57 protein-coding genes (1 of these 57 running past the window's edge) are annotated in these 56,141 nt (G+C 58.8%); 24 read left to right on the top strand and 33 right to left on the bottom strand.

Going from position 1 to position 56,141, the window contains the following annotated elements; all coding sequences use genetic code 11:
* From nosZ to AC2FIR_RS10230, 15 genes are all read right to left on the bottom strand, one after another.
* Window positions 1-96 carry the 5' end (the start) of a TAT-dependent nitrous-oxide reductase gene (nosZ, locus tag AC2FIR_RS10300; protein ID WP_170614008.1) on the bottom strand. Its footprint begins 1,812 nt before the window's first position, so only the first 96 of its 1,908 coding nucleotides appear in the window; its start codon is at window positions 94-96; the stop codon falls past the left edge of the window.
* Window positions 97-112: 16 nt separating this feature from the next.
* Entirely contained in the window at window positions 113-2,290 is a 2,178-nt protein-coding gene (locus AC2FIR_RS10295) for a 4Fe-4S binding protein (protein ID WP_496745291.1), read from the bottom strand.
* Entirely contained in the window at window positions 2,281-2,745 is a 465-nt protein-coding gene (locus AC2FIR_RS10290) for a DUF2946 family protein (RefSeq protein WP_496745290.1), read from the bottom strand. Before AC2FIR_RS10290 ends, AC2FIR_RS10295 begins: the two co-directional genes overlap by 10 nt.
* 89 nt (window positions 2,746-2,834) lie before the next feature.
* Window positions 2,835-3,098: a hypothetical protein gene (locus AC2FIR_RS10285; protein WP_170678703.1), complete on the bottom strand. Its 264-nt coding sequence runs from the start codon at window positions 3,096-3,098 to the stop codon at window positions 2,835-2,837.
* Entirely contained in the window at window positions 3,055-4,578 is a 1,524-nt protein-coding gene (locus AC2FIR_RS10280; protein WP_480915151.1) for a cytochrome D1 domain-containing protein, read from the bottom strand. The genes AC2FIR_RS10285 and AC2FIR_RS10280 overlap by 44 nt, the downstream gene beginning before the upstream one ends.
* 76 nt (window positions 4,579-4,654) lie before the next feature.
* Window positions 4,655-5,869, bottom strand: a complete 1,215-nt coding sequence (gene nirJ, locus AC2FIR_RS10275; protein WP_496745287.1) for a heme d1 biosynthesis radical SAM protein NirJ — start codon at window positions 5,867-5,869, stop codon at window positions 4,655-4,657.
* 3 nt (window positions 5,870-5,872) lie between these two features.
* The gene (gene ahbB, locus AC2FIR_RS10270; RefSeq protein WP_496745285.1) at window positions 5,873-6,367 is read right to left on the bottom strand and encodes a siroheme decarboxylase subunit beta; all 495 of its coding nucleotides are present in this window, start codon (window positions 6,365-6,367) and stop codon (window positions 5,873-5,875) included.
* Window positions 6,364-6,813 (bottom strand): Lrp/AsnC family transcriptional regulator, encoded by a 450-nt coding sequence (locus tag AC2FIR_RS10265; protein ID WP_496745283.1) that lies wholly within the window; start codon window positions 6,811-6,813, stop codon window positions 6,364-6,366. Before AC2FIR_RS10265 ends, ahbB (AC2FIR_RS10270) begins: the two co-directional genes overlap by 4 nt.
* Window positions 6,810-7,799 carry a siroheme decarboxylase subunit beta gene (ahbB, locus tag AC2FIR_RS10260; RefSeq protein WP_496745281.1) on the bottom strand — a complete coding sequence of 330 codons (990 nt, stop codon included), beginning with the start codon at window positions 7,797-7,799 and terminating at the stop codon, window positions 6,810-6,812. The genes AC2FIR_RS10265 and ahbB (AC2FIR_RS10260) overlap by 4 nt, the downstream gene beginning before the upstream one ends.
* 3 nt (window positions 7,800-7,802) lie before the next feature.
* The gene (locus tag AC2FIR_RS10255) at window positions 7,803-8,948 is read right to left on the bottom strand and encodes a cytochrome D1 domain-containing protein (RefSeq protein WP_496762293.1); all 1,146 of its coding nucleotides are present in this window, start codon (window positions 8,946-8,948) and stop codon (window positions 7,803-7,805) included.
* On the bottom strand, window positions 8,945-9,232 hold the full coding sequence (locus AC2FIR_RS10250) for a c-type cytochrome (RefSeq protein WP_170825200.1): 288 nt from the start codon (window positions 9,230-9,232) through the stop codon (window positions 8,945-8,947). The genes AC2FIR_RS10255 and AC2FIR_RS10250 overlap by 4 nt, the downstream gene beginning before the upstream one ends.
* A gap of 73 nt (window positions 9,233-9,305) precedes the next feature.
* Complete coding sequence (cobA, locus tag AC2FIR_RS10245) at window positions 9,306-10,067, bottom strand: uroporphyrinogen-III C-methyltransferase (RefSeq protein ID WP_496762289.1); 762 nt, start codon at window positions 10,065-10,067, stop codon at window positions 9,306-9,308.
* Between the two features lie 201 nt (window positions 10,068-10,268).
* Window positions 10,269-10,676, bottom strand: a complete 408-nt coding sequence (locus AC2FIR_RS10240) for a plastocyanin/azurin family copper-binding protein (protein WP_170808007.1) — start codon at window positions 10,674-10,676, stop codon at window positions 10,269-10,271.
* Between the two features lie 52 nt (window positions 10,677-10,728).
* The gene (locus tag AC2FIR_RS10235) at window positions 10,729-12,516 is read right to left on the bottom strand and encodes a NapC/NirT family cytochrome c (RefSeq protein WP_496745278.1); all 1,788 of its coding nucleotides are present in this window, start codon (window positions 12,514-12,516) and stop codon (window positions 10,729-10,731) included.
* A 124-nt stretch (window positions 12,517-12,640) separates the two neighbouring features.
* Window positions 12,641-14,317, bottom strand: a complete 1,677-nt coding sequence (locus AC2FIR_RS10230) for a cytochrome D1 domain-containing protein (protein ID WP_496745276.1) — start codon at window positions 14,315-14,317, stop codon at window positions 12,641-12,643.
* Window positions 14,318-14,552: 235 nt separating this feature from the next.
* Between AC2FIR_RS10230 and AC2FIR_RS10225 the strand changes: the two genes are divergently transcribed.
* The 7 genes from AC2FIR_RS10225 to AC2FIR_RS10195 all read left to right on the top strand — a co-directional run bounded on the left by AC2FIR_RS10225 (window position 14,553) and on the right by AC2FIR_RS10195 (window position 21,252).
* Complete coding sequence (locus AC2FIR_RS10225; protein ID WP_496745274.1) at window positions 14,553-15,734, top strand: NnrS family protein; 1,182 nt, start codon at window positions 14,553-14,555, stop codon at window positions 15,732-15,734.
* Between the two features lie 99 nt (window positions 15,735-15,833).
* Window positions 15,834-16,283, top strand: a complete 450-nt coding sequence (locus AC2FIR_RS10220) for a c-type cytochrome (protein WP_480915134.1) — start codon at window positions 15,834-15,836, stop codon at window positions 16,281-16,283.
* A 16-nt stretch (window positions 16,284-16,299) separates the two neighbouring features.
* On the top strand, window positions 16,300-17,667 hold the full coding sequence (locus tag AC2FIR_RS10215) for a cbb3-type cytochrome c oxidase subunit I (RefSeq protein WP_170678681.1): 1,368 nt from the start codon (window positions 16,300-16,302) through the stop codon (window positions 17,665-17,667).
* A 5-nt stretch (window positions 17,668-17,672) separates the two neighbouring features.
* The gene (locus AC2FIR_RS10210; protein WP_480524469.1) at window positions 17,673-18,482 is read left to right on the top strand and encodes a CbbQ/NirQ/NorQ/GpvN family protein; all 810 of its coding nucleotides are present in this window, start codon (window positions 17,673-17,675) and stop codon (window positions 18,480-18,482) included.
* 9 nt (window positions 18,483-18,491) lie between these two features.
* Window positions 18,492-20,414 (top strand): nitric oxide reductase activation protein NorD, encoded by a 1,923-nt coding sequence (locus AC2FIR_RS10205; RefSeq protein WP_496745271.1) that lies wholly within the window; start codon window positions 18,492-18,494, stop codon window positions 20,412-20,414.
* Window positions 20,411-20,959 (top strand): cytochrome c oxidase subunit 3, encoded by a 549-nt coding sequence (locus AC2FIR_RS10200; protein ID WP_480915129.1) that lies wholly within the window; start codon window positions 20,411-20,413, stop codon window positions 20,957-20,959. Before AC2FIR_RS10205 ends, AC2FIR_RS10200 begins: the two co-directional genes overlap by 4 nt.
* 5 nt (window positions 20,960-20,964) lie before the next feature.
* The gene (locus AC2FIR_RS10195; RefSeq protein WP_496745268.1) at window positions 20,965-21,252 is read left to right on the top strand and encodes a cytochrome C oxidase subunit IV family protein; all 288 of its coding nucleotides are present in this window, start codon (window positions 20,965-20,967) and stop codon (window positions 21,250-21,252) included.
* 52 nt (window positions 21,253-21,304) lie between these two features.
* Here AC2FIR_RS10195 and hemA read toward each other — a convergent pair whose 3' ends face one another.
* Window positions 21,305-22,528: a 5-aminolevulinate synthase gene (gene hemA, locus AC2FIR_RS10190; protein ID WP_496745266.1), complete on the bottom strand. Its 1,224-nt coding sequence runs from the start codon at window positions 22,526-22,528 to the stop codon at window positions 21,305-21,307.
* A gap of 180 nt (window positions 22,529-22,708) precedes the next feature.
* Here hemA and AC2FIR_RS10185 point away from each other — a divergent pair, with 180 nt between their 5' ends.
* On the top strand, window positions 22,709-23,401 hold the full coding sequence (locus AC2FIR_RS10185) for a Crp/Fnr family transcriptional regulator (RefSeq protein WP_170613974.1): 693 nt from the start codon (window positions 22,709-22,711) through the stop codon (window positions 23,399-23,401).
* A 153-nt stretch (window positions 23,402-23,554) separates the two neighbouring features.
* On the opposite strand, the gene AC2FIR_RS10180 is transcribed toward AC2FIR_RS10185, so the two are convergent.
* The 8 genes from AC2FIR_RS10180 to AC2FIR_RS10145 form a co-directional block, all read right to left on the bottom strand.
* Window positions 23,555-25,345, bottom strand: coding sequence for an aminopeptidase P family protein (locus tag AC2FIR_RS10180; RefSeq protein ID WP_496745263.1), 1,791 nt, complete (start codon window positions 25,343-25,345; stop codon window positions 23,555-23,557).
* On the bottom strand, window positions 25,338-26,333 hold the full coding sequence (locus AC2FIR_RS10175; RefSeq protein ID WP_170613972.1) for an ABC transporter ATP-binding protein: 996 nt from the start codon (window positions 26,331-26,333) through the stop codon (window positions 25,338-25,340). Before AC2FIR_RS10175 ends, AC2FIR_RS10180 begins: the two co-directional genes overlap by 8 nt.
* Window positions 26,330-27,322 carry an ABC transporter ATP-binding protein gene (locus tag AC2FIR_RS10170; protein WP_480524459.1) on the bottom strand — a complete coding sequence of 331 codons (993 nt, stop codon included), beginning with the start codon at window positions 27,320-27,322 and terminating at the stop codon, window positions 26,330-26,332. The genes AC2FIR_RS10175 and AC2FIR_RS10170 overlap by 4 nt, the downstream gene beginning before the upstream one ends.
* A 3-nt stretch (window positions 27,323-27,325) precedes the next feature.
* The gene (locus AC2FIR_RS10165; protein WP_496745261.1) at window positions 27,326-28,177 is read right to left on the bottom strand and encodes an ABC transporter permease; all 852 of its coding nucleotides are present in this window, start codon (window positions 28,175-28,177) and stop codon (window positions 27,326-27,328) included.
* Window positions 28,174-29,115 carry an ABC transporter permease gene (locus AC2FIR_RS10160; protein WP_170807990.1) on the bottom strand — a complete coding sequence of 314 codons (942 nt, stop codon included), beginning with the start codon at window positions 29,113-29,115 and terminating at the stop codon, window positions 28,174-28,176. Before AC2FIR_RS10160 ends, AC2FIR_RS10165 begins: the two co-directional genes overlap by 4 nt.
* Window positions 29,116-29,171: 56 nt before the next feature.
* The gene (locus AC2FIR_RS10155; RefSeq protein ID WP_496762286.1) at window positions 29,172-30,755 is read right to left on the bottom strand and encodes an ABC transporter substrate-binding protein; all 1,584 of its coding nucleotides are present in this window, start codon (window positions 30,753-30,755) and stop codon (window positions 29,172-29,174) included.
* Window positions 30,756-30,889: 134 nt separating this feature from the next.
* Window positions 30,890-31,492: a helix-turn-helix domain-containing protein gene (locus AC2FIR_RS10150; RefSeq protein WP_480915117.1), complete on the bottom strand. Its 603-nt coding sequence runs from the start codon at window positions 31,490-31,492 to the stop codon at window positions 30,890-30,892.
* A 102-nt stretch (window positions 31,493-31,594) separates the two neighbouring features.
* Entirely contained in the window at window positions 31,595-32,341 is a 747-nt protein-coding gene (locus tag AC2FIR_RS10145; protein WP_480915115.1) for a creatininase family protein, read from the bottom strand.
* Window positions 32,342-32,401: 60 nt separating this feature from the next.
* On the opposite strand from AC2FIR_RS10145, the gene AC2FIR_RS10140 reads away from it, so the two are divergent.
* The gene (locus AC2FIR_RS10140; protein ID WP_480915114.1) at window positions 32,402-33,004 is read left to right on the top strand and encodes a helix-turn-helix domain-containing protein; all 603 of its coding nucleotides are present in this window, start codon (window positions 32,402-32,404) and stop codon (window positions 33,002-33,004) included.
* 42 nt (window positions 33,005-33,046) lie between these two features.
* Here AC2FIR_RS10140 and AC2FIR_RS10135 read toward each other — a convergent pair whose 3' ends face one another.
* Complete coding sequence (locus tag AC2FIR_RS10135; RefSeq protein WP_170613967.1) at window positions 33,047-33,817, bottom strand: transporter substrate-binding domain-containing protein; 771 nt, start codon at window positions 33,815-33,817, stop codon at window positions 33,047-33,049.
* Window positions 33,818-33,955: 138 nt separating this feature from the next.
* Between AC2FIR_RS10135 and AC2FIR_RS10130 the strand changes: the two genes are divergently transcribed.
* Genes AC2FIR_RS10130 through AC2FIR_RS10120 form a run of 3 tightly spaced genes read left to right on the top strand, consistent with a single transcriptional unit; the run spans window position 33,956 to window position 35,825 of the window.
* Window positions 33,956-34,696 carry an amino acid ABC transporter ATP-binding protein gene (locus tag AC2FIR_RS10130; protein ID WP_496745256.1) on the top strand — a complete coding sequence of 247 codons (741 nt, stop codon included), beginning with the start codon at window positions 33,956-33,958 and terminating at the stop codon, window positions 34,694-34,696.
* Window positions 34,697-34,710: 14 nt separating this feature from the next.
* Complete coding sequence (locus AC2FIR_RS10125) at window positions 34,711-35,472, top strand: amino acid ABC transporter permease (protein ID WP_170678648.1); 762 nt, start codon at window positions 34,711-34,713, stop codon at window positions 35,470-35,472.
* 11 nt (window positions 35,473-35,483) lie between these two features.
* Window positions 35,484-35,825 (top strand): carboxymuconolactone decarboxylase family protein, encoded by a 342-nt coding sequence (locus AC2FIR_RS10120; protein ID WP_480915108.1) that lies wholly within the window; start codon window positions 35,484-35,486, stop codon window positions 35,823-35,825.
* Here AC2FIR_RS10120 and AC2FIR_RS10115 read toward each other — a convergent pair.
* The 4 genes from AC2FIR_RS10115 to AC2FIR_RS10100 form a co-directional block, all read right to left on the bottom strand.
* A complete protein-coding gene (locus AC2FIR_RS10115) occupies window positions 35,822-36,439 on the bottom strand; it encodes an RES family NAD+ phosphorylase (RefSeq protein ID WP_496762284.1) in 618 nt (205 codons plus the stop codon). The two genes, AC2FIR_RS10120 and AC2FIR_RS10115, sit on opposite strands and share 4 nt — an antisense overlap.
* Before the next feature lie 6 nt (window positions 36,440-36,445).
* Complete coding sequence (locus tag AC2FIR_RS10110; protein ID WP_496762282.1) at window positions 36,446-37,093, bottom strand: hypothetical protein; 648 nt, start codon at window positions 37,091-37,093, stop codon at window positions 36,446-36,448.
* A 204-nt stretch (window positions 37,094-37,297) separates the two neighbouring features.
* Window positions 37,298-38,335 (bottom strand): sterol desaturase family protein, encoded by a 1,038-nt coding sequence (locus tag AC2FIR_RS10105; RefSeq protein ID WP_496745250.1) that lies wholly within the window; start codon window positions 38,333-38,335, stop codon window positions 37,298-37,300.
* A 108-nt stretch (window positions 38,336-38,443) separates the two neighbouring features.
* A complete protein-coding gene (locus AC2FIR_RS10100; protein WP_496745248.1) occupies window positions 38,444-39,409 on the bottom strand; it encodes an NAD(P)-dependent oxidoreductase in 966 nt (321 codons plus the stop codon).
* A gap of 125 nt (window positions 39,410-39,534) precedes the next feature.
* On the opposite strand from AC2FIR_RS10100, the gene AC2FIR_RS10095 reads away from it, so the two are divergent.
* A complete protein-coding gene (locus AC2FIR_RS10095) occupies window positions 39,535-40,428 on the top strand; it encodes a LysR family transcriptional regulator (RefSeq protein ID WP_496762279.1) in 894 nt (297 codons plus the stop codon).
* Between the two features lie 306 nt (window positions 40,429-40,734).
* On the opposite strand, the gene AC2FIR_RS10090 is transcribed toward AC2FIR_RS10095, so the two are convergent.
* From AC2FIR_RS10090 to AC2FIR_RS10080, 3 genes are all read right to left on the bottom strand, one after another.
* On the bottom strand, window positions 40,735-42,171 hold the full coding sequence (locus tag AC2FIR_RS10090; RefSeq protein ID WP_496745244.1) for an NAD-dependent succinate-semialdehyde dehydrogenase: 1,437 nt from the start codon (window positions 42,169-42,171) through the stop codon (window positions 40,735-40,737).
* A 110-nt stretch (window positions 42,172-42,281) separates the two neighbouring features.
* Window positions 42,282-43,226 (bottom strand): LysR substrate-binding domain-containing protein, encoded by a 945-nt coding sequence (locus AC2FIR_RS10085; protein ID WP_496745242.1) that lies wholly within the window; start codon window positions 43,224-43,226, stop codon window positions 42,282-42,284.
* A gap of 9 nt (window positions 43,227-43,235) precedes the next feature.
* Complete coding sequence (locus tag AC2FIR_RS10080) at window positions 43,236-44,018, bottom strand: aspartate dehydrogenase (protein ID WP_496762273.1); 783 nt, start codon at window positions 44,016-44,018, stop codon at window positions 43,236-43,238.
* Window positions 44,019-44,180: 162 nt separating this feature from the next.
* Between AC2FIR_RS10080 and AC2FIR_RS10075 the strand changes: the two genes are divergently transcribed.
* The 5 genes from AC2FIR_RS10075 to AC2FIR_RS10055 all read left to right on the top strand — a co-directional run bounded on the left by AC2FIR_RS10075 (window position 44,181) and on the right by AC2FIR_RS10055 (window position 48,708).
* Window positions 44,181-45,134: a dihydrodipicolinate synthase family protein gene (locus AC2FIR_RS10075; RefSeq protein WP_480915094.1), complete on the top strand. Its 954-nt coding sequence runs from the start codon at window positions 44,181-44,183 to the stop codon at window positions 45,132-45,134.
* 135 nt (window positions 45,135-45,269) lie between these two features.
* Complete coding sequence (locus tag AC2FIR_RS10070) at window positions 45,270-45,833, top strand: 3-hydroxyanthranilate 3,4-dioxygenase (protein ID WP_170613954.1); 564 nt, start codon at window positions 45,270-45,272, stop codon at window positions 45,831-45,833.
* 30 nt (window positions 45,834-45,863) lie between these two features.
* A complete protein-coding gene (locus AC2FIR_RS10065) occupies window positions 45,864-46,850 on the top strand; it encodes a TRAP transporter substrate-binding protein (RefSeq protein ID WP_496762271.1) in 987 nt (328 codons plus the stop codon).
* A gap of 62 nt (window positions 46,851-46,912) precedes the next feature.
* Window positions 46,913-47,452 carry a TRAP transporter small permease gene (locus tag AC2FIR_RS10060; RefSeq protein ID WP_170613952.1) on the top strand — a complete coding sequence of 180 codons (540 nt, stop codon included), beginning with the start codon at window positions 46,913-46,915 and terminating at the stop codon, window positions 47,450-47,452.
* Entirely contained in the window at window positions 47,449-48,708 is a 1,260-nt protein-coding gene (locus tag AC2FIR_RS10055; RefSeq protein WP_496745236.1) for a TRAP transporter large permease, read from the top strand. The genes AC2FIR_RS10060 and AC2FIR_RS10055 overlap by 4 nt, the downstream gene beginning before the upstream one ends.
* A 7-nt stretch (window positions 48,709-48,715) precedes the next feature.
* Here AC2FIR_RS10055 and AC2FIR_RS10050 read toward each other — a convergent pair whose 3' ends face one another.
* Entirely contained in the window at window positions 48,716-49,318 is a 603-nt protein-coding gene (locus AC2FIR_RS10050) for a helix-turn-helix domain-containing protein (protein ID WP_170807972.1), read from the bottom strand.
* 149 nt (window positions 49,319-49,467) lie between these two features.
* On the opposite strand from AC2FIR_RS10050, the gene glyA reads away from it, so the two are divergent.
* The 6 genes from glyA (at window position 49,468) to gcvT (ending at window position 56,082) form a co-directional block, all read left to right on the top strand.
* Window positions 49,468-50,721: a serine hydroxymethyltransferase gene (gene glyA, locus AC2FIR_RS10045; protein ID WP_496745233.1), complete on the top strand. Its 1,254-nt coding sequence runs from the start codon at window positions 49,468-49,470 to the stop codon at window positions 50,719-50,721.
* A 10-nt stretch (window positions 50,722-50,731) separates the two neighbouring features.
* Window positions 50,732-52,114 (top strand): dihydrolipoyl dehydrogenase, encoded by a 1,383-nt coding sequence (lpdA, locus tag AC2FIR_RS10040; protein ID WP_496745231.1) that lies wholly within the window; start codon window positions 50,732-50,734, stop codon window positions 52,112-52,114.
* Window positions 52,115-52,128: 14 nt separating this feature from the next.
* A complete protein-coding gene (lipA, locus tag AC2FIR_RS10035) occupies window positions 52,129-53,073 on the top strand; it encodes a lipoyl synthase (RefSeq protein ID WP_496745230.1) in 945 nt (314 codons plus the stop codon).
* 25 nt (window positions 53,074-53,098) lie between these two features.
* The gene (locus AC2FIR_RS10030) at window positions 53,099-54,472 is read left to right on the top strand and encodes an alanine/glycine:cation symporter family protein (protein WP_496745228.1); all 1,374 of its coding nucleotides are present in this window, start codon (window positions 53,099-53,101) and stop codon (window positions 54,470-54,472) included.
* Between the two features lie 76 nt (window positions 54,473-54,548).
* Window positions 54,549-54,971: a universal stress protein gene (locus tag AC2FIR_RS10025; protein WP_170613945.1), complete on the top strand. Its 423-nt coding sequence runs from the start codon at window positions 54,549-54,551 to the stop codon at window positions 54,969-54,971.
* A 16-nt stretch (window positions 54,972-54,987) separates the two neighbouring features.
* Window positions 54,988-56,082, top strand: a complete 1,095-nt coding sequence (gcvT, locus tag AC2FIR_RS10020; protein ID WP_496745227.1) for a glycine cleavage system aminomethyltransferase GcvT — start codon at window positions 54,988-54,990, stop codon at window positions 56,080-56,082.
* The last annotated feature ends 59 nt before the right edge of the window (window positions 56,083-56,141 follow it).

The raw sequence follows: 56,141 nt of genomic DNA, 5'->3' as shown, positions 1-56,141 counted from the left end.
CGAGCCCAGGCCGGTCCCGGCAATCACCGCGCCGGTGGCGGTTGCCCCCAGCATCCCGCGGCGTGTGATGTTCAGTTTGTTTTCATTGTCCGACATGATCGTTCCTCCTTTTTTAGGAAACGGATTGCGGTTTGGCGTTCGGATGGTTCGCCGGTGGTTGTCCGAGAGGGGTCTTGAGGTTGACCGACCCTGTCTTGGCCCGCCGTTTTAGCTGGCGGATAACGACGGGACATTTCGTCTCGGACTGATAGAGCACCTGGCAATGCAGACAGGTGACGCACTCGTTCGGGTTGATCTCACCTGTGGGGTGGATCGCCTGAACGGGGCATTCGTTGGCGCAGGTCTGACAGGGGCTGCCGCAATCGGGGTAACGGCGCAGCCAATCGAACATGCGGATACGGGCAGGGATCGCCAGCGCTCCGCCCAGCGGGCAGAGGTAGCGGCAATAGAACCGTTCGATGAACAGCCCGATCCCCAACAGGGTCAGCGCAAAGACCACAAAAGGCCAGTCACGCATGAATTTCAGAATGATCGCGGTCTTGAACGGCTCGACCTCGGCGTATTTCTCGGCCAGCGGGATCGAGACAAAGCTGATGCCGAAGAGAACGAGGAAGATCATGTACTTCGCAGGCCAAAGCCGTTCGTTCAGGCCCCAGGGCAAGGTCCATTGCGGGACTTTCAACGCGCGCGCGATCTTGTTGGTCAGCTCTTGCAGCGCACCAAACGGGCACAGCCAGCCGCAATAGGCCCCGCGCCCCCAGAACAGCAGCGCAGCGGCGACAGCGAACCATTGAATGAAGACCAGCGGGTCCAGCAGGAACGCGTCCCAGGAAAACCCCGTCCGCAAGCTTCCGGCCAGTGCCATCAGATTCACCACACTCAACTGCGCATTGGCGTACCAGCCAATGAAGAACAGCGTCATGGTCAGGTATCCGATGCGGAACCAGTAAAAGACGCGCGCGTTCATGGTGGCGTGGAACTGGAAGAAGAAAGTCGCGGTCAGCACCAGCAGCATGACGATCAGAACGCCGATCTCGACGGTCCGGTCCTTCCAGATGCGTTGCCACAAAGCAGCCTTGGCAGCGGCTTCGCCGGTGGCATCATCGACAACAACGGGGGCAGCGACGGGCAGCAGGTACTGTTCCGGCAACTTGTAGCCCAGGTCGAAGGTCAGAAAGGTTTTTTCGACCGCACCCACGGCGCGCTGCACCAGCAGTTGCAGGCGGAAGGGTGCGGCGGGGTCGAACTCGGCATCGGCCGGGATCTTGAAGATGTCCAGCTCGGTGAAACTGGGCGCGTCAGGGGCTGCAACTTCCCCCAATCGCCGTTGTTGACGGTCGAAAAAGCGGACCGATCTGTCACCCTGGATCAATTGAATACGGTCAAAGATGCCGCCACGCACATAGCCCGAGCCTTTGAAACTATAGGCGCCGCGCCCCAATACCAGAATGGCCTGCTCGCCTTCGTCCAGCCAGTTGATCAGGTTCTGGTATTCAGCCTCACCCAGCAGCGACTTGCCGATGGACGGCACCGAAACCAGTGCCACGTGCATGTCGATGAAGGTATCATCGGGTTCGCCGGGTTCGGGGCGTCTGATGGCGCGCTGATCTCCGGTGGCCTCGAAGGCGGCATTCACCTGGCCGATATCCAGCGTCATCCGCCGGACCGAACCGTCGCCCGAAAGTGTCGTCCAGTCGAAAACAGCATTCTGCGCCATGTCGACTTCGCGTATCGGTCCATCGGCCTTTACCGGAGACAGTCCACCCAGCCCCAACGCGCGCGCCACTTTGATACCACCACGCACAAGGCTGTCGTCAATCACCATGATCGTCACGGTCGCGCCCGAGATGATGTCCAGGTCATGCCCTTCACCGCCGGTTTCGGCCTCACGCTTGAGGTCCAGGCCGGCATAGCCTTCGGTCAGCTCGACCATGCGCGAATTGGGGATGCCGATCAGAACGATCGGTTCCGAGTGTTTGACCAGTTTCACACCGGTCAGAACCGCGTCACTGTCGATGGCCGCCACCACGTGAATGGGTTTGCCGGAATAACCGGTGGTGCCGACGAAGTCAGACGTCAGGAAAGCCCAGGCAACCGTTTCGCCCCCCTTCAAAACCGGGGCAACGGGTATGTCATCGCGGACCGGACCAAATGCATCGGCTTCTGGAACCAGATCGGCAGGAGCAATTTCGGGCAGAAAGCTGGCGAGGCTGTCGGCATGCGCGCTGATCGACATCAGGCAGGACAGGGTGAAGGCCAGCAGGAAATGGATTGCGCGACTTACGACCATGGCGCACCTCCGATTACTTGGGTGGGTGCCATGGACGCGCGCAGGGCGCGTTCAGATTCTTCTTTGGTCAAATACGGGGGACCCCGGGTTTCGGGCCATAGCCATTTCGGGCTGTGCAAATCGCACAGGCTCTGGTTCGCAACGTGTACAAGCCGCACATCTCCGGCCTGCGCGACAAGCGGCAGGTCTGGCAGCGGCGCTGCCGTCGTCACCGCGCAAAGCGCACAATCGGCGCATTTCGGACAGGGCGCGGTCGGGTCGTCGGTATCTTCTTCCAGATCAACCTCAACCCAGACCGCCCCTGCCTCCGAGCAGATCTCGATCCACATGCTGTCGCCGGAACTCGCCAGTGCCGGGCCAAGCATTTGTAACAGCAACAGGAATATGCCCACCAAACCGCACACCGCGCGGGACACGCGATCAAACAGGCTATGCGGAGGGCGGAAGGTGGGCATTGAGAATCCAACTCGGCGTTCTTTCCCGAACCCTATGGGATTCTCTCACGCAGAAACTTGACTTAGGTCAGGTCCGAGAAAATTTGCACCTATTCATCGGCCTCATCCATCAATCCGCGCAGCCAGCGCCCGGCCAGCCATGTCGCTGGAATCCCTAAAGGAATCGACCAAAGGATCGCCGGAACTGGTTCAATCGCGCCGAACCCGGCGCTGTGCAGGATCAGGCCAAGCAAAAACAGGTTGATGGCCACGGTCAGTGCGGTGGCCGGGTACAGCAGTATGGCCAGTTTCCAAACCGGCCATCTGCCCTCAGTGGCTGGTGCCTTCCGAGAAGGTGATCTTGTTCCAGACATTGTATTTCCCCGAAGGTTTGCGCATCGGCAGACGGCGAACTTCCTCCAGCGTCTGCGCATCATAGACGATCACCGCGCCGTCATCCTCCCAGATCGAAACCAACGCATGGCTGCCGTCCTTGGTAAATTCCACGTGGGCCACGGTTTCGCCCGGAGCAGGTCGCAGAGTTTTTATGATTTCAAGGCTTTGCTTGTCGATGACATGCATCGCGTCCTTGTTGGGTCCAAAGAACACGTCGGCCCAGACGTAGGGTGAGTTCTCATGGCTGCGCATGAAGAACCCGGGCCCTTCGGTCTTGATCCGCTTGACGGTTTCCCATGTCTGCATGTCGATCACCGACACGGTGCCATCGGTCAAATGCGGAGTGGCCATCACGGTTGTATCGCCGTGCTGCCATGTGATGCCGGACCCCAGATGCGGCATCCCCGGCAGGTCCAGATCCGCCACTTTCTGACCGATGACCAGGTCGATAACCTGCCCGCCTTTACCATCGCGGGACGCACCCATGACGTATTCGTAGCTCTGATCGAAAAAGAAGTCGTCCAGGTAGTCCGGCGTCGTGATCTTGCGCACCGGGAAGGGGTCAGGGTTTTTGAACTGCCCTTCGATGCGGAAGTCATGACCCAGCCCGGATTGGGGAGGATTGGCGCCATAAAAGACCTCCCATATCTCGGGCACATCTTTCAGCGCCAGAACAAAACTCTCGCGCGGCGGAGCCTGATACACGGCCGAAACACGGCTGCCCTTGCCCTTCTTGCCTTTGATCTCGATGACCTTGGCAACCGACAGATCCTCTGTCGACAACAAGGTCAGGGTGTTGGGCAGGTAATTTGCCACGGCCACCCATTTGCCATCGCCTGACATAGCGATGTTACGGCTGTTCAGGCCGGCGCGCGCACGACCCACCTGTTTCAACGCCCAGATGTCATATTTCTGCACCCAGCCGTCGCGCGACATGATGAAGACATATCGCCCGTCGGGGCTAAACTTTGGCCCGCCATGCACGGCAAAGGGTGTCTCGAACCGGTCGAGAACCTCGAACGTGTCACCATCCAGAACGCTGACATGGTGATCGCCGGTTTCAACGACCAGCGTGATGTTCATGGGGTCACTGTCCCAGACAGGGGCATCAACCGATGTGTAATCCTCGTCCAGGGCACGGCTGGCCATAATCTCGGCCTCACCCCATTCCGGGTCGGTCTCCAGCGGCGATTTCAGCCAACCTGCCAATTCCTCGATCTGCAAGGCGTCAAGCTCATGCGAAAACCCCGGCATCTGTGTCGCCGCCCGCCCTTCGGCAATTACTGCGGCAACACGGGGGCCGCGCATGCGTTTCAAGGTCTCGGGGATCAGCGCCGGACCCACACCGCCCAGACGGCTCTCACCGTGGCACGATGCGCAATGCTCGGCATAGTCTGAAGGCGCATCCGCCCAGGCCGCCCCGACACTGAGGATCGAACACAAGACCCCGATCTTCATCTTTTTATAAATACTCCCGCCGGAGGCTCCAGAACTCACCACCCGCACAGGTGCTGGGTGAACAGAACGCCCATTATCAAAAGAACTGATGCGCCGGATCATGACGTTTCCCCCGGAACGGCGTGACCTGCAGACGTTCGCCCGCGTCGTCCACGCCGATTTCTTGATTTGACAGATAGCAGGCCGGATCTTCGGCCCAGGGATCGCCGGTCAGTTGCAAGGCCCGAATGCGGGTGTTGCCGCCACACACATCCTTCAGCTGACAGGCGCCACAGCGCCCTTTCAGCGGTCGCGGACGGGTGCGCAGCATGGCCAGCATCGGGTCATCACTGGTCCAAAGCTCTGAAAACGATTTTGTCTTCACGTTGCCGACCGTGTAGTCGGACCAATAAGTGTCGGGATGCACGCGACCGAGATTGTCGATATTGGCAACACCCAGACCGCTGGAGTTGCCACCCCACGCGGCAAGATGTTCGCGCACATGCGCCTCTTTCCCTGCATCGAAACGCGAACGCACCCAGTTCAGAAAATACCCGGCATCCGCGTCGTTGTTGCCGGTGACGATATCCAGCGGCCTTCCTCCCGAAGCCGCCTCCCATGCGCGCTCCAACAACAGGTCCAATCCCTTGCGGGTGCGCAGATGCTCGGCATCCTCACCCCGGTTCTTGTCGCCACGTCCGGCATAGACCAGGTGGGACAGGTAAAACTTGTCAACGCCTTCGTCGTCACACAGTTTCAGCAGGTCGGGCAGGTGATGCTGGGTCCCTTCGGTCAGGCAAAACCGCAGACCAACCTTGATGCCGCGTTTCTTGCATTCACGTACGCCGCGCAGGGCGTCGGCAAAAGCACCCTTGACCCCACGAAACCAATCGTTCGTGGCCCCGATCCCGTCCAGCGAGATGCCGACATAGTTGAAACCTACATCGGCGATCATGTCAGCGGTTTCGTCGTAAATCCGCGTACCGTTGGTCGATAGTGCCAGCATCGGCACCAGATCGCGGGCGCGTTTGGCGATGTCGAAGAAATCGAACCGGTCCAGCGGCTCCCCACCCGAGAGGATCAGGGCCGGGACGCGAAACTGGCCCAGATCCTCAAGGGTAACCATGGCTTGCTCGTGGCTGAGCTCACCCGGGAAGGCCACATCCGCCGAGACGGTGTAGCAATGGCGGCACTTCAGGTTGCAGCGCCGTGTCAGGTTCCAGATCACCACCGGCTTTACCGGACCCGGACGCCGTTTTCGCACCGGCGTCGGATTGACCAGTTGATGCATGTATTCGGTCAGGCGGAACATGTTTCAGCCTTTCAATTGCTCTTTGGACTTCAGACGCAGCCCGGTTTTTTTCAGGATGCGTGTAGAATAAAGGATGTCTTTGGCGCGGCAGGCGTCGCCCAGAATGGCGGTGATTTCTGCCCGCTTTTCTTCGACCTCGATCCGGTCCGAACCATGGACCATGGCAAAAAGGTTGTAGGGCCAGTCGGGCAGGGCGCGCGGGCGCTCATAGCAGTGCGTAACAAAGGGCAGAGCGCCGATTTCTGCGCCCAGTTCGGCAACACGGTTGTCGTCCACATCCCACACGGTCATTCCGTTCGACGTCATGCCCAGCTTGTAGTGGTTGGGTGCCGCAGCGATACGGCGGATCACCCCGCGCGATTTCAGACCCGCAAGCCGAGAAAGCAAGGCGTCTTCGTCCATGCCCAGGGTTTCGGCCACACTGGCATAGGGGGCAGGGACCAGCGGCAGGCCGCCTTGCAATGCCTCAATGATCTCTCTGTCTTTTGCGTCGATCATGCCGCCACCCGGAAGCCGATGAAAAATTCCTGTAGTTTGGGGAACAGCAGGACGGCGATCCCGGTTTCCCGTTCGATTGCCTCGGCTGCTGTTGCGATCCCTTCAGGGGTTTCGGTCGCCAGAACGAACCACATGTTCAGCCGGTGCGTGCGTTCATAATTGTGGGCCACCTCGGGGTGCGCATTGACTTTGGTCAGGACGGTTTCGAAATTCTCGGGCTCGACGGCCATGGCACAGAGGCAAAAAGCTCCTCCCATGGCGGCTGCGTCTAAGAACGGGCCAAACCGCGTGATCACGCGGTCTTTCTTCATCCGGGACAGGCGATTCAGCAAATCGCTTTCAGATATGCTCAACGCGTTTGCCACGGCGGCGTAGGGGTTCGGCACCAATGGCAGGTCCTCCTGCATCCGGTTCAGGATTCTGCGATCAATTGCGTCGAGTGTCATGCGGCGGACTCCTTCGGTTGGATCAGCGCGCCGGTCTGTTTGAAGCAGCGGGTCGAAAACAGAACCTTGTGCCGCGCACCGGTCAGCTCCTGAAGCTCGGTCGCGCCAGCCAGCACCTCATACGCTTCGCTCCGCGAGCGGGCGTGGATCATGGAATAGAGCCGATAGGGCCAGACCCCCTCGACCGGATTGCGTTCGTAACACAGGGTGATCCCGGGATGGGCTGCAAGGGCCGGTCCAGCAGTGTCAATCTGATCGGCGGGAAGGTCCCAGACGACCATCGCGTTGGCAGACCATCCGAGTGCACGGTGACGCACGATGACGCCCAAACGCGAGATGATGCCTGCCTCGTGCAGGCAGCGAATGCGCGTCATTACATCTTCGGGCTCCCGACCCAGCGACCGGGCCATTGCCGCGTAAGGGTCACCGACAAGTGACAGGCCCGAGCTCAGTGACTGGAGCAAATCACGGTCACCGTCCTGCATGGCCGACCGGTCGATCCGACGCGCGCTGGGAACGCGTCGCGCGCCACCGGACATGCGGAACCCCAGATCTACGTTGAAGGGGCGCACCAGCCGCAGGTCGAGAACGCGAAGCCCGGTTTTTTTTCTGATCCGGGCCAGCGTGTTTTCGACATGTGCGCGATCCGGCCCGGTGGCGACGAACCAGAGGTTCCAATCATCTTCCCGCTGGTAGTTATGGTTCACGCCCGGTTCCGCGTCGATCAGGGCAGCAATCTTTTCAATGCGGTGCTCAGGTGCCGCAACCGCAGCCAGCGTGCTTGCGGAAACCGCGCCGGGCGCGATGGTCGCCCCGACACGCGTGATCCGGCCTGCCGCCCGCATGCGGGCCAGCCGGTCGATCACATCGGCCTCGCTGAGCTTCAGTGTGTCGGCCACAACTTGGAAAGGGCGTTCGGTGACTGGAAAGTTGCGCTGGAAATCATCCAGAAGGTGGCGATCGATCGGGTCGGTGATATGGCACATGGGTTACAGGCCTGTTCTGTGCGCGCGGGCGGTGAAGAAGATGCCCGATGGGCTGTCCGCTTCGATTTCACGCAGTTTTTCAAATGTTTGCGTGTCGTAGATCATGACCTTGTTGGCATCCCGGACGCTGATCCAGACCTCATGACCGCGCGGCGTGAACTCCATGTGCAATACGGCGGGGCCGGGTTTGAATTCGTGGATGATGTCCTTGCTGACACTGTCGATGACCTGGATCGTATCGTTCAGCGGGTGGGCGAAGTTGACCCAGACTTGCCGCCCGTCGGGCCGCGCCATTGCAAAGACCGGCTGGCCATGGGTTTGGGTACGCCCGGTCTCGGTCAGGGTATCGGCGTTGATCCACAAGACCTCGTGATGGCCGACAGCGGGCAGAACGAATTCACGACCGGTCAGCGCCCAACCTTCAAGATGGGGCATCTTGTAGACGGGCATCTCTTCTTGCCCGCGCCCGTAATCGGGCAGCACGCGGATGGGTTGCGGGGTGTCAGCCCAGAGGTCCAACGCCGTTAAGCCATCCTCGCCAAACAGGCCTGTGATATAGGTCCGGCCATTTGCGGTTATCAAAGCGTCGTAGGGGTTTTCACCCATATCGGGGATTTTGGTGATTTCCGGCGTACCTGAGGAAAAATCGGCTATCCAGGTCTCACCCGTGTCCCACATGGTGAACACGAACCGCCGACCGGGCGCGTCAACCAGGCCGATGGTTTTGCTGCCGGTCGGAATGTCTGCGACCATTTCAAGCGTATCGGCATCGAACACGCGCACGCCGCCGGGTTCATAGTTGGACACTGCCACCAGCGTACCATCGTCAGAGATTGCGCCGCCGATGGCGTTGCCCGCCTGTACAACACGATTGGCAATCTGGCGGGTGACGATGTCGACCTTGGACAGACCTCCATCGCGGCCGAACACGTAGGCGAAACGTTCGTCGGGCGAATAGACCAGCGACGCATGAGACAGTTCGCCCAAGCCTTCGATCCGGGCCAGCGCCGTGCGCTCGGATTGATCGACCAGCAGGACTGAACCCTGCGCCCGTTCGATCACCAGCCCGAGGTCGCCGGTGGCGGTGGGTTCCGCCTGCGCAGTGGACATCATGAGGGTTGCGGCAAGGCCGAGGATGAGCTGTTTCATTGTGCCTCCGGTTCCAGCAGGTAGCGAGCGATCCACTCGGCCTCTTCTTCTGTGATCAAGGGGCGCCAGGGCGGCATCGCGGTGTCCGGGATTCCGTCAAGGATGACGCCGGTCAGAACTTCGGCGTCGTAATGTGCAAGAGTTCCCGCACGCAAATCGGGGCCTAGGCCCCCCTTCAAAGACAACCCGTGGCACGATCCGCAATCCTGATGGACAAGCCGCTTCAGAGCGTTGGGGTCCAGCGTATCGGCGGCAATTGCCGAGGTTGCCACCAGCACGGCCATGGTCAGAACGGTGCGCCCGGCCCATCCTGACTGCGGATTATTGCGGGCCGGCGCGGTATTTTGGCGACCTAGCCTAGCCATGAGCCTGTTCCAATAACTCAGCCACGGGTCGCTCGGAATATAGCGAAACGACCTGACCGATGATGAACAGGGTAGGGGCCGCAAGTTCCGCCTGACGCACATCCGCAGCCAACCGATCCAGCCGGGAAACAAGGCGGCGTTCTGCGCGGGTGGCGGCCTTGGCGACGGCCAGAACAGGGGTCGATCCGGGCAGGTTTTCGGTCATCAGACCCATGGCGATCTGACCGATGTTGGCAACGCCCATATAAACCACCAGCGTCGAATCCGGGTCGGCCAGACGTTTCCAGTCCAGATCCAGAACCTTGTCTGCCTGCCGGTGCCCGGTGACATATTGGACTGAGGTCGCAAGGCCCCGATGGGTCAGTGGCACGCCCGTTGAACAAGACGCGCCTTGTGCCGCTGTAATTCCGGGCGCGTATTCGACCTCGACGCCGTGGTCCACCAGATAGGCGGCCTCTTCCGAACCGCGGCCAAAAATCATCGGGTCGCCGCCTTTCAGGCGCGCCACAGTATGGCCAGCGCGGGCCTCTTCCAGCAGGATTTCGTTGATGCGGTCTTGTGGGACAGTGTGGCATTTCGGGGCTTTGCCGACAGGTATGAGTCGTGCCCCTTCGGTGTGCATGGCAAGGATTTCGTCCGAGACCAATCGATCATAGACCACCACATCCGCCTGTTGCAGCATCCGCAGGGCGCGCAGGGTCATCAGCTCCGGATCACCCGGTCCGGCACCAATCAGAAAAACCTTACCGCTCATGTGCAAACTCACTTGTCCTGAATGTCGTCGGAACCCGGTGTTTCCTGCGCGAATCCAGTGTGATTACGGGACGTTGCTGGGTGAACCGGGCGTGTCATGACGGCAGGTTGGCGCATTCGCGGTTCAACCTCCTTGACATAAGTTAAGGAGCGCGGGATTTGCATCCGCGCTCCTTACTTCTGCCCGTATGTCTGCTTCTGCTCAGGGATCTACTGTGATCATTCCGATCATGTTCTGTGTCTCCCAATGCGGACCGCACAGATAGTCCTGCGGCCCCGGGGTGAGGAAGGTCAGATCAACCGTTTCCTCGGGAAACAGCCGGTCGCTTTCAGGTTCGCTGCCGTCTTTCAGCAGCACGCTGTGGCTGGTGCGTTTGTCCACGTTCACCCAGCGGACCGTGGTTCCTGCTTTGACCGTCAGTTCGGCAGGGCAGAAATTGTATTTGTACATCAACACAACTTCGGCGTCCTCAACGGCTGACGATGGTTGGTCGAACAATTCGACATAACGTTCTTCGGCCTCGGCGCAGATTGCGGCTGTGTCTTCGTCGGCCGCAAGCACCGGTGATGCCAGAAACAAAAGTGCAGGAAGAAGTCTTTGGGTTTTCATGATCCAATCTCCTTTCTGAAAGGTCAGGGGCCGGATCCTCCGGCCCCAACCGTTACTGTTTCACCACGTTGATATTCGCGCTGTCGTCGTCCAGCGCGAGGCTGGTGTTCAGCGTCACATGGTGGAACCTCGCACTGGCATAGTCATCGTGGATTGCAAAGCCGACCGTATAGGTCTGCCCGGGTTCCAGCGGCACATCACCCGGCGCACCGGAGTTCAACGGCCGCGTGAACACGACAGTCCACGTTCCGCCGGAAAGCTCGGCCGAGGCGGCGATTTCACCGTCATTGACCACGCGCTGATCCAGCAGATAGCCGTTGGTTGCACTGCCATCAGCATAGACCCGCATCAGGTCAAGATAGGTACCGTCGGCCAGGTATTGCTCAATCTGCTCGGCAGACTGCAGCTTGTCCCAACCACCCAGGGGCTTGCCACCGCGGCCCTTGACTTCAACCTCGGTGCGGCTTTCGCTGATGTATTTGGTCACCGTGTCCTGCGCGGTCAGCCGTCCCGTAACATCACCATTGGCGGCAATGGCATCCGCACCCGGGTCAAAGGGCATGTAGCTGTTGTCGGCGTGACATGAAGCCCAGCAACCCACTTGATCACCCAGTTCGATATCTGTGCCGGTGATCATCATGGCGACCTTGATCTGGTTGTCGGGGTCCATTTTGCCGCCATCAACGAACGGGGCAGGGCTATGGCCCGCATCCGGCCATTGCAGGCGGATATAGAGGTTTTCATCGTCATGCGCCGCCTGAACGGTTGCGTCGATCACCCCACGTTTGCCCGGGATCGGGGTCGGTTCCAGTTCGCCACCGGCAACGATCTTGTTTCCGATGGTGTCCAGTTCCTTGGCGTGACAGGTCGAACACTGATCGCCCCCCTTGGTCAGCGGACGGGCACCGCCGTGGGTCTTGCCGTTTTGCACCCATTCGAACGACGCCTGACCGGGGTAGAACAGTTTCAGGTCCGCACTGGCCACGGCATTCCAGTCGATGTTCGAAGCGACGTCGCTGCCACCGCCGCCCGCAGGCGCGGCCGAGGCCTCTCCCGCAGCGTTGGCGCGTTCTTCCGCCACAGCGGCGTCAACAGCGGCCGCAATCTGGGCCTGAACAGCCTCTTGCTGGGCTTGTTTGGCGGCTTTTTCCGCGTCGGCCTCGGCAGCTTCAAGGGCTTCGATCTTCTCGAGGCTGGCTAGATATTCTGGCGGGATCGGCCGGACAAACGCAGGGTTCGGGGCTTCCAGCTCTTCCAGATACTCGTCGGTTGCACGGTCCCGGATGTTCGAGTGCGCAATCCCCTTGTGGCAATCGATACAGGTCTGACCGGTTTCCATCGCGTTCAGGTGCTGCTGACGGGCGCGGGGTTTCTGGAATTCGGGCATCATCGATTCGAAATCGTGGCAGTTACGGCACTCGCGCGAGTCGGTAGCCTTCATCCGCTCCCATTCGTTCATCGCCAGATGGATGCGTTTGGCTTCGAATTTCTCTGGGGTGCTGATGGTCCCGACCATTTTGCCATAAAGCTCTTTGGAGGCCTGGATTTTGCGGATGATCTTGTGGGTCCAGTCCTTGGGCACGTGGCAGTCTGAACAGACCGCGCCCACGCCGGAACGGTTCACATCGTGGATCGTGCCGGTGTATTCGGTGTAAATATAATCGCGCATCTCGTGACACGAGACACAGAACTTCTCGGTGTTGGTCGCTTCCATGGCGGTGTTGAAGCCGCCCCAGAAGATGATGCCTGCAGCAAAGGCGGCAGCGAGACCGGCCACGGGCATTCCCCACAGGAAATACCGGCGCCAGATCGGTGGTTTTTTATCCGGTTCGGAGGTCATATCCGTGCTCCGTTATGGCTGTCTTGTCAGGCCTTGTGTGGCAGGCCGGTGAGTTTGGCTGATAGGTCAAACGAGGAAAGGGCGGGCGAGGGGCCCGCCCTTTCCGGTTCTGGATGCGATCCCGTCAGGTGACGTGGTTCGAACGGTTGAAGACGTTGAACTTGCCGGTCGGGGCATAAAGCCCTTCGATGCGGCCAATTTCTTCCAGCGTCTTGGCGTCGAAGATCACGATCTGACCGTTGGGTTCTTTCGAATCCGACAGGTTCCATTTGGAAACCCAGACCTCGGTACCATCCGCGTTGAACTCGAAGTGAACAGCAGCGCTGCCTTCATCTTCGGTGATCTGGATGGTTTTCACGATCTCGCCGGTCTCTTTCGAGATGACCTGAACGGACTGCTGAATTTCCGGTTCCGGATGTTTGGTCTGGTCAGCCCAGATGTAATCCGAATTCGGGTGCGTGCGGATAAACAGGCCGGGGCCGTCGGTTTCCACTTCGTAGCAGACCTTCCAGGCATCGTCCGGACGGTTCTCTGGGTCGTTGCCCCAGACGGTCACGGCACCAACACCAAGGTGGGTTGTACCAGCAACCGGACCACAATTCGGGTCAACCCAGTTGGCACCCGGGCCGGGGTGCGGCAACGCGGCCGTGTCGATCATCGCCTCAAGCTTGTGAGTTTCGGTGTCGACGACAACCATCTTGTTCGACGCGTTCGCGGCGATCTGGAAGTAACGGCCTGTCGGGTCGAAGAACCCGTCATGCAGGAACTTGGCACTGTCGATCTTGTCGATCCGCAGGTTCTCAAGGTCGGTATAGTCGACCTGCCACAGCTGACCCAATTCCTTGATCGCGACAATCCAGGTTGGCTCGTTCGGTGTGGTGTAAATTGCGGCCACGCGGGCCTCTTCCACATAGTCCCCGTCCACGTTCACGCCGCGTGTCGATACAACTTTGACCGGTTCCATGGTCTGGGCATCGACGATTGCGAAATGCGGCGGCCAGTAACCACCACCGATGACGTATTTGCCATCGCCGGAAACGGCCACATCGCGGGCGTCATAGGCAATCTTGACTTCGGAAACCAACATATTCTCAGGTTTCTGCCAGAGGTCGATCTTGGTCATCTTGCCGTCGCGGCCCATGGTGTACCAGAAGCGGCCCGGATGTTCCGGTTCGGTAGTGCTGTGGTGTTCGGATGCTTTCAGAACGTGGACAGCGTAACCGGTCGGGATGTGTGTCAGCACTTCTTTGGTGTCGCCGTCGATCACGGCCACTTTACCTACGTCACGTTCGATGACGACAAAGAAGTTCTCCCAGTTGCGGCCATGCAGCGGTTCGGTCGGATAGTCGGCTTCTTCGACATAGACCTTGCGTGTCGCTTTCATCTGTTCCAGCGACATCTCAGGCGGCTTGGGGGCCTCCATCATAATGTATGTCGCCATGTCCTTGATTTCCTGCTCGGTCATGATGTCCGAGAAGTTGTTCATGCCGCCTTCGGTCCCCCAGGCGATGATCTTTTCAAGACGTTCCTGCCCAAGCGCGAGGGTGCCGCCTTCGGTCACGGTGCCATCGGCTGCGGTTTTCTTCCAGTGGGGTTCAAGGTTTTTGCCTGTGGCGCCTTTACGCAGAACGCCGTGGCAACCTGCGCATTGCTCGAAATAGAGCTGTTTGGACGATTCAAACGCTTCGTCGCTCAATGTTGGCTCTTCGGCGAAGACTGGTGCAGCGACGCTGCCCAGCAGCATCGCCAAACCGACCCCAAAGGCGCGGCCAGTTTTGTTGTAGCTGATTCCAAGTGACATGATCACTCTCCATTTGCTGGTGAGGCAGGCTAGAGACTGAAACATCACGGAGATGTTATCCTTGACCAAAGTCAACGGAAGGGACGGAAACGGGTTTGTACACGGACTGAAATGCAAAAATAATTCCCAATAAAACAGGTGTTTCCGGGTCATGTTTTGCGACGGTTTTGATTTTGGTTAAGTCATCCGGGCCGCCGGGCTGCTACCTGTGGCAAAACGGTCTAGGAGAGCAGAAATGCCCACGATCATCACTCGTATTTTTGGTGAAGGATTCCGAGTTTTTTTCCTGTCTGCAGGTCTCTACGGCCTGTTTGTCGGCCTTGTCTGGGGGCTGTGGCTGGCGGTGCCGTATTTGGCACCGGATTACGGCATGACGCCGCCTATGTGGCACGCGCATGAGATGATTTTCGGCTATGCCACAGCAGCTTTGGGAGGGTTCTTCCTGACCGCGGTGCCGAACTGGACCGGTGCGCCCGACGCGCGGGCTCGCTTCATCGCACTGGCGGCAGGGGTCTGGCTGGCCGGCCGGATGGCAATGTGGTTTTCCGGGATACTGCCGCCGCTTGTGGTCGCGGTTTTGGATCTGGCCTTTGTGCCAATTCTGGCAGCCAAGATCGCCACACTGCTCATCCGCCGTCCCAAGCCGCAGAACATGGTGTTTCTCCTGCTGCTAAGCTTCATCTGGGTCGCGAACCTGCTGACCCATCTGGAATGGGCTGGTATTACAAGCGACACACTGCAAACAGGTCTGCGGGCAGGGTTGCTGACACTCTGTGCGATGATCGCCATTCTGGGGGGCCGGATCACTCCCGCCTTTACACGCAATGCAATGAAACGCGCCGGAGAACCCGAGGCGAACTGGCCGGTCTCGGTGGCTGGCCTAGACAAGGCGGGCATGATTCTGGCCTTGGTTCTGCCCTGTGGCGTTCTGGTATTGGGCGCGACAGGCGCGACCGGAGTGCTGGCGCTGGCCCTTGGCGGCGTGCAAATCCTGCGCATGTTGCGCTGGCGCATGATCTGGTCCGCGCGGCAGCCAATCTTGTTCGCGCTGCACCTGGGGCTTGGAATGCTGGCGCTGGGGCTGATTCTTTGGGGGCTTGCGGCATTGGGCTTCGGCAACGAGGTTGCTGCGCTGCACGTTCTGGGCATTGGTTGTGTGGGCGGCATGACCCTTGCGGTCATGAGCCGAGCTGCGCTGGGGCACAGCGGACGAGATCTGATCGCACCCGGCCCGATGGTCGTGGCCTATGGACTGATGGCCGCGGCAGCGATCTCGCGCTGGATCGCGGCGGATATGGAATCTGGTTATCTTGTTGCGGTGCTGCTGTCCGATGGTCTCTGGGTCAGCGCCTTTGTGCTGTATCTGATCGCCATGTGGCCTGCGCTGACGGGTCCACGGCTGGGGCACTCAAACTGAATCTGATTTCCTGTCGCAAGTCTTGACTTTCGTTAAGGCGATACCATCACCCACCCGCCATTCTGAGCAAACTAGCTAATCTGCGCAAAGGAGAGCGCGATGCGAGAAGTCATGACAAAGAGCATGGCTCGCAATATATTCTATGGCGGGTCACTGTTCTTCATTCTAATCTTTCTGGCCCTGTCGGCCCATTCCCACCTGTATATCGTCAATTCCGAAAACGCGGCAAAGCTTGACGAAAGTGTGGTTCGCGGCAAGCACGTCTGGGAAAAACACGCCTGCATCAACTGTCACTCGATTCTCGGCGAAGGGGCCTACTTCGCCCCCGAAGTCGGTAACGTGATGACCCGTTGGGGTGTGCTGGACGACCCGGAAGCAGCCTTTGAATCCCTCAAGGGCTGGATGGAGGCGCAGCCGACCGGCATTCCCGGTCGCCGACAGATGCCCAATTTCAACCTCAGCGACGAAGAACTCCGCGACCTGACCAACTTCCTGATCTGGACGGACAATATCGACGCTCAGGGCTGGCCGCCCAACGAGGCAGGCTGAGAAAGGGACAAGGACAATGAAATACGAATCCCAAAAAATCGCCTACGCCTACTTCGCAGTGGCAATGGGCCTGTTCGCGATCCAGGTGATCGGCGGCCTGCTGGCCGGACTGATCTATGTATCGCCAAACTTCCTGAGTGAGCTTCTGCCGTTCAATATCGTGCGGATGCTTCACACCAACTCGCTGATCGTCTGGCTGATCCTGGGCTTCTTCGGCGCTGCTTACTTCCTGATCCCGGAAGAGGCCGAGCGCGAGATCCACTCGCCCAAGCTGGCCTATCTGCAGCTGATCATTCTGGTCGTCGGCACGCTGGGCGTGGTCGTGACCTATGTCTTCAACCTGTTCGAAGGCAACTGGCTGTTGGGCAAAGAAGGGCGTGAGTTCCTGGAACAGCCCAAATGGGTCAAGGCGGGTATCGTCGTGGCCGCGCTGATCTTCCTTTACAACGTGTCGATGACCGTTCTTAAGGGCAAGAAGACCGCTATCACCAACATCCTTCTGTTGGGTCTGTGGGGTCTGGCGCTTTTGTTCCTGTTCGCTTTCTACAACCCCGGCAACCTGTCGCTAGACAAGCAATACTGGTGGTATGTTGTCCACCTGTGGGTTGAAGGTGTGTGGGAACTGATCATGGCCTCGATCCTGGCCTATCTGATGCTGAAGTTGACCGGTGTTGACCGTGAGGTGGTTGAAAAGTGGCTCTACGTCATCGTCGCTGCCGCACTGTTCTCGGGCATCCTCGGCACCGGCCACCACTATTACTGGATCGGTACACCCGCCTACTGGCAGTGGATCGGTTCGATCTTCTCGAGCCTCGAGGTGATCCCGTTCTTCGCGATGATGGCCTTTGCCTTCGTCATGGTCTGGAAAGGCCGCCGTGACCACCCCAATAAGGCCGCCCTGTTGTGGTCGCTGGGCTGCGCCACATTGGCCTTCTTCGGGGCCGGTGTCTGGGGCTTCCTGCATACGCTGCATGGTGTGAACTATTACACCCACGGTACGCAGATCACGGCCGCACACGGTCACCTGGCCTTCTACGGCGCCTATGTCTGCCTCAACCTGGCGATCTTCAGCTACGCAATGCCGATCCTCAAGAACCGCGATCCTTATAATCAGGTTCTGAACATGGCTTCCTTCTGGCTGATGACAGGTGGTATGGTCTTCATGACCTTCGTGCTGACCTTCGCCGGAACTGTCCAGACACACATGCAACGAGTGGTCGGTGACTACTTCATGGATGTGCAGGATCAGATCGCGATCTTCTACTGGATGCGCCTTGGCTCTGGTCTGGTCGTGGTGCTTGGTGCGCTGCTGTTCATCTACTCGATCTGGGTCCCCCGGAAAGAGGTCATTGAACCCGGCGCAGCTGAAACTCCTGCGGAGTAATGGATATGGACGGCTCCATGCAACTGGGAACGGGGGCGGCTGACGCCCCCTTCTACCTGCCCCAAGGCGACGAATGCGACGTGTTCGCCGCCGCCTATACCAACAACCTGCCGGTTCTGCTGAAAGGACCGACCGGATGCGGCAAGACCCGCTTTGTGGCCCATATGGCCGCCAGCCTTGGCCGCCCGCTTTACACCGTCGCCTGCCATGATGACCTGGCCGCCGCAGACCTGATCGGCCGCTACCTGCTGAAAGGCGGCGAGACCGTCTGGGTCGATGGCCCCCTGACTCGCGCAGTACGAGAAGGTGCAATCTGTTACCTTGATGAGGTAGTCGAGGCTCGCAAGGACGTCACCGTCGTTCTGCACCCGCTGACCGACGACCGGCGCATCCTGCCGATCGATCGCACCGGCGAAGAGCTTGAGGCGGCACCCGGCTTCATGTTGGTGGCCTCATACAACCCCGGCTACCAGAACATCCTGAAAACTCTGAAACCCTCGACCCGTCAGCGTTTCATCTCGCTGGAGTTCGACTTCCCGTCGCCCGAGATGGAGGCCGAAGTCGTTGCACAGGAAAGCGGCCTGCCGCTGGAACGCTGCAAACCGCTGGTGCGCCTTGCAGGCAAGCTGCGCGGGCTCAAGGGTCAGGATCTTGAGGAAGGCGTTTCCACCCGTCTGGTCGTCTATGCCGCAACGCTGATCGCGCAGGGCATGTCCACCGACCGCGCCATCCTTGCCGCCATGATCGAACCTCTGACTGATGACGAGGATATCAAACGCGGGCTCCTCGATCTTGTTACGGCTGTCTTTGGGTGAGGCCGGCCGATGGTCAAGATCGATTTCGAGCCATGGGAACCCGAAGAAACGATCGGGAAACTGTGGCACACCCTTGCCAGCCGCCTCGATGCACCTGAGGTGCATGTTGGAGCCGCGGTCGACCTCTCTGAGGTCGCGGGGCGGCTGGCAGTCCTCTTCCGGGGACTGGGGGGCAGCCCGGGCGTCGAATTGCGCCCGGTCTCACCCGAAATTTCGCGCCACCGTCTCGGCTGGCGCCGCCGTCTGGCGACCGAAACCGAACTGATGCCGCGCGCGTCGTTCGACGGGGAAGTACTGCGCCTGCCGGACCGGCTGGCCGTATTCCCAGCGCGTGAAGCAAACGGCGCGCTCTATGTCTGGCTGGCCGCAACTGCCGCCCATGCCGCAAAAAGAATTGACGAAGACGATCCTCTGCGCGGCGACCTGCGCGCACTGGTCGCTGCCCGGCACATGGTCGAGGCGACATTGGAAAATGCACCCGGTCTGCGCCCGCTGTACGCTGAACTCTGCAAGGGCGTTCTGTATCAACGGAACATACCCGGCTTGCCACCGCTCGAGGCGGCGGTCGAAGAGGTTGTCCGCAACATGCTGGGTGACCCCGCGCCCCTGTCACCGAAAGCCCAAGAGCTTTTGGCACTGGGTGACGATCTCACCGCCCCGCGCGGCTATCAGCATTTCCGCCCGGTCCCGCTGTGGCCCGAGTTGCGCGCCGTCGGGTTTTCCGAACATAACGAGGTTGAAAACCCGGATACAGAAGGCCCACCCGAAGAATCCGGTGAAAAGACCCACCGCGCGCGGCGCCGAAAATCTGACCAGGCTTCGCGCAGCGACAGTTTCATCCTGCACAAGTTCGAAGCAATCCTCAGCTGGGCCGAGTTTTTGAACATCAACCGTCGTATCGATGATGATGACCCCGACAACGCGAAGAAAGCGGCCGACGATCAGGAGGAGATCGGCCTCGGTCAGATCTCCAAGGCGCCGCCGACCAAGTTAAAACTCCACCTCGATCTCGCGCCAGAAGACGTGAACCGAGAACGCCTGTCAGGCCGCATCCTCTATCCTGAATGGGACGTGCGCACCGGTCAATACCTGCCCGACCACGTCAACGTTCTGCTGTCCGACGCCGATATCCGCGAGGATGCAGCCGAGTTCGGCAAGGACCCCGCCACGGCCCGCCGCATTCGTGCCGTCAAACGCCAGTTCGAAGCCCTGCGCCCCGGTCGGGTCATGACCAGAGGTCATCTGGACGGTGATCAACTCGACATCGAAGCCGCCGTGCGGGCTGCTACCGACCGACTCGCAAGCGGGGAAAGCAACGAACGCGTCTGGATGCAATCCCGCCCCGAGGCCCGCGATCTGGCGGTGTCGATCCTGCTGGATGTCAGCCGCTCAACCGAAAGCGCCGTCACCGGCCGCGCTGTGATCGACATAGAACGCGAGGCGCTGGCGGCGCTGGCCTGGGGCCTGAATGCCTGCGGCGACGATTTCGCCATCTACGCCTTCAGTTCGCTGAAACGCGAACGCGTATACGTTCAGCGCTGCAAACGATTTGACGAACCCATGGGGCCGAAGGTCGAGCAACGTATCGCTTCGCTGCGACCGGGGCACTACACCCGACTCGGAGCCGCAATTCGCCACTGTTCCGCCGACCTTGCCGCGCAATCTCGCAAGCGCCGCCTGCTGCTGGTCATCACCGATGGCAAACCCAACGACCTTGACCATTACGAGGGCCGACACGGTATCGAAGATACCTGCATGGCTGTGCGCGAAGCCCGCCGTGCCGGTCATTCGGTCTTTGGCGTCACCATCGACAAGACCGGCAAAAGCTGGTTCCCGCGCATGTTCGGGCAGGGTGGCTTTGCCGTCATCCCGGACCCGCACCGGCTGACAATGGCCCTGCCGCAAATCTATCGACAACTGGTCGGCGCATGAGCGACGCCACCCTGATCGACGAACTGCCCGGCGAATTGCTGATGTGGGTGCTGATCATCAGTGAACTGCTGGTGTTCGGGGCAGGGCTGATCGCCTTCATGGGCGTGCGTCTGACTGACCCCGCAGGATTTGCCGAAGCCCAGTCGCATCTTCACCGCACCGGAGCTGCATTGAACACCATCGTTCTTGTAACGTCCGGCTATCTGGCCGCACAGGCACTGCGCTGGCGGCGGGATGCCCGCCGGAATACCGCCAGATTGGCACTGTTGGGTGCGTCCCTGCTGGGACTGGTTTTCCTTGTCATCAAAGGGGTGGAATATGCCGACAAAGCAGCGCAGGGTATCAGCTACGAAACCCATCCGTTCTTTCTCTTCTACTATATGCTGACTGGATTTCACGCCGCACATGTGCTGGCCGGAACCTTCATCCTCCTGCTGGTCGCCTGGCGGGATGACCCCCGAAATGTCGAGGCAGGCGCCCAGTTCTGGCACATGGTCGACCTGGTTTGGATCATGCTGTTCCCGGTCATCTACCTGCTGGGATGAACATCATGGCCGCCTCTTCATCTTTTCCCAAATACTCCCGCCGGAGGCTCCCGAACCCGCTAACAAAGGCCTGGCTTGGACTACTGGCGCTCAGCCTGGCATCCGCGCTTCTGACCCTGCTGCCTGCGGCGCCTGCGACAATAGGGGGTGGAATCCTGCTTTTGGCGTTGCTCAAGGCGCGCCTCATCCTCGCGCGCTACCTCGACCTGACGGACAGCCCCGGCTGGCTACGAGGCCTTACAATGGTACTGACCGGGTTTTCAGTCACGGTTTTTGGCCTCTACCTGGTATGATAGAAAAAGCCGCCCGAAAGGGCGGCCATTTTATACAATTTTCAAGCCGGTATCACTGCGCTGCCATCGGCCTCCGGGCAATCTGACAGCGTTGCCACAGCGCGGACAGCGCGCCGACAAGATGAGCGATATCTGCGTCAGTATGGACGGGCGACGGCGTGATCCGAAGACGCTCGGTGCCTTTGGGAACGGTCGGATAGTTGATCGGCTGGATATAAATGCCGAATTCTTCCAGCAGCGTGTCCGAGATGAATTTGCATTTCACCGGATCACCCACCATCACCGGAATGATGTGACTGGGGTTGGGAAGATGCGGGATGCCTTCGGCATCCAGTCTGGCCCGGACCTGTTCCACACGGGCCTTCTGCAAACCGCGCTCGGCGTTCGACTGTTTCAGATGCCGAATTGATGCCGCCGCCCCGGCTGCAATCGCCGGCGGCAGGGCGGTCGTAAAGATGAACCCGCTGGCAAAGCTGCGCACGAAATCGCACAAGGCGACCGACGCCGCGATATAACCGCCCACTACTCCGAACGCTTTGCCAAGCGTGCCTTCGATGACGGTCAGGCGGTGCATCAGGCCTTCACGTTCTGCGATGCCGCCGCCACGTGGACCATAGAGGCCAACGGCGTGAACTTCATCCAGGTAAGTCATCGCCCCGTACTTGTCGGCCAGGTCGCAGATCTCTTTGATCGGGGCGATATCCCCGTCCATTGAGTAAACGGATTCAAAGGCGATCATCTTGGGCGCATCGGGGTCAGCGGCGGCCAGTTTGGCCTCGAGATCGGCAAGGTCGTTGTGTTGCCAGATCACCTTTTGCGCCCGTGAGTGGCGAATGCCCTCGATCATCGAGGCATGATTCAGCGCGTCGGAGAACACGATCAGACCAGGAATTTTCGCCGCAAGTGTACCAAGCGCGGCCCAGTTCGAAACGTAACCGGACGTAAACAGCAGCGCGGCTTCTTTCCCGTGCAGGTCAGCCAGTTCCGCCTCGAGCAACACATGATCGTGGGTTGTGCCGGAAATGTTGCGCGTTCCACCCGCACCTGCGCCGCAGCGATTCAACGCATTTTGCATCGCGTTGATCACATCCGGATGCTGACCCATGCCCAGATAGTCGTTCGAGCACCAGATCCGCACATCGCGCTGGATATCGCCATCGGTTTGCCGCGCATTTGGAAAAGCGCCGCGGTGGCGTTGCAAATCGATGAAAACCCTGTAGTTTCCCTCATCCCGCAATGCGTCGAGGCTTTGACTGAAAAATCGCTCGTAGTCCATGGTGTGTGCTCCCGCGGATTGCTGGCTTTGCAGCGAGGTTAATCGCTGCGGCCGAGGCGTGACATGACAATAGTCAAGTTGGTGGGCGGGAAAGGGCTGGTGCCTGGGCGATGGCTTTGGCATAGCCATAAAGCAAGGAAAATACCGGTCGGAGACCCGGCCTGAAAAAGGGGAATATTCGTGGCCCATGAAGCCGAAAAGGCAGTTGCCCGGCAGTCTTTGCTGCTCAGGAGCTTGCCAGAGCAACATGTAGATACGTTACTGAGCCAAGCCATCTGGCGCGAATACGACCGTGGGGAAACCATCTTTCTGCAGGAAGAGACGGCTCAGGCCGTTCACGTGGTTCTGGCTGGGTGGATCAAACTGTTCCGGATGTCTCCGTCCGGTGCCGAGGCAGTGGTCAGCGTGTTCACCAAGGGCGAAAGCTTTGGCGAGGCGGTGGCGTTGCGCAATATGCCCTATCCGGTCTCGGCCGAGGCCGTGTCGCGTTGTCAGGTGATGCATATCCCGATCCCTGTGCTGATATCTCTGATGAAGGAAGACCCCGAAATCGGTATCTCGATACTGGCGGCAACGTTTACTCACCTGCATTCACTGGTGGCGCAGTTGGAGCAACTGAAGGCGCAAACCGGGGCACAGAGGGTGGCAAAATTCCTGCTGGGTCTTTGCGATCGCGACAGCGGTGCCTGCGAGGTGGTGCTGCCCTATGACAAGATGCTGATCGCCGGACGCCTTGGAATGAAGCCCGAAAGCCTGAGCCGCGCATTTTCGCGCCTCAAGGCAACCGGAGTCGTCATCGATCGCAACCACGCGCGGATTTCAGATGTCACTTCTCTTCTGGAATATGCTGAAAGCGACCCGATGGACAAATGACCGGACTGTCCTGTCACTTCGCTGATTAAGCCTGAACTTTGTCTTCCCATCATGCAAGTTTCTTACATGGCTTCGACCCGTTTTGAGCCGGGGCCCTGTGCACAAGTTCCATTCCGGAATATTTGGAACCGTTGCGAGGTACTGAACAACCCGTCAAGCAATGGCTGCGCAGGCTCTCTCGGCCCATGCACGCCCGGAGGGTGATAGCTGCGAACCGATCCGGCGCAGGACCTCGGCGTTGTATGCGTTCAGCCAGCTTTGTTCCGCTTGGGACAACTTGTCAGCAAGCAGCATATCAGTCTGGATCGGTATCCATGTGAGGTTGGAAAACGCCATGAAGCCATCGTCCTCTTCGACGATCTCGAACAGGTTTTCGATACGGATGCCAAACCGGCCCATCTCATAAAACCCCGGCTCGATGGACAGGATCATACCCGGCACAAGATCCACCGGGTTGTATGGCTTGCCTATACGCTGCGGGTGTTCGTGTACGGAAAGGCGATGCCCGATGCCATGTCCGGTTCCGTGATCATAGTCCAACCCCAGATCCCACAAAGGGCGGCGGCAGATGGCGTCGATGTGGTGGCCCTGTGTGCCGGGTGGAAACCGCAGTGTTGCAAGGGCGTGGAACGCTTTAAACACGGCGGTATAGGCGCGGTCATACCCATCCGGCCTGACCTTTCCGAAGGCAAAGCTGCGGGTGGCGTCGGTTGTGCCGGTCTCATACTGGCCGCCGGAATCCAGCAGATATGTCCCTTCAGGGTCAATTGTTGCCGCATCCTCCGGAATGGTCGCGTAATGGCACATGGCAGCATTCGCACCCGCGGCCGAAATGGTATTGAAGCTTTCCTCAAGATACCCGGCACGGTCGCGGCGGCAGGACTGAATTTTGTCTTTTGCTTCAAGCTCGGTCACTTGTCTGTTGAGAGTGGCTCGCGCCGGGATTTCAGCATTTAGCCAACCACAGAACTCGGTCCAAGCGATGGCATCTTGAAGGTGACAGGCACGCAGGCCTTCTATTTCGACCGGATTTTTCCGGGCCTTGAAAAGCGTCAGCGGACTGCTGGCCGCTCGACCTTGCGCAGATGACCGGTCGAGGGCCAGACGCACCGCAGCCGGGGAAAATTCGCCATCGTATTGCACGCACGCGCCACGACCCGACAACTCCGAAAGGGTCGGTAGAAATGCTGCTGGCGGATGCAGCGTCACGGTGTCGGGCAGATGATCGCAGATTTCTGGGCTGAATTTTTTGGTTTCGACGAACCAGTCAACCTGACCCGATGAACGCGCCAACAAAAAAGACTGTGGAACCGGACAATAAGCCACATCCGAACCGCGCACATTGAGAAGCCATGCTATGTTGTCCGGCTGTGTTTCCACCAGCAGATCGACCTCGCCGCTTTGCAGGGTTGCGACAAGCTGAGAGATCTTTTCATCCGCGCCTACACCCGTGAATTGTGTCGGAAAGGCAGAGATGATGCCGTTGGGCGGCGCGGGCTGATTGGGCCAGATCGCGTCAACAGGGTTGTCTTCAACGGCGACAAAACGGGCGCGCGATCCATTCAGCGCATCCGTGAAGCGGTCATGCAAAACGGGCGGCAGGTGCATGGCGTCAAACCCGACGGACCAGCCCTGTTCGGCAACGGTGGCCAGCCAGAATTCAGGCGGCTCGTCGTGCAGATGGTGATGCGAGAACAAAGGTTCCGGGCATTGATTGGCAGCCTGAACCACATATCGTCCATCAACAAACATGGCGACAGTGTCACCTGTCACGATGGCCAGTCCGGCAGTACCGGTGAAGCCGGTCACATAGGCCAGCCGTTCGTCATGCGGCGCGACGTATTCGGCCTGATGCGCATCGTAGCGGGGCAGAACAAATGCATTAAGACCACGGGTGCGCATCTCGTCGCGCAGGGCTGAAACGATCCGAGCGCGGTCAGGCATGGGCGTTGATCTCTTTGACGTGGTGGCAGGCGACCCGGCCGCGATTTTCGAACGGCATCAGGGCAGGAGTATCGGTCCTGCAAATCTCGGATGCGTGGCGACAGCGGACATGGAACGGGCAGCCCGATGGCATGTTCAGGGGCGAGGGCAACTCTCCTTCAAGCGGGATGGCCTTGCCCCGATCATCCGGGTTCAGGGATGGCGCGGCAGACAAAAGCGCCTGACTGTAGGGATGGGCAGGGGCGGAGAACAATGTCTCGCTATCGCCGATTTCGACGATCCGGCCCAGATAGATCACCGCAACGCGATTTGACACATGCCGCACCAGTCGCAGGTCGTGAGCCACAAACAGGATGGTCAGGCCCAGTTTTTGCTGCAGGTCCAGCAGCAGGTTGACCACCTGCGCCTGCACCGACACATCCAGCGCCGAAACCAGTTCATCCGCAATCAGCACTTCGGGCTCGACCGCCAGTGCGCGGGCAATGGCGATGCGCTGTCGCTGGCCACCGGAAAACTCGTGCGGCAGTTTGTGCTGAGCGTCCTGAGGCAGACGCACAAGGTCCAGCAGTTCCGCGACACGGGCGGGGATGTTCGCTTTGGTGCGCATGTCGTGGACCGCCAACGCCTCGGACAGAATCTGGCCCGTTGTCATGCGTGGGTTCAGCGAGGAATAGGGGTCCTGGAACATCATCTGAACGCGCCGGTTGTAACTGCGGTCGCCGCCTGCATCTTCGAAGATATCCTGCCCCTCGAAACGGATCGTCCCGTCACTGGGGCTATGCAATCGAACGATGCAGCGGGCCAGCGTGGATTTCCCGCAACCGGATTCGCCGACGACGCCAAGCGTTTCACCCCGGATAAGATCCAGGCTGACGCCATTCAGCGCCCGCACCACGCGACCCGGCCGGCCGGTGGCAAGATCAGAAAGGCTGCGACCCAGGGCAAACCGCTGATGCAGGTCGCGTATTTCGATCACGGCATTGTTCATGCGGCGTTTCCTTCGGCCTTGGTCACAGGGTTGAAGCAGGCCACCTGCCTGCTGTCCGCGATCACCGACAGAACCGGGCGGTCCTGCTGGCAGGGCTGGATGCAGGCCTCGCAGCGTGGCGCAAAGGCGCATCCCTGCGGAAGCGCGTCCAGAGATGGAGGAACACCCGGCACGGAATAAAGCGGCGTCCGAGGTGTAAGATTTTCCGGAACCGAGCGCATCAGGCCAACTGTGTAAGGATGGCGGGGTTCGCGCAGCACATCCCGAACCGGCCCCTGTTCGACGATCCGGCCTGCATACATAACCGCCACGTTGTCACAGGTTTGGGCGACCACGCCCAGATCATGAGTGACAAGGACGACGCCCATTTCCATCTCGTCCGCCAGACGCAGAATCAGATCGAGGATCTGCGCCTGAATGGTCACATCCAGCGCCGTAGTCGGCTCATCCGCCAGCAGCAACCTGGGGTTGGCGGCCAGTGCGATTGCGATCATGACCCGTTGGCGCATACCACCGGAGAACTGGTGCGGGTAATCCCTGAGCCTTTGCGCCGCCGAGGGGATACCGACCAGATCCAGCATCTCGACCGCCCGGTCGCGCCGGGCTTTTCCGGACAGATCCGTATGTGCGCGCAATGTCTCCTCCAGTTGCAGACCCACTGTCAGCAATGGGTTCAGCGAGGTCATGGGTTCCTGAAAGATCATCGCGATCTCGCGCCCCTGGACCTGCCGCAGAGCGCGGTCCGGCAGCGGCACCAGATCGCGGCCCTGCCAGCGGACCTGCCCGCTGACATCGCCATAACGCCGCGCCAGTCCGATGATCGAGCGCAGGGTGACGCTTTTGCCTGAACCGCTTTCACCGACCAGCCCCAGAACCTCGCCACGAGCCACGCTGAAGCTGACGTCGCGCAGGGCCGGCAGTTCCCGGCCGTTGCGGTGGAAAGTGGTGTTAAGCCCCTGAACCTCGAGGATGGGAGTTCGTTCAGTCATCTCTTATCCCCGTGGTCTCAGCAGATCGGCCAGCCCGTCGCCCAGCAGCGAAAAGCCAAGGCCCGTCAAAACGATTGCCAAACCGGGCATCAGGCTGAGCCACCATGCGGTCGAGATGAAATTGCGCCCCTCAGCGATCAGCACGCCCCATTCCGCCTGCGGTGGCTGCGCGCCCAACCCAAGATAGCCCAGCGACGAACCCAGCAAGATCACCAGCGCCATGTCAGTCATCCAGTAGACAATGACCGGGGTGATGGCATTGGGCAGCAGGTGACGGAAGATGATGCGCCGGTCGGAATAGCCCATGACGACCCCGGCGGCCGCATAGTCATTGCCCATCTGCGCGATCACCTCGGCCCGCATCAGACGCGCGTAATAGACCCAGTAGACCACAGATATGGCGATATACATGTTGATAAGGCCCGGCCCCAAAACGGCGACCACCGCGATCACGAGCACCAGAAATGGAAATGTGATGACCGCATCGACGATCCGTCCGAAGATCAGATCGGCAATGCCCCGGTAATATCCGACCAGAGCTCCGATGATGACACCCGTCACCAGAGCAAAAACTGTGCCGAAGATCGCCATTTGCATATTGACCTGATAAGCCCAGATCACGCGGGACAAGCTGTCACGGCCTAGCAGGTCGGTGCCGAACGGGTGCTCCCATGATGGCGGCTGACGCACCGCCAGATAGTCAATTGCATTTGGATCGTAAGGAGCAAACGCTCCGGGAAAGATGGCCAGCAGGGTCGAAAACCCGATGATCAGCAAACCGGCCACAAAACCCGGCTTGCGCAAGGCGGCGCGGGCAAGGGATGGGCGGTCGGCTGTGAAAGGCACGTCACTCATTGCAGGCGCATCCTTGGGTCCAGGCGGCTTTGGAACAGGTCCGTCATCAGAAAGACCAGCGAAACCAGAAGCGCGAAGGTCAGGGTCAGCCCCTGTATCAGCGGGTAGTCGCGCGCAAAGATCGCTTCCAGCATCAGCCGTCCCATTCCGGGCACCGCAAAGACAGTCTCGGTAACCAGCGTTCCGCTCATCAGATTGCCGATGGACAGGCCCAGCAGGGTGACCGTGGAGATCAGCGCGTTGCGCAACACGTGACGGCCAAGGATCAGGCGCGGCGGCAGACCCTTGGCGCGGGCGAACTGGACATACTCGGCATCCAGAACCTCGATAATCGCGCTGCGCAAGTTCCGCATGATGATGGCCGAAGTATAAAGCGCCACGGTCACCGAAGGCAGAAACAGGTGATAGAGACGCTCACCAAACGTGTCGCCATAGCCACCCACCGGGAACAGGCGCAACTGCGCCGCCAAAAAGGTCAGCAGAACCAGTCCGATGTAAAACACCGGCATCGACAGGCCGATCTGGAACACAGTGCGGATCACCGCATCGGGCCAGCGGCCGCGATTGAGCGCCGCGACAAAGGCCAGCGGACCAGCGATGATCAGGGATAGCACAACCGAGTAAATCGTCAGGAAAACCGTGATCGGCAATCGATCGGCAATGACGCCCACGACATCCGTCCGCATCAGGATCGAACGGCCCAGATCGCCCTGCAGAGTATTGGTCAGAAACAGCCAGAATTGCACTGGCATCGGTTCCGTCAGACCCAGTCTTTCCCGGATTGCAGCAATATCGGCGTCAGATGCGCGGTCCCCGGCCATGGCGATGGCCGGATCACCGGGCAACAGGCGCACCAGCATGAATATGATGATCATGACCAGAAAGAAGGTCGGGATCATCAGCAAAAGCCGTTTGAAGATGTAGGACAGGCTGGACAATTCGACGCTCCGCAAAGGGCCCCGCCGCAGGGTGCGGCGAGGCAAGGGATCAGCTCTTAGCGGCTGACTGTGGCTTCATCGAAGATGTTATTGCCAAGCGGGGTCTGAACATAGCCCTCGACCGCCGTCCCCAGCGCGACAGCGAAAGGTGTTTCATACATGAACAGCAAGGGGGCTGCCTCGGCATAAAGTGCCTGCATGCGGTCGAACTTGGCCTTTCGAGAGTCCGGGTCCATGTCTTTGGCGGCCTCTTCGAACAGGGTGTTGAACTCTGCGTTCTCCCAACCGGTGCCGACAGCCTTGGCAGTCGGTGTGTAGCCCAGCCAGCCAACAACCTGGCTGGGATCGTTCACATCGTTGACCCAGCCATAGGTGTGAATGTCAAACTCACCCGAGCGGTTCTTGGCCCCGCGCGTGGCGCCGTCGACCTGTTCGACCACCAGATCAATTCCCAACTCGCCCCACATTTGCTGAAGCGCGGCGAAAATTGTTGCGTCATCGGCGGATCCGGCCAGCGTGGTCAGAGTCACCTGCGTGCCGTCCGCGACCCCGGCATCCGCGATCAACCCTTTGGCTTTTTCAAGATCATAGCTATAGAGCGGGCTCAGATCGGCCGCATATTGCGTTGCTTTGGCCATCAGCGGTGAGCTCATGGGTTGGCCCGCACCGTGCAGAACCACACCGATCAGAGCATCCTTGTTGGTGCCATAGTTCAGCGCCTGCCGCACGCGGGGGTCTGCCAGCGGGTTGGGGGAACCGTCGGCGCGTGTCTCACGGGTGTTGATCGGCGAATAGATGATCCGTGTTGACGGATACAGCTGCATGTTGATGTTCGGATCGGCCTCAAGCTCGGCCACGCGGCTGAACGGGATGAACTCGGCTGCATCCACCTCTCCCGCCTGGAGGCGCAGAATGCGGGTTGCATCATCGGGAACGATCTCGAAATGGACGCCGTCCAGATAGGGCAGGGCTTTGCCATCCGCGCCCATGCGCCAGTAAAGCTCGTTGGCGCAGAAATCCATGCTGGCCCCTTGTTCAAAGCCGCACAAATAGAACGGGCCGGAGCCGAAGCCTGCGCTTGTGGCCGCGAAAATGGCAGCGGATTTGTCCTGATCCGTTTCACCTGCGGCTGCGTCAAATGCGGCTTTCGAAACGATGGCCGTGTTGAATGTGGCCAACATCGACAACAGGGTGGGATCGGGGTCCTTCAAAGCGATGGTGATCGCGTTTCCATCCGCGGACACCGCGTCAATCGATCCCAGCAGACCGGCCCATGGGCTCAGGTCAGGGTTGCGGGCGCGATCCAGCGAAAAGACTACATCCGCGCCCGACATGGGCGAGCCGTCAGCGAACTGGATACCTTCTCGCAGGGTCAGGGATACGGTCTTGCCATCCTCTGACACTGCATAGTCTTCTGCAAGCCCGGGTTCTACCGAGTTGCCATCGGGGCTGCTGCGCAAAAGCGTGTCGAACAGGCTGCCAACCATCCAGATATCGGGGTTGCGGTCCGCGTAAATCGGATCGATCAGGCGCGATCCGTCATAGCGGGCAAAGTTCAATGTGCCCCCGCGTTCTTGCGCCAGAACGGGCAGCGCAAGCGTCGCGGCGACCGTGGCGCCCAGTAATATCTTCAGCTTCATCTTCTTCTCCTCCCGCAAATCTTCTTGCTCCTGCGGAGGGACATTAAGCGATTCTTAGTTTTACTAAAGTTTTTTTTAGCAATAGTTGAAACTTTTTTAGAGCGCGGCATTCCGGGACTGAGTTTTTCGCAGTCCTAACCGCTGTCTGGTGGCGCGGAATCCTTGATCGGAGAGGTTGTAACCCACAGTTCGACGGCCTCGGTTTCGCCCAGGACAACGGAATAGTGCGGCGTCGATGTGTCGTGATGAACCACATCGCCGGGTGACATGATGAAAACACGATCACCCAGATGGTATTCCAGTTGACCGGCTTGCAGATAGCAAAAGGCTTCACCGCTGTGGCACATACGTTCCGATACGTGCCCCGGCGGGCGATGAACGATCTGCGGGTGGAACAGAGCGCCCAGAAATCCCGGCCCGAGTTTCTCGTAAAACCGCCCGCGCAAGCCAAGGGAATAGGTCTGTCTGCTCTCCTTGGCGACAAACTCGGAAAAGACCTGTGGAACGCTCAGCAGTTGTTCGATGGTTGTTTGCAAAGCCGCAGCAATTGCCATGAGAGAGGTTAAGGAGGGAGAGCTGAGCCCACGCTCGACCTGAGACAGAAACCCCGTCGTCAGATCGGCCTTCTTGGCCACCTGATCCAGCGTCAGCCCCATCGCCTTGCGGCGTCGCCGGATCGCCTGACCCAATTCGGTCGGCTGCCCCTTGGTTTTTGCCCGCGTTGTCGGAGCTTGCATCCAGTCTCTCCTGCATTCCATTTGTTCTGACCATTGAACAGAAGAATGCGGGGAAGATCAAAATTTATTTTAGTACAGCTAAAAATCTGGCACCAAGTGTTGTCAACTTTGCCTCCTTGCCTGTTGAAAATCAAGAAACTCCCGTGAGATGGCTTGAGCCGCCATCTCCAGCAGTCGGGCTCCGTCTGTGGGCGTGGCCAAAGCAGAATGGGATCCGACCCGCCCGTCTGGGAATTCTGCGCGGTGTTCATCCGGCGGCCCGTGACGGTCTCCGCTGTGATCACGCAGGTATTGAGGGGTCAGCTTTTGCGGCGGCTCTCCTGCGCGTTCGTCGGTTATGACGCCCAACAAGGATTGCGTGATGGCAACTTCGGACGGGGTGGCGTGCATCCCTTCCCATTCTCCGTATAGCGTACGCCGCAATGCGTTGACGGGTTCAGGTTCCCACCAGCTGCGGGTGATCAAGGCGTTCGGGGGCAGGTCGGCGCTTATGGCCCGCAGGGGTGCAATGTTCGCACCATGGCCGTTAACGATGAAGATGCCAGAAAAGCCCTGCGCCAAAAGGCCTTCAATGATTTCCTTTGCATAAAGAGTGAACACATCCGGGGAAACGGAAACCGTGCCGGGAAAGGCAGCGTTGAAAGGTGCGGGCGTGTAGGCCAGGGCGGGTGCCACGATCGCGTCACACAGATCAGCGGCGCGTAGCGCGACGGCCCGGGCACAGATCGTGTCGGTCCCGATCCGCCCGATCGGCCCGTGCTGTTCGGTCGAGCCGATAGGAAGCATCACCGCGCAGCCATTGCCAAGGCGGTCGTCAACTTCGTACCAGGTCATGTGTTCCAGTTGCATCAGGTGTCCTTACGGTTACGCGCGCTTTCCCTTTTTGTACCGGGGCGTTACGCTGCGTGCATGGAAGATTCCGCACCCATCGAAGGGGAAAAGCCCCGGCTGGATCAGGTAATCGGCGCAGCGGTCAAAGCCCATAGGGTTCTGGCCGGCCTGACGATCGCTGAACTGTCGGCGCGCGCCAATGTCTCGCCAGCGATGATTTCCAAGATCGAGCGGGGACAGGTATCCGCTTCGCTGAATTCGCTTGAGGCGTTGGCGAAGGCCACGGGCGTTCCGCTGATCAATTTCTTCGCCGGAACTGCCGAAGTGACGGATGTATCCTTTGTGGCCGCCGGCGAGGGCATGACGGTTCAGCGTATGGGTAGCGATTTTGGGCATGCGTTCAAACTGATCGGACGTGCCGAAGCCAGCCACGTGAGCTTTGAGAGCTTTCTTGTCACGCTTGAAGGCCCCTTGCCGCCGGGCCCGCTTTATCAGCATGAAGGGGCAGAGTTTGTGCATGTAACCGAGGGCGAAATGATCTTTCGGTGCGGCGAAGGCTTGTACCACATGCGCCCCGGCGACAGTCTGAGTTATGATTCCAGTACGACCCATGGGGCGGTTGAGCTTAAGACGGACAAGGTCAGTTTTATTTCGCTTCTGGCCAAAGCAGTGCCTGGCTAGACCGTCCGCTCCGGCCGGAGCGGACGGTTCTAAATATGGGGATCAAAGCCCCCATTTTTCCTTGTTGGCCTCAAAGAACCCCTGCGCCTTTTTCACTTTGATCCAGTTGTTCACGTAATTGATCCACACCTGATCGTCCTGTGGCAGCAGCATGGCGATGGGCGAAGGAGAACGGGCCTCGGCGCCTGCAACGGGGACAACCGGAAATTTGGCTTCCAGCGTCGCGCCTTCGATGTTTGACGTGATAAAGACGTCGGCACGTCCGGCCAGAACCTCCTGAAATCCGCGGGCAGGGGCCTCGACCACCTTGATATCCGCGTTCGGGAACCATTCGCGCGCGCGTTTTTCGAATGTGGTGCCAAGGGTTGTTGCAACCTTGACGTCAGGCTGGTTGATCGAGTCGTAGCCGTTGAAACGGTCGGCCTTGTCCTTGGTCGTGAAAGGATAGAGTTCGACCGAGATGTAGCTTTCCGAGAAACCCGCAACTTTCATGCGCGGCGGCGAGATCGAAGCCGAACCGGTCATGTGGTATTTGCCCGAGACCACGCCGTTGACCAGCGTTTTCCAGTCGGTCGGAACAAACTCGACCTCGACCCCCAGGTCGTTGGCCAGCTCGGTCATGATGTCGATGTCATACCCTTTGTAGCTGTTGGTCGCAGGGTCGCGCAGGGTCATCGGGTTCCAGTCACCGGTTGTGCCAACCTTCAGGACACCGCCATCAAGGATTTCGTTCAGCGCTGACTGGGCCTGTGCGGCCCCGGCAAGGGCCAGTCCGATGGCTGCCGCAGCGGCCGTCCTGAGTAGGTTTTTCATCTGAGTGCTCCCGTTGGTTGTTCATTGATTGCCGTTGTATACTAGCATTTTTGATGCTTGATTTAACGTCAAGTGCAACGATAACCTCAAGAAAAATATTTCTTCCCAGGAAAACTTCATACCAAGGGAGCCCGGCCAGTGAGCGAAACGGCAATCGAACTTGTGAATGTCAATAAATGGTACGGCGATTTCCATGTTTTGAAGGACATCAATCTCAGCATCAAGTCGGGCGAAAAGGTTGTGATCTGCGGCCCTTCGGGGTCCGGCAAATCGACCGTGGTGCGCTGTATCAACCGATTGGAAGAACACCAGAAAGGCACCATCCGTGTTGATGGAATTGAACTGACGAATGACCCCAAGTCCGTGACGGCCATCCGGTCCGAGGTCGGAATGGTGTTTCAGCAGTTCAATCTATTCCCGCACCTGAGCGTTCTGGAAAACCTGACCCTTGGCCCGATCAAGTCACGAGGAATGTCGCGTGCCGACGCCGAGGCTCGGGCGAGGCATTATCTGGAACGGGTTCACATCCCGGATCAGGCCGAAAAACGCCCCGGCCAACTGTCCGGCGGACAGCAGCAGCGCGTCGCCATCGCGCGGTCGTTATGCATGGAACCCCGGGTCCTGCTGTTTGACGAACCCACGTCGGCACTGGACCCCGAGATGATTTCCGAAGTGCTTGATGTGATGGTGGCACTTGCGCAAGAAGGCATGACCATGGTCGTGGTGACCCATGAGATGGGCTTTGCCCGCAAAGTGGCAGACAACATGGTGTTCATGGATGCGGGGCAGATTGTCGAACAGGGCAACCCCGAGGAGTTCTTTGGCGCCCCCCGATCCGAGCGCTGCCAGAAATTTCTCAGCCAGATACTGCAACATTGAGGGGGCCAAACGCGATGAAAAGAAACCTTCTTCTTCTCCTGTCGTTTCTGGCGCTTGCAGCTTGTTCCAGTTCTTCCACATGGGGATGGTATGTCATCAATCCGATGACCGAAGCGGGCTGGATCAATGTCAAATTCCTGATTTCCGGCATGGGCGACACCATCTTGATTTCAGTGATCGCCGCTGTCATTTCGATTGTTCTGGGGCTGATCGTGGCATTGCCGGGGCTGGCCAAAAGCAGGGGCTGGCGTTTGGTGAACCGGGTCTATGTCGAACTGATCCGCTCGATCCCGCTGCTGCCCATGCTGTTCTGGGTCTTCTACGGCCTGCCGATCGTTTTTCGTGAAATGGGCCTGAACATACCGATTGATCCGTTCTGGGGCGCGATCATCACGCTCGCCTTGTCCGATAGTGCATTTACAGCCGAGATTTACCGGGCCGGTATCCAGTCGATTGCCAAGGGACAGACCGAGGCGGCCCAGACCATCGGCCTGAACTATCTTCAAACCATGCGCTATGTGATCCTGCCTCAGGCGATCCGGCGCATTTTGCCACCGCTGGCGAACCAGTTCATCTACATTGTCAAGATGAGCGCCTTTGCCAGCGTCATCGGCATGCAGGAACTGACGCGGCGCGCGAACGAGCTGGTGGTCACAGAATACCGGCCGCTTGAGATCTATTCGCTGCTGATCCTTGAATATCTGATCCTGGTTCTGATCATCAGCGCCGGAGTGCGCTGGCTGGAACGCCGCATGGGATCGGACGAACGCGGCTGAAGGAGGACGACATGGACTGGAATGACTTCATGGCCGGGATTGAGGCCGACATCGCAACATATTCGAAAGAAGTGCCCGAGACGGTCAAAGGCTTTGGCATCATGGGTAAGGCCGCCAAGTCCAACGGCGCGCTCAGCGAAAAAACCAAAGAGTTCATGGCGCTCGGGATCGCAATTGCGACACGGTGTGACAGTTGTATCGGCTTTCACGTCCGTTCTTTGGTGCGCCTCGGTGCCAGCCGGGGAGAACTGTGCGAGGCGCTGGCCATGGCGACCTATATGGGGGGCGGCCCGTCTTATGCCTACAGCGCCAAGGCGCTCAAGGCGTTCGACACCTTTTCAAAACAAGCTTAACGGCTGATCGTGATGCCCGCGCGGCGCGCCGTTGTTCGCAGCTGATCCAGCAAGTCCGCGTCGCGCTGAACGTACCGCGTTTCTGTTACCGTCAGCGCGCCGGGTGTTACCCGATCTTCGAACAGCATCATCGCCAATGCGGAACTGTCACGCACGGATGACCAGATCATGCCATCTGCGGCGGGATTGTCTTTCCAGATCAAGGCGGCAAGCTCCCGGCAAGTGGGATAGTTGCTTTCATCGTAGGTAAGCAGGTCAGCTTCCGCGATGCCCCAAGCGGCGAGTTCCGGCGTAAACAAACGAACCAACTGAAGTTCCCGCCTGGTCGTTAACCGGCTTGCTGCATAGTCATCAAGACGGTTACGAGGGAATGTCTGATACTTGGCCGGACGTTCTCGGAACAGTGCTTTATAAGCCGCGCCATCAAATGTGGTAGCGGAGTAAAGAGTGGGAACTATTTTGCCCTCGAGATCCTGAAAGGGGGCGAAGCGGGACGTGCCGTAACCGGGATTGAACTGATCACCATCCAGAACGTCTCGGTGCAGGCGAAAGACCTCTCGCCCGCTTTCCAGCGCAAAGTAGGGATGCTGTCCGGCCGCATTCGGAAGTATCACGCGCCGTCAGCCTGCCGGCGTTTCAAACGCGCGCGCAGCGGCATCGACAACCCGCGCGTCACCGGCCTGAACAAGGTCAATCGGCCGAGCACCATCCAGCGCGTTTTGGGGCGCGACAAGCCAAAAGGCAGTTTGCCAGGGAGTCAAATCCTGCGGAAGCGCAGCAAGCACGTCCGCCAAGGTCGCATAGGGCCGCCCATCAGCATTAAATTGGAACGCCGGATACAGGTCCTTGCCCTGCAGTTTGACCGAAAAGATCTTTCCGGCCTTTTTCCAGTCGTTCGCCGTGGCTGACTTGTTTCTCGATGTGCTGCCAGACATGGCATGGATCTGGGCGCTTGTAAGGACCTCAAAATCGCTCAGGAACTCAGCGCGCAGCCGGGCGTTGTCGTCGTCAATCTTTGCCTCGACCTGATCGAACGCGTCCGTGTCGAGATAGGCATCGATCATCGCGTCAATACGCTCCTGAGCGCGCTCCAGCTTTCGTCTGGCAACCGAGGATGCGATGAGATGAAATGTCCTGGGCGACATGTCCCGAACACCGCTGATAAGGATCAGGGATTTGTCCTTTTGGGCAAGCCGAACCGCTTCCTGCGCGGAAAGATCGCGTTCGGTATCTTCTGCGACATCATAAAGATGAAGAATCCTGGACATCACAAGCTTCCTTATATTTCATATATGACAATATAGATAAGAAGTATCAGAAAACAACCATTGCGAAGCCGTTGTCGTTGGCCAAAGCGAGTACCTAAACGATACATACCCATGTTATTAACATAATCATGATTATGCGGGATATCCAGACGAACGCCATTTAGAGTTGTATTTTCATTAAACCTCGGGAAAAAGCAACGTTAGCTACTGCCGTGACGCATGCATTTCGCGTTTCCGGTTGCGCGTGCGTACGGTCGCCTCCTCTGAGCCGTCGTGATATGTGCCAAACCACTTGTCCCAGGGCATTTCCGCGTTGCCGTAGTTGCATTCGTAGTATCTATGATGCAACTGATGAAAAAAGGCACCGATCAGGAGTGCTTTGCGGTCGTGGGCCCAGATTGCTTCGTATCCCGAATGGGATGACGCGGCGCCCAGCATCAGCCAATATCCCAGAAAGATCATGTGAACCGGATGACTTGGCAATACCAGAACGATCAGGATCGCGCTGAGATAGCCGAACGCCTCGACCGGGTGCATCGACATGCCCGACCAGGGTCCGGTGTTTACGTTGCGGTGATGAACGGCGTGAACCTGTCTGTAAATGAACGGTTGATGCAGAAAAAGATGCACCATGTAGAAATGAAAACTCTGCCATATGGCGAGTATCGGGAACAGTAGAATAAACCAGACCGGATGAGCGCCAAAGCTAAGCGTCGCGACGTAACCATTGGCATACATCCAGCGCAAAAAGCACTCGAGCGCCGACAGGATCGTGGCACCGTAGACCAGCGAATAGTACATATTGTCCCAGGTCTGATAGCCGAACTTATAAAGCGCATTCTTGCGCTTCATGTAGGGTCTTGGGTCGTATTTCAGCAGCTTGCCCTGCCCGTCAATTCCGTAGAACCAGAAATGCAGCCCACCTGCGACAATGATCAGCAGAGCCCAGTTTCGGATGAAAACCCATGACATCCACCCGAACGCGAATTGCGTTTGTTCGGGGCCAACGGGTTGCATCCAGAACGCCACGACAAACGACAGTGCCAAATAGATCGAACGATCGGAAACCTGCAGGTAATTCTGCCAAAGCCACTTAGCCAGAACACCAGGTTTCGGTGGCCAATGCCAATATGGCGCGTGGTTCACTGGCAATTCAGGGTGCCAGTGCCACTCACGGCTCATCGGACCAGGCTCGGGGCGATGGGCGGCATTTTCCGTTGGGTTGGTGTCCGCTGTCGTCATGTCCAATCCCCTACTCGCGATTTAGCAGCACCAGCTTGCCGGATAGAATGGCCCTGGCGGCCACAGCTATAATATGCCTGAGCCGGTTCAACGCCCGACGTGATCAGGTCATTCAGCGGCTTTCAGCGCCTTGCCTTGCGGGATCACCTCATAGCCGGGCTCTTCGGGTTCATCGTCTTCCATCTCGGTCGGGAAGCCGGGTGCAAGGATCTCCAGGCCTGTGACCTCTTCCAGGCGCCTGATAATGTTGGGCGACAACTCACGTTCGCCAAAACGTTCGATCCCGTCCTCGAAAATCTGAACCAGCATGGGCGAGATTTCCAACGGGACGTTGTGGCGGTCGGCAACCTGCTGAAACAGGCTCACGTCCTTTTTGACCAGATCCATGGTGAACGAGATATCGCGTGATCCGTTCAGGATGACCTGACTCTCGGTCTCATGAACAAACGATGTGCCGGAACTGATCTTGATCGCTTCATAGGTGGTATTCAGGTCCATACCTGCGGCTTTGGCCGTGACCAGAGCCTCGCAGCAGGTCACCAGATTGGCTGTGGCCAGATAGTTCGTCAAAACTTTCAGGACCGAAGCCGACCCCAACTCACCGGTATGCAAAATACGGCGGCCCATGGTCTTGAGGAACGGCGCGATACGCTCGAACGTTGCGCGATCACATCCCGCAAAGATCGAGATATTTCCTGTCGCCGCGCGGTGGCATCCGCCTGAGACCGGGCAATCCACTGCCGCCCCGCCCCGCTCCATCACCATGGCACCCAGGCGTTTGACTTCAGCCTCATCCGTGGTGGACATCTCCATCCAGATTTTGCCGTCGGTTACTTCCGGCAACATCTGCTGCATGACGGCGTCCGACGCAGCAGGCGTCGGCAGGCAGGTAATGACCGCATCACAATCCCGCATCAGTTGCGCCGGTCCTTCCGCCTTTTTCGCACCACGGACCACGAATGCATCAACCAGTTCTTCGTTCAGATCATGGACTGTCAAGTCCATACCATTGCGCAGCAGCGAACCCGAAAGCTTGCCGCCGACATTACCCAGACCAATAAATCCAACTTTCATAAGCGCGTTCCCCAGGGTGTCCGGTCTGATCAGGCCGGTGAAATTTCCGTTTGCGCACCGATTTAGCGACGTTGAAGCGAAAAAGTAAAACGAATAAAAAGAGCAATAATCACAAATTCTCTTTGGTGCTGAACGTGTCCAATTCCCCAAATCTTGTCTGGCTCAGATCGTTTGAATGCGCAGCGCGGCATATGAGCTTTACGGCCGCGGCGAAGGAACTGGGTATAACGCAAACGGCACTCAGTCTGCATGTCCGCTCGCTGGAGGCGCAGTTGGGGTGCAAGCTTTTCTTTCGCGCGGCCAGAAACCTGAGCCTGACAGAGGTCGGACAGGCCTACGCCTATTCCGTGCGGCGCGCGCTGAGCGATATTACGGTATCGACCGCCAGCCTTTTCGGGTCCGGAAGCGCGCAGATTCTAACCGTGCGGGCTCCAATCTCGACAGCGACGCTCTGGCTGGCACATAGGCTGCCGAAATTTACCTGCAGCCAGCCCGATGTATCCATTCGGCTGGTCTCGAACATTTGGGCGGATTCGGCTGGTCACGAAAACGTGGATGTCGAGTTGCGCGTGGGGGTTGGTGACTGGCCTGATGCGCGAACCCGAAAAATCTCGACCGAGCGTATCGTACCTGTCGCGGCGGATTCGGCGTCGGGGCAAAGCATTCCGGTTGCCGAACTCCGCAAGCAACCGCTTGTGCAGATTCTGGGATTTCAGGACATGGGGCAGAAGTATTTCGAAGCGTTGGGCATACCGTATTCTGAACCCTTGTCCCCCTACTCCGTCGATACAACCGTCGCCGCGATCGGCGTCGTTGCGGCGGGCGGAGGGTACGCAATGGTGCTGGAAAGGTTCGCGCAAACCGCGATCGAGTCCGGACAGGCCATCGCGATTGTCGGCGATGCGGTCCCAATCAATCAATCCCACTTTCTTGTTGAGACAAGCGGAACAGGCGCAAATGAGCCTGTGAAGCAACTGTTCGAAACCTGGCTGGAACAGGAGTTTTCAGAGCCTCAATAGGCATGACCCGAACCAGATCAGATGTGAAAAAACTGGCTTTCAATCGCTACGGCAAGATCCGTTTTCAAGTGGGAGGTCGAATCTGAGATGCCACGAGGGGGAAAAGCAACTGCATGCCGCAGCGATTGAGTGTGAGCGGCGTCAATGCCAGTGGCTATGTGAAGTGACGTTTGATTGAGGCCAAAATATGACCCATTCTACTAATTCTTTAATTTGTAAAAAATTTTAACAATGACAGTGCTTTAAGCGATTTCACCATTTACTGTCAGAACGATATTTCGGGGCCGGATTTTGCCCCGCGAATGATCAAACGATCTGGGTGCTGTGCGAGATATTTTTAACAATCATATAGTTTTCCAGACCCTCCGTCCCGCCTTCCCGGCCGTATCCACTGGATTTGACCCCGCCAAAAGGTGTTTCCGGCAATGATGCTTCCAGCGTGTTGAAGGATAGGTTTCCGGCTTCGACTTCATCGGTCATCCGGTCAATATAGTCGGCCCTGTTTGAAAACCCGTAAGCGGCAAGACCAAAAGGTGTCGCATTCGCCTTGGCTATGGCTTCGTCCAGTGAAGCGACCGGATTGATCACAGCCAGCGGGCCAAATGGCTCTTCCTGCATCACGCGGGCGTCGTCAGGCACATTCGTCAAAACGGTCGGCGCAAAGAAATAGCCTTTTGCTCCGATCCGACCTCCCCCGGTGCAGATCGTTGCTCCGGCATCACGGGCATCTTCCACAAGTTCGCTCAGTGCGGGAACGCGGCGGTCTTTTGCCAGCGGCCCCATTTCGATACCTTCTTCCACTCCGTTCCCTACGACAGTGGCAGCGGCCCGTTCAATGAACGTATCCAGGAATGGCTTGTAGATGCTTTCGTGCACAAAAAACCGGGTTGGCGAGGTGCAGACCTGCCCTGCATTCCTGTATTTGCGGACCGCTCCGCTAATTGCGGCTTTTTCAACGTCTGTATCTTCACAGACGATTACTGGTGCATGCCCGCCCAGCTCCATCAGGACGCGCGTCATATTCTCCGAGGCGAGCGTCGTCAGGTGGCGCCCGACCGCTGTTGACCCGGTAAAGGCGACAAGCCGTACTGGATCCTGCCGGATAAGATGGCTTGAGATCTCCGCAGGCTCACCAAAGACAAGGTTCAGGACACCCGGTGGCAAGCCGGCGTCGTGGAAGGCGCGCGCGATATGCATGGCACCTGCCGGAGTTTCCTCAGCCGCTTTCAGGATGATCGAACACCCCGATGCCAGCGCGCCTGCAATCTTGCGTGCCGGCTGGCTCATCGGGAAATTCCAGGGCGACAGGCCAAGAACCACCCCGATGGGTTGGTGGTGCACAACATATCGAACACCGGGCGCCGAAGGGATGACGCGGCCATAGGTACGCATGGCCTCGCCCGCGTCCCATTCAAAAAACTCGCAGCCGCGGATCACCTCGAGCCGGGCCTGTGCCAGCGGCTTTCCATGCTCGGCAGTGATTGAGCGGGCAATCTCCTCCTGCCGGTCGCGCATCAGGGCCGCAGCCTTGATCATGATGTCCGCGCGGTCGCGTGGCGCCGTGCGACGCCAAACGCGAAACCCCGCTTCGGCCGCAGCCAGCGCGCCATCCAGATCGGACCTGCCCGCTTTGGGAAGCCTGCCGATTTCCTCTTCCGTCGCAGGGTTCAACACGGGAATGTCGTCTGCTGCCTTGCGCCACTCACCGCCGATATAAAGTTTCAGGTCCGGATAAGTGCTCATGGCGCCCTCGCAGGTTGCAATTCAGCTTCAGGGTCTCATTTCCGCTGGCATCACCTCAACTGAATTGAAGAAATACTGATATCCGATTGCGTGATATCTGCAGGAATGGTTCAGATGTCCCCTGCTGCCGCGCGCAGGGCATCCAGAAATGTGCTGCTTGCCGGGGACAGGCTGCTTTCCCCTCTGTGAGACACGCCAACCGGGCCCGCACCAAATGGGACAGCCCAGTCCAGGCAGGCCAGCAGGCCACGGTCGATATCCAACGAGGCGACATGGGCCGGCATCAGCCCGACAAAATCGTGGGATCGCAACAGGGACCTGTTGGCAAGATAGGAGACCGATTCAATTGAAACACCCGGCTGGTACTGATCCTGCCGCACAAAATACTGGTCGGTTTGGCGGCGCAGAGTGGTTTCGACCGGTGGCAGTATCCAGCCAAAGCGTCTGAGTTCTTCGAAAGTGATATTCGGCTTGCCGACCAAAGGATGCTGCGTTCCGGTCACGGCCAATACCCGTTCATCAAAGAACTTTTCCTGCGTGATCCGTGCTCGGTGGCGATGACTGGGCAGACGACCGACAACCATGTCGATCTCGCCCGACAAAAGCGCAGGCATCAGCCCTTCGTTTGTCCCCTCGACAATTTTGACCGCGACTTTCGGCCGGTCTTTCAGCAGCCGTTCGACAGCGCGTGGCAGCAAGGTTGGTGACGCCGCCAGCAGGGTTCCCACCACAACCCGGCCGCTGTTGCCTTCGTTCAGATCATCCAATTCCTGAGCGGCATTAGAGACCTGCGCGAAGATCAGCTTGCCATGGCGGATCAGTGCTTCACCAAACACCGTGGGCACAATGCCGCGATTGGTCCGCTCAAAAAGCTTGACCTCGAAATCCAGTTCCAGGTCCTGAATCATCTTGGTGGCGGCAGGCTGCGAAATGCCCAGATCGCGCGCCGCGTTCTGGATGCTGCCGTGCTGGCCGACCGCAACCAGCAGACGCAACTGGCGCAGCTTCAACCGCGTCAGCGCGCGCTCAACGATGCGGGTATGATGTGCGACCATGAAGGCCCCTCAGATACTGATCGCTGCGGGCTGTCTTTCGATGGCGGCAATGGCGCTCATGGCAGCCAGAGCCGAACTGCGCGGGTTGTCCGGCAGCGCCTTTCCTTCGATCCTGAATGTGAAGGTGCCAAAACTGCCGCGCGCCTCGATTTCGTGGATATTGGCATTAACAGCCGGATCGGCGATCAGTTCAACCCTTGTCTCGTCAAATCCCAGCCCCGCCAAAGCGATGGCCGCCGCCACGTTGGCGTTCTTTGGATAGGCCACGGCTGCTTGCCGGGCAGTTCCGGAAAAATGTACTGCCGCTGAATTCAGGTGATCCAGATTCATTTGTTCTTCTGCAGCTGAACCGCGCCATCCCGCCGGGGGCTTGCTGCCGCGATAGATGACCTCGGTCAGCCCCCCTACCCTTGCGGCGGATAGGCAATCCAGTGCGCCGATTGCCCCGCTGGCAAGGCGCAAATGCGAATGACCGTTACGCGCCGCCAATGCCAGCGCCTGTTCAAGATCAGGGTCAGCCAATGCGCCGACTGACAGTGTTACCAGGTCGATGCCCCGTTCCAGAATGGCGGCTCCGTGTGCTTTCAGGCCCGCATGGCCCGCGCAATCGACCATCAGATCGATCCCGCCGGGCAGGTCTGAGACGCAGGAAACACGAGATGGCCCGGCCGCTTTTTCGTCAAGCAGCCGACCAGGTGAAACCAGTATGGCATCAGGCCCTTCGCCTTTTTCAAGCAAGTGCTGTGCCACGTAACGCCCGATAGCGCCTTCGCCGATAATGCCGATTTTCATAGAGCCTCCAGATGCAGCCTTAACCTATCCGAAACTGCAGGCTCTCTGTTATCGAAATATTTAATATCCAGATCCGCCCAATGCGCTTGGCTTTGTGCGTTTGACGGAACCAGAGTGTTTGCACGCTAGCGATCTGACATCTGACCTTCGGACTTCCTGCCCATGAAATATGCCAAACACGACGCCAAAGCCTATTCGCGCGAAACCATGCGGGGGATTTGGGCAGCCGCGTTGAACCCGTTCAACGAAGACCTCAGCCTGAACGAGGCCGGATTGCGCCGGAACATTCGGCACTGGATCGACGATCTGCAAATTCAGGGCCTGTTCATCGCAGGCAAACAGGGTGAGTTCTGGTCGATGTCGCTGGACGAACGCAAACGCAACATGACCATCGCCGCCGAGGAATGCGGGGACAAGGCCGGGACGATCATGTCGATCTCGGATCAGAACGTGGACACCGTGCTGGAGCTTGGACGGCATGCTCAGGACTGCGGTGCGGATTATGTGGTGGTCCACGCCCCGATGCTCAGCTTTTGTCACGACCGCGACGAGGTTTTGTACAATTACTACAAGTATATCTGCGACCGCCTGGATATCGGCATCGCCATGTGGAGCCATCCCGACAGCGGGTATCTGATGCAGCCCGAAACTTGTGCGCGTATTGCGGAGCTGCCCAACATCATGGCCATCAAATACTCGGTCCCCCGGGACATGTATGCAAAACTGACGCGGATGGTGGGTGACAAGATCCTGGTGTCCACGTCTCTGGAAGACGACTGGCTGGACAATATCGAGGAGCTGGGCTGGCAGCTTTACCTGTGTTCCTCGCCGCCCTACCAAATCCAGACGGCGAACGACTTGCGTATGCACGAATACACCGAACTGGCTTTTGCCGGAAAGCTCGACCAGGCCCGGCGCGTGCGCGACAGTCTCGATCCGGTCCGTGCCGCGATCAAACGCACCAAGCCCGGTGGCAAGCCGACAGCCCACGGAAAATACTGGCAGGAACTGCTTGGACAGGTCGGAGGGCGCGTACGCCATCCCATGCTGGAACTGACCGAGGCCGAAAAAGCCGCCGCAAGCGCCGCGTTCGAGGATTGCGGCCTTCAGCTTTGATCAATCTGATATCAGGTTAATGGATACCGACATTCCCAGAAACAAATATTTCTTTCATACGGCTTGTCCTAGGCTTTTTGACGGCACGATATAGTGTTGCTGTGCCCCAAGCACCGGTCAGGCAGGAGAAAGCACATGGGACAACACCCGACGCTGAAACCCTTCAATTTCCAGAAATGGGTGGAAGACAACGCTGACAAACTGCGCCCTCCGGTTGGCAATCAGTTGCTGCACAAGGAAGGCGACATGATTGTCATGGTTGTTGGCGGCCCCAATACACGTGTCGATTTTCACGATGATCCGGTCGAAGAATGGTTCTTTCAGCAAAAGGGCGACATGATGCTGAAGATCGCCGACGGCGGCAAAATCTACGATGTGCCGGTGCGTGAAGGCGAGGTTTTCCTGTTGCCGCCTCATGTGCGTCACGCGCCGCAGCGCCCACAGGAAGGATCGATCGGCATCGTGGTCGAAGCCCCACGTCAGCCGGGGATGAAAGAAGGGTTCGAATGGTTTTGCTTTAACTGCGAAGGCCTTGTGCATCGCGAAGAAGTTGCGCTTGATGGCCCCGAAGGGATCGTCACAGCACTGCCAAAGATTTACGATGCTTTCCATAACAGTACCGAAGCTCGAACTTGTCCGAACTGCGGAACGCTGCATCCCGGAAAGGGTAAGCCGCCTGCGGACTGGGTCCAGCTCTGAGCTGAACCGGAACAAAACAGGGAGAATACAATGAACTACCTTCACAAAGCCCTTTGCGGCGCGACTGCTGCGGTTGTGACTTCTTTTTCCGCAACGATTGCGCTGGCAGATGAGTTCCGCCTGGGTCTGATCACGCCACCGCCGCATATCTGGACCAAGGCGGCCGAGGCATTTGGCGCAGACTTGTCGGAAGCCAGCGGTGGCGCGCATAGCGTGACAGTTTTCCCGGCGCGTCAGTTGGGCAACGAAGCCGAGATGCTGCAACAGCTGCAAACAGGTGCTTTGGACATGGCGTTCATGACAGTGGCCGAAGTGTCCAACCGCGCCAAGGATTTCGGCGCGTTCTACGCCCCGTATCTGGCCAGCGATATCGGCCACGCGGGCCGCATCCTGCGCAGCGATGGCGCACGCAGCATGCTGGATCAACTTCCGGCCGAGGTCGGTGTCGTCGGCAACGGGTACGGCATGGCCAGCCTGCGCCAGATCGTTGCCCGGGGCGACGTGAACTCGGCAGAGGACCTGGCCGGTCTCAAACTGCGGATCACTCCGTTCGAGCCTATTCTCGACTTCTACAACGCCGTTGGTGCGGCCCCGACCCCGATGCCACTGCCCGCCGTTTACGATGCGCTGGCCAACGGTCAGGTCGATGCCATCGACATGGACGCAGAACTGATCTGGGTTCTGAAATATTACGAACATGCCGACACCATCGTGCAGTCGGACCACATGATGTTCCCGATGGTTGGTCTTGTGTCGGCCAAGGTCTGGGCCGGTCTGTCCGAAGAAGACCGCACCATGATCGGTGAACTGATGGCCCGTCACGTGGACAGCACCATCGACACCTATGTTGCCAAGGAACAGGAATGGCTGGATCAGGTGAAAGGCACCGGCAAAACCTATGTTCAGGTAGACAGCTCATTCTTTGGTGATGCCATTGATCAATGGAACCAGACCTGGGCCGGGAAATCAGGTGCGCTGGATCAATTGCGACAGGTTGCTGCGGAAACCGCCAACTAATACGGTACTCATGCAATTGGGGCGCAGGTGATTTGCGCCCCTTGTTTTGAGGAGTGAGCGCAATGATCCGGCGGATTTCTGCAGCATGGGCGCGTGCTGAACTGTGGCTCGCGTCTTTTCTGGCCGCCGCCATATCGGTTCTTATCCTGCTGAACGTCGTGACACGGAGCCTGGGGTCCGCTTTGTTCTGGGTGGATGAGCTGGCGATCTATGCCATGGCCTGGATGACCTTTCTCGGCGCATCCGCGGCGCTGCACTATGGTCACGCTGTGGCCGTTACGATCCTGACGGATGCCCTGCCCCCTATGTTGCGGGACTTGGCGGCCCGGCTTGTTGACCTAATCGTTCTGATCTTTGCCCTGTTCATGATCTGGTTCTGTTGGCGCTGGTATTCACCGCTGGAACTGGCGCGGCATGGGTTCGACACCAAGCAGTTTCAGGGTGCGACTTTCAACTTCATCTACGCGGAACCGACAACAACGCTGGGCGTTCCGAAATACCTGGTCTGGATGGTCATGTGGCTGTTTGCGCTGGGGGCAACGCTGCACAGCATTTCAAATCTGACCGGCCCCCGTGTCCCTCAACCCGAGGGCAACGCATGACGCCTCTGATTTTTGCCTTCAAGCTGCTGATCGCGGTTCCCGTTGCGCTGGTCCTGTCGCTGACCGCGATCTGGTACATTTGGGAAAGCGGCAACACCGTTTTGTATGACAGCTTTGCCCAGAAGATGTTCTCGGGCCTCGAGAACTATGGGCTCCTGGCCATTCCTCTTTTCATGCTGACCGGCGAGATGATGAACGAAGGTGGCATGACCCGACGGCTCATCGATGCCGCCCGGGTCTTTGTCGGCGGCTTTCGCGGCGGGCTGGCCTATATCAACCTGCTGGCCAACATGTTCATGGCCGCCATCATCGGATCGGCCACGGCGCAGATTGCCGTCATGGCGCGGGCCATGACGCCTGAGATGGAGCGGGAAGGCTATGACAAGGGCTTTGCCGCTGCCACCACAGCCGCTGGGGGATTGCTGGCACCGGTCATCCCACCATCCATGATGTTCGTGATCTTTGGCGTTCTGGCGCAGATCCCCATCGGTGACATGTTTCTTGCCGGCATCCTGCCCGGACTGTTGCTGTCGATCTCGTTTGCCGTGGTGATCGCCCTGATCGGTTTCGCGCAGGGATTTCCCAAAGGCGCCTGGTTTACGCGGCAGGAATCGATTTCGGCGCTGCTTGCCTGTTTACCGGCGGTATTGATCCCCATGGCCATTATCGGGGGTGTTCTGTTCGGTATCGCCACGCCCACGGAATCCGCCGCTATCGCGTCCCTGATCGCGTTCCTGATTGGCTGGCTGATCTACGGAGAGCTTAAGCCCAAGGCGCTGCCCCAGATGTTCCGGCGCATGGCAATCAACGCGTCTATGATCATCTTCATGATTTCTGCCGCAAGTGTTTTTGGCTGGGTAATCATCTATGAGGCACTGCCGCAGAAGCTGGCGGTCCTGATCACCTCCATTACAGATGATCCATTCCTGTTCCTGCTGATCGTTAACCTGATCCTGCTGGGGGTCGGAATGTTGATCGATGGCATCGCGGCCGTCATTCTGATCACCCCCATCCTGCTGCCCATCGCAATGAACGATTACGACATCAGCCCCTATCAGTTCGGCGTCGTCATGTGCCTGAACCTAGTTCTGGGCCTGCTGACGCCACCGGTGGGTGTCGGGCTTTACATCGCATCTTCCATGAGCGGGGCCTCACCGGGTCGCATTTTGCGATCGCTCTGGCCCTTCTTGCTGGCTGTTGCAGCGATCCTGGTTCTGCTCAGCCGTTTCCCATGGTTTTCAACCGCTCTGGTCTAACGCAGGACTACTCCAGCGACACCCACAGAACCTGCGCGTCTTCCTCGCTGGTGGATACGCATCCATGGCCCATGCTGCTGTCATAATATAGTGAATCCCCCGCCTTCATCGGCAGCGGGCGATAATGCTCCGAAACAAAGATCAACTCACCCTTCAGGACATACATAAACTCTTCCCCGGAATGCCGGATCCAGTTGTCGAATTCGGATATGTCACGCGCCTTGATTGTCGCTACATAGGGTAGCATGCGCTTGCTGGTCAGTTCCGGGCACAGCAACTCGTGCATGTAGGTGGCGGTATGCCTGATCTCGCCCGTCCCTTTAGGGGTGAAGTCCCGCCGCCCGGCGACCCCCGTCTGACCGGATTGCAGGAAAAGCTGCGGCGGGTTCATATCCAACGCCTGAGTCAACCGGCGGACAATATCGAAACTGGGGCGGGTCTGGTTGTTTTCTATCTTTGAAAGCGTCGAGCGACCAATGCCGGCGGCCCTGCCGGCCTCTTCCAGCGTCCAGCCCTTCTCACGGCGTGCATCCCGGATCGAGCGACCCAGAGCGGCTCCATCGTCCTGGTCCTGAAGTCCCGCGCCATCAGGCTGTAAATCGTCTGACATATTGAATCCCCCCACTTTCAGCAAGGATACATAGTTCCCGATTAGCCCTCAACATAACAAATCGGAAAAAAATGTTGCCTCAAGCATCCGTTTTCCACTATTGGAAACAAAATCCCCTGTTAAGGATTCGGATTTCGGAGGAGGAAATCATGTTCAGAACGTCTCTTGCAGCATCCGACCCGGTTATTGCGGCGTCGATTTCGCGTGAAGCTTCCCGTCAGGCTGAACAAATTGAGCTTATCGCGTCCGAGAACATTGTCTCGCAGGCCGTAATCGAAGCGCAGGGTTCAGTACTGACCAACAAATATGCCGAAGGCTATCCCGGTCGTCGCTACTATGGCGGATGCGAATATGTGGATGAGGTCGAGGTTGAAGCCATCGAACGGCTGAAGTCGATTTTCGGCTGCGGATTTGCCAATGTGCAGCCGCATTCCGGCGCGCAGGCCAACGGTGCCGTCAAGCTGGCGTTGCTGAGCCCGGGTGACACGATCCTGGGCATGTCGCTGGATGCCGGCGGCCACCTGACTCATGGCGCGAAACCTGCGCAGTCGGGCAAATGGTTCCGTCCGGTTCAGTACGGCCTGACCGACGCGGGTCTGATCGACTACGATCAGGTCGCCGAACTGGCACGCGCAGAGAAACCCAAACTGATCATCGCGGGCGCGTCGGCCTATTCGCGCAAGATCGACTTTGCCCGGTTCCGTGAAATCGCCGACGAAGTCGGGGCGTGGCTGCTGGCCGACATGGCCCATATCGCGGGTCTGGTCGCGACAGGTCTGCACCCCTCGCCTGTCGGACACGCGCATGTCGTGACGTCGACAACCCATAAAACGCTGCGCGGTCCGCGCGGCGGCATCATCCTGACCAATGATGAAGCGCTGGCGAAGAAGATCAATTCCGCTGTGTTCCCCGGCCTTCAGGGTGGCCCGCTGATGCACGTCATCGCAGGCAAAGCAGTCGCGTTTGGCGAAGCTCAGAAGCCGGAATTCAAGGAATACATGCAACGCGTCGTCGACAGCGCCGAGGCATTGTCCAATGTGATGATGTCGCGCGGCTGTGACATCGTTTCGGGTGGCACGGACAACCATCTGATGCTGGTCGATCTTCGACCCATCGGGGTGAAGGGCAACGCGGCCGAGGCGGCGCTGGAGCGCGCCGGGTTCACCTGCAACAAGAACAGCGTGCCCGGAGACCCGGAAAAGCCGACGGTCACAAGCGGAGTCCGCCTGGGCACCGCCGCCGGATGCAGCCGTGGCTTCGGTCCCGAAGAGTTTAAGAAGATCGGCCATCTGATCGGCGACGTTCTGGATGCGCTTGCACAGTCGCCGGATGGGGATGAGACCGTCGAGAAGGCAACCCGCGAACAAGTCCGCGCCCTGTGCGCGAGCTACCCGATCTACTGAGAGCAAGCCCATGAATACCTACGATCTTATCGTTATCGGTGGCGGACCCGGCGGCTATGTCGCCGCGATCCGCGCAGCTCAGCTGGGTCTGAAAGTGGCCTGCGTGGAAGGACGCGGGGCACTGGGCGGAACCTGTCTGAATGTGGGGTGCATTCCCTCCAAAGCCTTGCTGACCTCCTCGGCCAAATATGCCGAACTCTCCCATCTCTCCTCCCATGGCATTGCAGTCGAGGGGGCCAGCATCGACGTTGGCGCGATGATGGAGCGCAAGGACAAGATCGTAGGTGATCTGACCAAGGGCATCGCGTTTCTGTTCAAAAAGAATGGTGTCGATCTGATCGAAGGCTGGGCCAGCATCCCTGCCGCAGGTCAGGTCAAGGTCGGCGACGCGGTTCATAAAGCCAAAAACATCCTGATCGCCACCGGGTCCGAGCCGACCTCGCTGCCGGGTATCGAAATTGATGAGCAGGATATCCTGAGTTCGACCGGTGCGATCGCGCTGGAGAGCGTACCCGAGCATCTGGTCGTAATCGGTGCGGGTGTAATCGGTCTGGAACTGGGGCAGGTCTGGGCGCGCCTGGGCGCCAAGGTCACTGTTGTCGAATATCTGGACCGTGTGCTGCCGGGCATTGACGGCGAGATCGCCAAGCTGGCGCAGCGGGCCTTGTCCAAGCGCGGTCTGAAGTTCCAATTGGGTCGCGCCCTGAAGTCGGTTGAAAAAACCGGTAAAGGCCCGACCCTGACCATGGACCGCGTCGGCAAGGACAAGGAAGAGGTGATGGAAGCCGACAAGGTTCTGATCGCCGTCGGTCGCCGTCCCGTTACCCGTGGTCTCGGGCTGGAAGAACTGGGTGTTGCCGTGAATCAGCGCGGCTTTGTCGAAGTCGACAGCAAATTCCAGACATCGGTACCCGGCATCTACGCCATCGGCGACTGCGTGCCCGGCCCGATGCTGGCGCACAAGGCAGAGGAAGACGGTGTTGCCTGCGTCGAGATGCTGGCCGGGTTGGCCGGGCATGTGGATTACAACACGGTACCCGGCGTGGTTTACACGGACCCCGAGGTTGCGTCCGTTGGTCTGACCGAGGAGGCGCTGAAGGAGGCTGGATCGGAATATACGGTCGGAAAATTTGCCTTCATGGCCAATTCCCGTGCCCGATCGACCGGAGAGACAGACGGCGCGGTCAAGGTTCTGGCCGACGCGGATGGCAAGATACTGGGGGGCCATATCTGCGGGGCGCATGGCGGCGACCTGATTGCAGAACTGGTGCTGGCCATGACCAAAGGCGCAACCGTCGCCGAGGTGGCCGCAACCTGCCACGCGCACCCGGCGATGGGCGAGGCTGTCAAGGAAGCCTGCCTTGACGCCATGGGCCGCGCAATCCACGCCTGAACCGGAGCAGCCAGATGACCATCCAGCTTCGCCCACGCCACCCGGAAAAGGCCAAAAAGGCCGACAGTGTCATACCGCGCAAACCGAAGTGGATACGTAAGAAAAAGATCGAAGGATCCGAGTATTACGAAACCCGCCGCCTGATGCGCGAGCACGATTTGGCGACCGTTTGCGAAGAAGCCGCCTGCCCCAACATCGGGGAGTGCTGGTCCAAACGCCACGCAACCATGATGATCATGGGCGAGGTCTGCACCCGCGGCTGTTCCTTCTGTAACGTGGCGACGGGCCGTCCTGACGCTCTGGATGCGTTCGAACCTGGCCGGGTCGCGGCGGCGGTCAAAAAGCTGGGTCTGCGCCATGTGGTGATCACTTCCGTGGATCGCGACGATCTGGAAGACGGTGGGGCCGAGCATATCGCGCAAACGATCCGCGCCGTGCGTCATCAGAACCCCGGGACGACAATTGAGGTTCTGACGCCTGATTTTCTGGGCAAGGGCAAAGCTGCGAACGTCGTCTTCGAAGCGGCGCCGGATGTGTTTAACCATAATCTGGAAACCGTGCCGCATTTGTACCCGACGGTGCGGCCGGGTGCCCGTTATTATGCCTCTTTGCGGCTTCTGGACGATGCCAAACGGGCCGAACCGGAAATCTTCACAAAATCGGGACTTATGGTAGGGTTGGGCGAAACAATTAATGATGTGCGCCAGGTGATGGACGATCTGCGCGCTGCCAATGTCGATTTCCTAACCGTCGGACAATATCTGCAACCGACCCCGAAACACCATCCGATTGACCGGTTTTGGTCACCGGAAGAGTTTGAAAAGCTAGAACAAATTGCCCGTTCCAAGGGCTTTCTGCACGTGTCGGCAACACCGCTGACCCGGTCGTCGTTCCACGCGGACGAAGATTTCGCTGCTCTTAAGCAGGCCCGCCAGCGGGCCGTCGCCAACGGGGCATAAACCTGACGCAAATGGGAGGGAAACCATGGAAGCGTTATCTAACTTTGTAGGGGAAATAAATGGCATCGTGTGGGGGGTACCAATGCTGGTCCTCATCCTCGGCGCTGGTTTCTTCCTACAGGTCGGCCTGAAGTTCATGCCGATCCTGCGAATTGGCACAGGCTTCAGCCTGCTGTTCAAAGGCCGTGAGGGTCAGGGCGAAGGGCAGATCAGCCCGTTCAACGCGCTGATGACCTCGCTGTCGGCAACAATCGGCACGGGTAACATCGCCGGTGTGGCCACTGCTGTCTTCCTGGGCGGTCCGGGCGCCTTGTTCTGGATGTGGATGACCGCCCTGGTGGGCATGGCCACCAAATACGCCGAAGCTGTCTGCGCCGTGAAATACCGCGAGCAGGACGAGCTGGGTAACTTTGTCGGCGGTCCGATGTACTACATCAAGAACGGTTTGGGCGCGAAATGGGCCTGGCTGGGTGTTGCTTTCGCCCTGTTCGGCGCGGTGGCCGCTTTCGGAATCGGCAACGGTGTGCAGGCCAACGGTGTGGCGCAGGTTCTGGAATCAAATTTCGGCATGAACACTTCGGTCACTGGCGTCGTCCTGATGGTTCTGACAGCAGCCGTGATCCTGGGTGGTATTACCCGCATTGGTGCGGTTGCCGGCAAACTGGTTCCGTTCATGGCAATTGCCTACATCATCGCGGGACTGCTGGTTCTGCTGATTAACATCGGCAGCATCGGTCACGCCCTGTCGCTGGTCTTCACCCACGCGTTTACTCCGTCGGCCGCCGAAGGTGGTTTCGCCGGTGCAGCAGTCTGGGCCGCAATCCGGTTTGGCGTGGCGCGCGGTGTCTTCTCGAACGAAGCCGGTTTGGGTTCAGCTCCGATCGCACACGCAGCGGCCGAGACCAAAGGTCCGGTCAACCAGGGCCTGATCGCGATGTTGGGTACGTTCATCGACACCATCATCGTCTGCTCGATCACCGGTCTGGCGATCATCTCGTCGGGTGCATGGACATCGGGTGAATCCGGCGCGGCACTGACCTCGGCGGCGTTCGAACTGTCCCTGCCTGGTATCGGTGGGTATCTGATCGCCATCGCTCTGTCGATCTTTGCCTTCACCACCATCCTCGGCTGGTCCTTCTACGGCGAGAAATGCGTCGAGTTCCTGCTGGGCGTCAAATCCCTGCTGCCCTACCGCATCCTTTGGATTGTCATGATCTACTTCGGTGCAACCGCGGATCTGGGCTTCATCTGGCTGCTGGCGGATACGCTGAACGCGATGATGGCGCTTCCGAACCTGATCGCCCTGGTCCTGCTGAGCCCGATCGTCTTCAAACTGACGAAAGAGTTCTTCGCCTCGGGCGGCCAATCGGAAGAACCCGGCAACACTCCTGCCGAGTAATTCGAACAGAAAAAACGGGGGGCCGTCCCGGCCCTCCACCTTCGAAACAGAATTCCATATCTCGAGGAGAGACGTGATGGCCACGAAAATCCTGCTGCCAATTGATCACACCGACGACCACTCGTGGAAGCTGGCTTTGCCGGTCGCGTTGGAACAGGCGAAATTCTACGGTGCCGAGCTGCACGCGATCGCTGTCATCCCCGAGATCATCCAGCTGCCGAACCTGCCCGCCAACTATGGCGCAGGCGCAAAAGACCACGTGCGGGGCAAGGTTCAGGCCATTCTGGATCACGGCAATGCCTCTGACGTGCCCGTGCATGTCGAGGAAGGCAGCGTCTACCGCGAAATTCTGAAGCTTGCCCACAAGGAAGGCTTCGACCTGATCGTCATGGCGTCGACCAAAGGCGATTTCCCGAATTATGAAATCGGTCCGAACCTGGCACGTGTCGTGCGCAATGCGCATTGCACCGTTATGGTCGTTCGCGACCAGTCCCGCTGATTGAAAGGTTGAGAAGATGACCGAACCGAAACGTACGCCGCTATACGACCTGCATGTCGAACTGGGCGGAAAGATGGTGGATTTTGCCGGATGGGAGATGCCCGTTCAGTATCCGCTGGGTATCATGGGTGAACATGTTCAGTGCCGGGAAAAAGCCGCGCTGTTCGACGTCAGCCACATGGGTCAGGTGATCCTGCGTGGCGAGAACGTGGGCGAGAAACTGGAAACCATCTGCCCTCAGGCCTATGCCACTCTGAAGCCCGGCAAGGCACGTTACGGGTTTTTCACCAACGCGGAAGGCGGGATCATGGACGACCTGATCGTGTCCAACGCGGGTGACTATTTCTTTGTCGTGGTCAACGCAGCCCTGCGCCATCAGGACATCCCGCACATGAAAGAGCATCTGGAAGGGGTCGAAGTCACCGAGATTTTCGACCGTGCTCTGGTCGCTGTTCAGGGACCGAAGGCCGAGGATGTGGTGGGCGCGCTTTGCCCTGCGGCGCGCGATTTGAAGTTCATGGAAACCACAATGGCCCCGATCAACGGCGTCGAATGCCGTATCTCGCGTCTGGGCTATACCGGCGAGGACGGTTACGAAATCTCGATCCCCGAGGACAAGGCCATCGAGATCAGCAAGGCGTTTCTGGCCCACGAAGACTGCGAAGCGGCCGGTCTGGGCGCGCGCGACAGTCTGCGGCTCGAAGCCGGTCTGTGCCTCTATGGGAACGACATCGATCAGACCACCTCGCCGATCGAGGCGTCGCTGGCCTGGGCCATTCAAAAGCGCCGCAAGGAAGAAGGCGGTTTCCCTGGCGCTGAGCGTGTTCAACGGGAACTAGCAGAGGGCGCCGCGCGCAAACTGGTCGGCATTCTGCCTTCCGGTCGTGCCCCCGCGCGTCAGGGCGTCGAGATCCAATGTGCCGAAGGAAATACCATCGGGCAGATCACTTCGGGTGGCTTTGGTCCGACCATCGGCGGTCCGGTCGCGATGGGCTATGTGTCCGCAGGCCACGGCGAGCCGGGCGAGAAGGTGAACCTGATCATTCGGGGCAAGGCGCAACCGGCCGAGATCGTGGCCACGCCTTTCGTCAAACAAAACTACAAGCGTTGAAGTCAGGAGAGAACAGGAATGTCGACGTATTATTCTGAAGAGCACGAGTGGCTGCGAGT

The organism is Ruegeria sp. CDSB136 (assembly GCF_059610965.1).
Note: the sequence above shows the minus strand (reverse complement) of the source record. Positions and strands in the feature narration are given on the sequence as shown.

Coding starts and splice junctions, on each gene's coding strand:
- cobA (WP_496762289.1), bottom strand. CDS start 10,067: ATGAGCGGTAAGGTTTTTCTGATTGGTGCCGGACCGGGTGATCCGGAG.
- AC2FIR_RS10295 (WP_496745291.1), bottom strand. CDS start 2,290: ATGGTCGTAAGTCGCGCAATCCATTTCCTGCTGGCCTTCACCCTGTCC.
- AC2FIR_RS10070 (WP_170613954.1), top strand. CDS start 45,270: ATGGGACAACACCCGACGCTGAAACCCTTCAATTTCCAGAAATGGGTG.
- AC2FIR_RS10255 (WP_496762293.1), bottom strand. CDS start 8,948: ATGAAACAGCTCATCCTCGGCCTTGCCGCAACCCTCATGATGTCCACT.
- gcvT (WP_496745227.1), top strand. CDS start 54,988: ATGACCGAACCGAAACGTACGCCGCTATACGACCTGCATGTCGAACTG.
- nirJ (WP_496745287.1), bottom strand. CDS start 5,869: ATGTTCCGCCTGACCGAATACATGCATCAACTGGTCAATCCGACGCCG.
- AC2FIR_RS10235 (WP_496745278.1), bottom strand. CDS start 12,516: ATGACCTCCGAACCGGATAAAAAACCACCGATCTGGCGCCGGTATTTC.
- AC2FIR_RS10135 (WP_170613967.1), bottom strand. CDS start 33,817: ATGAAAAACCTACTCAGGACGGCCGCTGCGGCAGCCATCGGACTGGCC.
- AC2FIR_RS10120 (WP_480915108.1), top strand. CDS start 35,484: ATGGACTGGAATGACTTCATGGCCGGGATTGAGGCCGACATCGCAACA.
- AC2FIR_RS10025 (WP_170613945.1), top strand. CDS start 54,549: ATGGCCACGAAAATCCTGCTGCCAATTGATCACACCGACGACCACTCG.
- AC2FIR_RS10175 (WP_170613972.1), bottom strand. CDS start 26,333: ATGAACAATGCCGTGATCGAAATACGCGACCTGCATCAGCGGTTTGCC.
- ahbB (WP_496745285.1), bottom strand. CDS start 6,367: ATGATCGACGCAAAAGACAGAGAGATCATTGAGGCATTGCAAGGCGGC.
- AC2FIR_RS10285 (WP_170678703.1), bottom strand. CDS start 3,098: ATGTCTGGAACAAGATCACCTTCTCGGAAGGCACCAGCCACTGAGGGC.
- glyA (WP_496745233.1), top strand. CDS start 49,468: ATGTTCAGAACGTCTCTTGCAGCATCCGACCCGGTTATTGCGGCGTCG.
- AC2FIR_RS10125 (WP_170678648.1), top strand. CDS start 34,711: ATGAAAAGAAACCTTCTTCTTCTCCTGTCGTTTCTGGCGCTTGCAGCT.
- AC2FIR_RS10065 (WP_496762271.1), top strand. CDS start 45,864: ATGAACTACCTTCACAAAGCCCTTTGCGGCGCGACTGCTGCGGTTGTG.
- AC2FIR_RS10105 (WP_496745250.1), bottom strand. CDS start 38,335: ATGACGACAGCGGACACCAACCCAACGGAAAATGCCGCCCATCGCCCC.
- AC2FIR_RS10155 (WP_496762286.1), bottom strand. CDS start 30,755: ATGAAGCTGAAGATATTACTGGGCGCCACGGTCGCCGCGACGCTTGCG.
- AC2FIR_RS10090 (WP_496745244.1), bottom strand. CDS start 42,171: ATGAGCACTTATCCGGACCTGAAACTTTATATCGGCGGTGAGTGGCGC.
- AC2FIR_RS10055 (WP_496745236.1), top strand. CDS start 47,449: ATGACGCCTCTGATTTTTGCCTTCAAGCTGCTGATCGCGGTTCCCGTT.
- AC2FIR_RS10110 (WP_496762282.1), bottom strand. CDS start 37,093: ATGTCCAGGATTCTTCATCTTTATGATGTCGCAGAAGATACCGAACGC.
- AC2FIR_RS10050 (WP_170807972.1), bottom strand. CDS start 49,318: ATGTCAGACGATTTACAGCCTGATGGCGCGGGACTTCAGGACCAGGAC.
- AC2FIR_RS10145 (WP_480915115.1), bottom strand. CDS start 32,341: ATGCAACTGGAACACATGACCTGGTACGAAGTTGACGACCGCCTTGGC.
- lipA (WP_496745230.1), top strand. CDS start 52,129: ATGACCATCCAGCTTCGCCCACGCCACCCGGAAAAGGCCAAAAAGGCC.
- AC2FIR_RS10195 (WP_496745268.1), top strand. CDS start 20,965: ATGGCCGCCTCTTCATCTTTTCCCAAATACTCCCGCCGGAGGCTCCCG.
- AC2FIR_RS10200 (WP_480915129.1), top strand. CDS start 20,411: ATGAGCGACGCCACCCTGATCGACGAACTGCCCGGCGAATTGCTGATG.
- AC2FIR_RS10140 (WP_480915114.1), top strand. CDS start 32,402: ATGGAAGATTCCGCACCCATCGAAGGGGAAAAGCCCCGGCTGGATCAG.
- AC2FIR_RS10080 (WP_496762273.1), bottom strand. CDS start 44,018: ATGAAAATCGGCATTATCGGCGAAGGCGCTATCGGGCGTTACGTGGCA.
- AC2FIR_RS10165 (WP_496745261.1), bottom strand. CDS start 28,177: ATGAGTGACGTGCCTTTCACAGCCGACCGCCCATCCCTTGCCCGCGCC.
- AC2FIR_RS10215 (WP_170678681.1), top strand. CDS start 16,300: ATGAAATACGAATCCCAAAAAATCGCCTACGCCTACTTCGCAGTGGCA.
- AC2FIR_RS10290 (WP_496745290.1), bottom strand. CDS start 2,745: ATGCCCACCTTCCGCCCTCCGCATAGCCTGTTTGATCGCGTGTCCCGC.
- AC2FIR_RS10180 (WP_496745263.1), bottom strand. CDS start 25,345: ATGCCTGACCGCGCTCGGATCGTTTCAGCCCTGCGCGACGAGATGCGC.
- AC2FIR_RS10240 (WP_170808007.1), bottom strand. CDS start 10,676: ATGAAAACCCAAAGACTTCTTCCTGCACTTTTGTTTCTGGCATCACCG.
- AC2FIR_RS10250 (WP_170825200.1), bottom strand. CDS start 9,232: ATGGCCGTGCTGGTGGCAACCTCGGCAATTGCCGCCGATACGCTGGAC.
- AC2FIR_RS10205 (WP_496745271.1), top strand. CDS start 18,492: ATGGTCAAGATCGATTTCGAGCCATGGGAACCCGAAGAAACGATCGGG.
- AC2FIR_RS10280 (WP_480915151.1), bottom strand. CDS start 4,578: ATGAAGATCGGGGTCTTGTGTTCGATCCTCAGTGTCGGGGCGGCCTGG.
- AC2FIR_RS10030 (WP_496745228.1), top strand. CDS start 53,099: ATGGAAGCGTTATCTAACTTTGTAGGGGAAATAAATGGCATCGTGTGG.
- AC2FIR_RS10075 (WP_480915094.1), top strand. CDS start 44,181: ATGAAATATGCCAAACACGACGCCAAAGCCTATTCGCGCGAAACCATG.
- hemA (WP_496745266.1), bottom strand. CDS start 22,528: ATGGACTACGAGCGATTTTTCAGTCAAAGCCTCGACGCATTGCGGGAT.
- AC2FIR_RS10170 (WP_480524459.1), bottom strand. CDS start 27,322: ATGACTGAACGAACTCCCATCCTCGAGGTTCAGGGGCTTAACACCACT.
- AC2FIR_RS10210 (WP_480524469.1), top strand. CDS start 17,673: ATGGACGGCTCCATGCAACTGGGAACGGGGGCGGCTGACGCCCCCTTC.
- AC2FIR_RS10225 (WP_496745274.1), top strand. CDS start 14,553: ATGCCCACGATCATCACTCGTATTTTTGGTGAAGGATTCCGAGTTTTT.
- AC2FIR_RS10100 (WP_496745248.1), bottom strand. CDS start 39,409: ATGAAAGTTGGATTTATTGGTCTGGGTAATGTCGGCGGCAAGCTTTCG.
- AC2FIR_RS10150 (WP_480915117.1), bottom strand. CDS start 31,492: ATGCAAGCTCCGACAACGCGGGCAAAAACCAAGGGGCAGCCGACCGAA.
- lpdA (WP_496745231.1), top strand. CDS start 50,732: ATGAATACCTACGATCTTATCGTTATCGGTGGCGGACCCGGCGGCTAT.
- AC2FIR_RS10220 (WP_480915134.1), top strand. CDS start 15,834: ATGCGAGAAGTCATGACAAAGAGCATGGCTCGCAATATATTCTATGGC.
- AC2FIR_RS10265 (WP_496745283.1), bottom strand. CDS start 6,813: ATGACACTCGACGCAATTGATCGCAGAATCCTGAACCGGATGCAGGAG.
- AC2FIR_RS10230 (WP_496745276.1), bottom strand. CDS start 14,317: ATGTCACTTGGAATCAGCTACAACAAAACTGGCCGCGCCTTTGGGGTC.
- AC2FIR_RS10085 (WP_496745242.1), bottom strand. CDS start 43,226: ATGGTCGCACATCATACCCGCATCGTTGAGCGCGCGCTGACGCGGTTG.
- AC2FIR_RS10060 (WP_170613952.1), top strand. CDS start 46,913: ATGATCCGGCGGATTTCTGCAGCATGGGCGCGTGCTGAACTGTGGCTC.
- ahbB (WP_496745281.1), bottom strand. CDS start 7,799: ATGTGCCATATCACCGACCCGATCGATCGCCACCTTCTGGATGATTTC.